Here is a 45,696-nt window from a genome sequence, read left to right as displayed (position 1 = left end):
CGCCGAGTTTTTTACCCGATGTATTGGTATTTATGAATAAATCTCCCCTATTAGTAGCCTTGGCGTTAGCGCTAAGTGGTTGTCAAACTGTGACAACTCTAGACTCAGACTCTCAAGTCGCCACGCAAGCAAACCAACAACTCGAAGGCGCAAGTCCTAACGACATTAACAATGCATTGATGGTAAACGCACAATATCAGCAAGTTGACCCTGATGAGCAAGAAGCTCCCGTGTTTGATGATGTATGGGAGCGAATTCGCTACCAACTTTCTATCGAAATACCGCAAAACCGCCCTGTTGTTACTGAACGTAATTATTACGCTCGCCACCAAGCTTATTTAGATCGTATTTCTAAACGTGCAGAACCTTACTTACACTTTATAGTTGAAGAAGTAGAAAAGCGCGAAATGCCAATCGAAATTGCACTACTGCCTATTGTAGAAAGTGCATTTGACCCGTTTGGTTATTCTAATCGCAGCGCATCGGGCATTTGGCAGTTTATGCCTGCAACCGGTGAGCGATTCGATTTAAAACAAAACTGGTGGTACGACGGTCGTCGCGACATAGTGCAGTCGACTCGCGCAGCACTTGACTACTTATCGTATTTACATAAAACACTTGAAGGCGATTGGCTAAATGCGATTGCTGCTTACAACTCGGGTGAAGGGCGCTTGATGCGCGCTATTAAAAAGAATCGTAAAAAGCATTTACCTACCGATTTTTGGTCTCTTGATTTACCTAGCGAAACAACAGCCTACGTACCAAAGTTATTAGCACTTGCCGATTTATTAAAACGCTCAGATGATTTTAACGTTACATGGCAACCAGTAATTAATGCACAAGTGGTTGAAGTGGTTGATGTTGGATCGCAAATAGATTTAGCGCTTGCTGCTGATATGGCTGATATGACGCTTACTGAGTTATACAGATTAAACCCTGGTTTTAACCGCTGGGCAACTGATCCTAATGGCCCTCATTCTTTATTATTGCCTGTTGATAAAGCAGAGGAATTTAGCCAAAAACTAGCAAACACTGATGTTAAAAACAGATTACGCTGGCAGCGTTATATTGTGGCTCGAGGCGACAGCTTATCGGTAATTGCCAAAAAGTTTACAACAAGCTCAAGTGCAATCCGATCGCTTAATAAACTCAAATCAAATACGATTAAAGTAGGCCAAGAGTTATTAGTCCCGCTTACTGATGGCGCTATAAATAGCGAGCATTTACCAAAGCAGATGCGTTTAGCTGCTAATAAAGCAACTCGCACAAAGCTTTCGCACACAGTTAAAAGTGGCGATACATTATGGGACATTAGCCGCGAATATGACGTAACTATGGATGAGCTGGCTAAATGGAATAAGCTAAAGAAAAACTCTGTACTGCGCCTAAATCAAAAACTAACTGTGTATAAGTCAGCTAATAAACCACAAGCAACGGCAAGTACCAACCGTACTATTACATACAAAGTACGCCGTGGTGACTCACTTGCACGTATTGCGTCTAAGTTTAATCTAAGCGTTAACGAAATTATTAAGTGGAATAATTTAGCCGGTCAAAAATACTTACAACCTGGCCAAAAGCTAAAACTTAAAGTAGATGTCAGAAGTAGTTAATTTATAAAACTATATTAAAAGTAAAAAAGTAAAAAGGAGCGCATGCGCTCCTTTTTTAATACTTTAACGTTAAGGATTAAGCAGGTAGTTTTTCTAGCCATACTTTTAACCAAGGCTCGGCTACCGGCCATGGTTCAAAATCTTCACATGCATCTATTTCTAGGCGGTTGCCCACAGGCTTTGCTTGTAAATCGCGAAGTAGCTCGTCAAAGCTTCGCCCTGCGCCACAAAATGTATCGCCGTAACATCTGTCACCCATTGCAATTACACCAAACGGTTTATCGGTAAGCATTGGGAAAGTGCTATTCATTGCAAAGTACAACCCTGCCAAATTACTCGGTACATCACCTTGCCCTGTTGTGGAGGTAACAATTAAAATATGCGATGCATTTTTTATATCATCAAGTGATGCTTCAGTAATTACTGTAGCAGTATGACCCGCTTGCTCAATTGTGGTTGCAACTTCATCGCTTAAACGCTCTGCACCGCCATTAACGCTGCCTACAAAAATACTAATATGTGCCATTAATAATCCTTTTCTTGCTCTGGCCAACCTAGCTGCTTACATATTTCAAGCATGTCTTCACCTAGTGGCGCTTTAATTGTTATTGATTCATTACTATAAGGGTGCACAAAACTAAGCTCTGTTGCAAATAACATTAAGCGTCTTAGCTCAAAATGATCTCTAAAAAATTGATTATGCTGATTATCACCGTGATTTACATCACCAATAATAGGCAGTGATAAGTGCTTTAAGTGTCTGCGAATTTGATGCTTGCGCCCTGTTTTTGGAAAACACTCAACTAACGAGTAACGCACTGTTGGGTACTTACCAATAGGAATTGGCAGTGCAACTTGGTGCAAGCAATTAAACTGGGTTTGCGCTTCTTGCGGTGCTTTGTCTTGATCTGCAAACTTATCGGCTATTTTATCAAGTTCTTCTTTAAGCGGTTTATCTAAAAATACTGACTCTGGCGCAAAGCCGCGCACTAAGGCTAAATAGCGTTTAGCAATAGTACCTTCAATAAATAGCTGGTTCATATCGCGAGCTGCTTCAGAGCTCAGTGCAAACAGCAATACGCCCGACGTAGGTCTATCGAGCCTATGTACTGGAAATACATGCTGCCCTAGTTGGTCGCGCAGCATTTGCATGGCAAACTGGGTTTCGTGTTTATCTAAAAACGAGCGATGCACTAATAAACCTGAAGGCTTATTTATAGCCACATAGTTTTCATCTTGATACAAAATAGTCAGCTCGCCATATTCTATAGGCGCCGGACGCTCACTCATTTGGTTCTCCTAAAAAGGTATCAAGGGCTGTTAGTAATTCAATTATTTCATCGCTCCCTGCTTTACTCACAAGTGTCATTTGCGCCATAGGAGCAATAGCAAAGTTACGAGGCAGTGGTTGTTTATGTGTTATTAATTGCTGTATTTTATTAATAAATACAAATTGTAACCACTGCTCAAACGCCATTGTATCGTGACAAAAAGGAGTATTTGAAAGTAGTGCATCAGCGTCTATTGGCTCACTTTGCCAAAGCGCGTGTTTTTGTAAAAGTGCCGTTAGCTGCACTAAATAAGTTTGGGTTTGCTGGTACATAACCACCCTCTTTTATATATGTAATGCAATTATACCCTGTTCCCTCATAGGCGGCTATGACGTATAATTAATGTAATTTTGCAGTAAAAACAGTTGAGAAAACAATGAGTGATCAAATAGCTACATTAGGTCAGCTTTTAGATGGTGCGGGTACTCAGTGGCGTGCTTTTGATATTGGCAGGCACATTACTAAGCTTGATAAAAAACAATTTTTAGCTATTGAACAAGCTCAAGTGCCTTACCCTTATCCTCTTGCTGGTCATGCTTGGCTCGCTATCCAATTTTGGGATACTAAAGCCAGTAAAGAACCGTATGTATGGTTTTTAAAGTTTCCACTTGATGAGCAAAGTATGCTTGTAAGTGCTAGCCGCGATCACTTTGCTGATATGGTTATTCAAGCGCTAGGTACTGAAATCACAGGTGAGCAAGCCGATGGAAAACTTGATAATAACCCTTATGTTTTTACACCAAACGCAAATAAATTAGCGGCATTTAACGCCCAAGTAAAAGTACTATTAAAACAGCCTGCATCTCAGTATTACGAGCATGCACAGTTATACTTTAGCGGTAAAATTGGTTTTGATAATTGGCAAGGTGTTGCACTGCAGGGTATTGCCGATTTTGCACTACGCTTAGACAGCGATACAAACTTAAGTAATTTGCAAAAAGCATGGGCGCATTTACCTATAGAAGTACTGCAACCACTCAGTGCCATGCTTGAACACGTTGAAATACCAACATCAATGAGTGAGTTACTTGTTGATTACACACAGACCGCAATTAGTAATAACGATACATTAGCTATAACCGCAGCACTAAGATCTGTTTCAAAAGGTCAAGCTCAAGGGTTATGCGCTCAATTAGTTGATACTGTACTAAGCTCGCCGGTAAGGCACGACTCTGACGTGTTACTAACAATAGCTGGGCGGTGTTTTAAGCAATTAGAGAACCCTGAACGCTTACATGTATTTATGGATAATTGCGCACATCATCAAAAAATTGAAGAATTGTTTCCAAGTATTTTTGCTGACTTAGTTGCAATACCGACTATTCGCCCGCATTTATTAGGCTTATTACGTAAAGAAAATCGTAGCGAAACCCTCGCGCGTGCAATTGGAAGGTTATTCTCTTAAATGGCAAGTTTATGGACGTTCATACTTATTGGTAGTGTAATTTACTTATTTTGGCTTAACCGAAAGGTTGCTGAAGCGGCGAACGTTCATGCTAAACGTCAAAGTGAGCAATTGCAGGTGCAGTTGATGAGTGTTGCATGCACAAAACGCCGCTTTGGTTTTTTAAAGAACGGCAAGCCAGGCATCAAAAGTGAATTTATATTTGAATTTTCAAGCGATGGTGAAAATGCTTATCAAGGTGTGTTAATTATGGAAAATGAGTTTTTGAAAAGTGTGGTTGTTCCACCGCATAAAATATAAAACTGAATATACTTTAAGAGTATTTGTCTTAAGTTGATAAACTTAATTCAACACAAAAAACTAAGGCGTAACTAAAGTTACGCCCCAATTGGACTGCATCCTGCTAGATATCCATTATCTTAAATCCGTATTATCATCCCCTGAACGAGTAAACAACCTTGTTTACCCTCACATTGCATCCTGCAATATCCATAGCCACCTTGGCAAACCCACGAAATCTATCGTTTGGCTACATACTGTAGCATCATCCCTGGTAATCCTTTTAAGTAGCTCCTGCCACTTTTTGCATCCTGCAATATCCATAGCCATCTTGGCAAACCCACGAAATCTATCGTTTAGCTACATCCCGTAGCATCATCCCTGGTAATCCTTTAAAGTAGCTCCTGCCACTTTTGCATCCTGCAATGTCCACTTGCCATCTTGGCCGTCCTACGTAAACTAACGCTCCTGCTACTTCCTGTAGCGTCATCCGTGATTATCCTAAAGTAACTCCTAGCTACTAAGTGCTTCATGCACTTCCTTATTCTTCCTTGTATCCGTTTTAGCTTGTCCTTTATGCTTCCTGCTAGCGTCCGCTATGTTGCCTATTCCGTATCCTTGGCAGTAACTCAATCATTGAGCTATGTCGTCTTGACAAAGAGAAGTTTAAAGCAATCAGGGGGGAGAAGTAGGACTTAACACTAAATAAATAAACGTCACAAAAATGAAAAATAAAAATAAACTTTAAATAACAATAACTTGAATGAAAAAAGGCTACTTATTAATAGCCTTTAACTGACAATGCTCACGATAATGTGAGATATATCTCACGGCCTTATGTCCGTTTGGGCGCATTGGCTTACATCATAATTTTAAATAGTTGGCTCAATTATTGATTTAAATAGTAACTCGCCCTCTACTTGGTTAAAAGTAAGGTGTTTAAATGCTTCAAACTTTTCGGTTTTAAAAAATTCAGTGTGTTCTCTACGCGTTACAAATACAGCCATCCCCGTTGACTCAGCGTTACATTTAACTAAATCATCAAGCCCTCGTAGTAAGTAACGACCAAACCCTTGCCCATGAAAATGTGGATCTACGGCAATAAAAGCTAAAAAGTAGTAATTGCCTTTCTCTTTAAGGGCATCTCTAATTGTTTGTTCTTTATCTATTAATTGATTTGTTTGTAAGTAGCCCGCACTCAGCATTAATTTTAAACGCCAGTGCCAATAACGCTGCGCTTGTAATTGGCTATTAGATTCAAATACACACGCTACTGCTTTTAATTTATCGTTGCGGTATAAACCAATTAATGGCTGCTTTTCTTGCCAAAAACTACTGAGCTCTTCGCGAATTAATGATCGTAATTTTTTTTCGTATACTGATTTATTTTCGTCATTGTAGCTAAGCATGTTTTGTAATACAGGATCGTCATGATAAGCCTGATAAATTAGGCTTGCTGCAGTGCTAATATCTTCTGCGGCTAAATACTGTACGCTGAACGTATCAGCTGGCGTGGTTACACTCATTGTATTTCCTTTATTATTTTAGCTGTAGACTGTTTAACTTTATACCTAACTATATACCTAAAATTATTAACCGTAAATTCAGCGAGAGTTTAACTAGCTAGGAGTAGAGTTAATCCTTAGAATAAGTTTTCATTCGTTTAAAGGAGCAATATCATGGATACGACTAAACACGACATCAATACACTATTTGCACAGCTTGGATTACCTAATTCTGATGAACAAATAGATGCATTTATTGCCTCACATGAATTAGAAGACACAACACTACTCCAAGAAGCTTCTTTTTGGGATGAGGCACAACAGCACTTTTTAGCTGAATCGCTTGCACAAGACGGTGATTGGAGTGAAGTAATTGACGAGTTAGATGTACGCATTCGTCAAAGTAAGTAATTTTATTTAATGTACCCTCCCTTATTTATTGCTAACATAGCATCTGCGCAGCATTTATATGCTGCGTATTTATTTTATTAAAGAGTTATATATCTAATGAATTCAGTTGTATTTGATGCAATTAAAGCCCTTCTTGATGAAGGCAAAACCCCTACTGTAGCACTAACTAAAAGCCGTTTGGCACAACCGGTTCCAATGCCGATGATTATTGCAGCAGTAAGCCAATATAAAAACAATCCTGATTCAATTAATAACTTCATGAGAAACCCACAGCAGTCAGATAATACTGAGCTTAAAACAAGTCAATTAGATAGAATTGAGCAAAAACTCGATAAACTTCTTGCACTGCTAGAACAAAAATAATTTGAGACTATAAATGTTCGTTGTTGATTTAACTTTTGATTGCTACCAAGACACCACCCTAGAACAAGCCGAACAAGCAATAAATCGCTTAGTAAATGCACTGCGTTTTAATGGTCAAATAATGGGCGAAGAATTTCCAACCGTTTTAAAAGATGGATTTTTTATTACCCGTGTAATGTGCCCTACTGAAGATGCAATGCACCCGCTAAATAACAGCCCGTTTGTTAAGCACAGTATCGAAAAGTTACATAGTGCTGGGCTACTTGCGCCAAAAGTAAAAGTGATCGGACAAGATATTCACTCCAACGGCGCTGATTGCTGCAAAGAACCATCAAGTTATATTTTATATACAACCTATGTGCATACGTGCAGCCCGCTTTATTGTGGTGATGACTTTTTGCCTGTGCCGCTATTTCGTATTCCGGCAATTGCTAATGGTGACTATAAAACGCTTATAAAATGGCAAGAAGATTGGCAAGCCTGCGATCAAATTCAAATTAATGGCGCAACCCGTTGTGAGTTTCCGGCACTTGAAGAAATATCGAGTATCCAAAGCGACTTATACAGACGCGGAAAAGACATAACAAAGCGAATTAGTTTTTTAACTAAAAAGCCAACCTATTATTATTTGTACCGTGTAGGCGGCGTAGATAAAGCGTCTGAACTTGAACGAAAATGCCCTAGCTGCAATGGCGATTGGAAATTACCTGAGTCGTGGTTTGGGTTATTCGACTTTAGGTGTGAGCCGTGTGGCTTAGTGTCTAATATATCGTGGGATTTTCAGTAACCACTTTAATGAGCGCTTAAAATCAGCTTAGTGATGACGCTAAGCTGATTTATTAAACACGTTTTAAACCTCTAATGCCTTTAAAAAAGCATTAATGTTAGGTGCAAGTACATGGTGTGTTTTTTTGCCTACGTGCTCTAAACATACTTCACCAGTGTGCACCAATACACTCACTAGTAAATCATCTTGATCTGTTAAACCAATAAATACCGTTTCTGGCTGCTTGAGCTTGCGTTTCATTAAAACGTGACCCGTTATATTTTGCTGTAACAAATTAAAGTCTTCTTCGTTCCATGCTTGTAGTAATTCAACCTGATGCCCATCAATACTTGCTGAAATGCTTCCACCGTACATATGCCCATATAGCTCGCTAAGCTCTTTTGGAAACTCAAGCTCAAGTGCACTGGCTAAATCATTAAGCGAACCTGCAGGTTGCTGACGCGCGCCCTGCCATTGAATGTTTCCTTGCTCGTCAACCTCGCCAACTTCACACGGGCTTGGCCATTGTTCGTCGTGCGCAATAAGTGGGTACTTTGCGGTATTTTTCAGGGTATTTTCGCTAAATGTTTGATGAAGTTGTTCTATAAGCAATGCAACAGACATACTGTGAAACTCATTTAAATTAGATATAATGTCCCTATTGTAACTATTTAAGAGCAAACATGACAGATTACAGCAATTCTCCAGACCTTAAAGGTAGCGTATTAGGCCAATCTACTGAGTATGTAGATGTGTACACGCCAAGCTTGCTTTTCCCTATTGCGCGCAAACTAAATCGTGATGCTTTAAATATTGACGAAGCAGAGCTTCCATTTAAAGGCCAAGATATTTGGACAGGTTACGAGCTTTCATGGCTAAACAATAAAGGTAAACCGCAAGTTGCCGTAGCCTTATTTACCTTTGAATGCCAAAGCAGCCATATTATTGAGTCAAAGTCGTTTAAACTTTATTTGAATAGCTTTAACCAAACCCGATTTGAAAGCATTGATGTAGTAAAACAGCACTTAATTGATGACTTATCAAACGCAGTTAACAGCCCTGTCAAAGTGACTTTATACAATCCTGATGATTACAATTGCTTACCGTGTACGGCGCTGCCAGGTGAATGTATTGATGACTTAGATATTGAAATTAATAATTACGATATTGATGCTAATTCACTTAAAGCAAAAAGTGATAACGTAGTTACAGAAACGCTCTATAGCCATTTACTTAAGTCGAACTGTTTAATTACCTCTCAGCCTGACTGGGCAAGTGTGATCATAAGATACACAGGCGAGCAAATATGTCGTGAGTCGTTATTGCGTTATTTAATTTCGTTCAGAACACATAACGAATTTCATGAGCAGTGTGTTGAGCGTATTTATAGCGATTTAACAACACAACTTAATATTAAAGAGTTAGAGGTTTACGCGCGTTATACTCGTCGCGGCGGGCTTGATATAAACCCGTATCGCTCTACGCATTATAACGACACGCCATTTGCAGTTAAAATTAATCGTCAATAGATTTTTTGCACTGGAATATAAATATTGAAAAAGGAGCCTAGGCTCCTTTTTACATTTTTTAATTAACTTCGCGCTTAGTGGGTATGGGCATACCACACACATCAACGTAGTTATGTGCTTTAACAAACCATGGTTCAACACGGTTTTTACGAGCACTAATTAAGTTTTTAAACACCGGTGAGTTTGTTTTCATCACTTTAAATATACTTTTATCGCTTTGTATATCGCCAAGAACTTGTATATTGGTAATTGGGTTAAATACTTTACCTTCAGTTGGTGTACGCGCTAAACGATTAAAATGCTCTATACCTTCGAGCACTCGACCAAACACCGTAATGTTTTTATCAAGGTAGCGTGGGCCTTGTCCTATTGTTACAAAAAACTCCGTACTCGCACTATTTATATCGTTATCGCGCGCCATTGCAAACACACCACTACAATGCACTTGCCATGTTTGCGTATGTGCTGAATTTTGAGCAACTGCAAAGCCGTTTAAAAAGCCAGTAACTGGTGCATATCCGTCGCCATTTAGCTCAGTAATTAAAAGTGGTTTGTTTGTTGTTAAATAAAACTCAGCAGGGACTGTTTTATCTGCCGTTTTAATTAACTTTTTACCCGAGCTGTCGCCACCTTGCGCTACAAAACCCTCAACAAACCGATAAACGCTAGTATTTTTATAAAACCGTTCTCGCGCTAACTTTTTAATGTTTTGAACGTGCTTTGGGGCAAGCAGTTCATTAAGCTCAATGTACGCATCGCCCGTTGGCAGCGTTATCTTTAAAATATTTTGAGCGTTCACTACTCGCCAGTCATTATCTGTTGCACTAGCAATTACTTCACTCGCGCTCAATAAAGGTAGCTCTTGATTAGCAACATCATCACCGAGTTGTTGAGCACAACCGCTCAAAAAAACACTAAGCAGAGCTGGCAATATAATTTTTTTCATCGCTTATATCCTTATAATTATTATAGTTTTGGTTATTCCCAATCAAACTTATATAGCACATCAACATTTTGGTATAGGCCGCTCGTTATTTCTATGTATAACTGTGAAAGTAACTGATAACGCACAGCCACTTCACTGAGCGAATCAAATACACCCACGCTATATTTAACTTGCAAACTGGGTGCTACGTATCCTGATATTTCTACTTTGGTACTATCACCACTACCTGATGAGCTTAAACTTACATCTGACAACCCAAAGGTTTCACCGACCTTAGAAACAACCCCTTCGCTGCGGCTAACCCCTTGAGAAAGTAATAACTGTGTAAGCATAGCATCGCTTGACGAACTTTCTCCATCACCTAAAGGTTGGCCATTAAGTAAATATGCAAGTGCTTGTGCTTGATCCATCGCAGGCTCAGAAAATATTTTGAGCGTTGGTTGTTCAACATTACCTGTGAGCGTAACCCCTGCAATCACACCATTTGCAGTCGTATCGGGGTTACGTATTGCTTTAATATTTAAAAATGGTTGTTCAATTGAACCGCTAAAACCTACTTGCCCTGTGCTGATTATTAAATCTTGCCCAAAGGCTAAGTAAGTACCTTCAATTAAGTTAAGCTCACCTGTGGCTATAATTGGCGCACCTTGACTCATTTTTATCGCTAAATCACCCGCAACTTTTGATTCCAAGCCAAACGACTCTACTTTTACATCGTTTTTAACAATCACTTTTAAATCTATGTCGTAATCAAACGGAACTGTTTCGGTGGCCTCGGTATTTTGATCAACAATAATTTCATCATCGCTAACTTGCACCGCGCCCTCAGGAAGCTCTTCAATCATTATACGACCGTAAGGCACAACTACCTCACCAGCAAGCTTGAGTGCATTATTAGCCAAGCCTATTTTTAAATCCGGCGATACTTTAAAAGTAACCCCTTGCTGCGCGCGTACATAAAACTGCTCGCCAACTACAGCCACATTTACAGCAGGTTGCGCACCTTGCCAATCAACATCACCGGTTATATTTATTTTTCCGCCCTGATTGTCGTTTAAGTTGCCTTTTATTGTGGCTGTTGCTTTATCAAACAATACATTTATATTTGATTTTTGCAGCGCTATAGGTAGTTGCTCGCCCTCTAAACTAATATCGCTAACATTAAGCTCCCCATTTAATAAAGGATCTTTTAACGTACCTGCTAACGCCACTTTACCGCTAATATCACCTTTTAACTGCTCGAGGGTTTCAAGAAAAGGTTGTAAGTCTGAAAGGAGTATTTTATCAATATTTATAGTGCCGTTAAGCGCTTGCGTATTTTGTATATCGTCGATATTAATTTGTGTATTAATTTTGCCTAATACACTTGATTCTAAATTAGCTTCAAGCTTGCCAATTTGAGAATCCGAAAACGCACTAATACTTAATGTTTCGATTGGTAATTTAAAACGATCTTCTTCCGAGGTTAGCACTGCTTCTAAGTCGCTAGAATCGATATTTGCGCGTAATGTTTTAAGCGCGCCGCTTTGCCAATTAAGTGCTATATCGCCAGCTATATTACCGCGAGTACGAATGCTATCAGGTAAAAAGTGCTTAAGCTCCTCAAGTGCTAAGTTGCTTAGTTTAGCATTTAACTGACCGAGATTTTTTGACTGCGCTAAGGTGTCTATGCATAATTTACTTTGCTCAGATGCCCAACAATGTGCACTTACATCAAAGTCGCCACTTTGTGTATTAACCATAATGGCAATATTTTTAGTATTACTAAAACTAAGCTTTTTATCGCTAAGCGTTACATTACTAAGCTCGCCATTCCAAGTGATATTATTAACTTTGCCATTAACTTCAAGCTCTACACTGCCTTGCTCAGCATCTACAAATGCCGTAAGTTGGTGATCTGTTTTGTCGCCGCTAATATCAATTTTAACGCTATTGATTTGTTGTTCGGCCACAAGCGCCGAACCAACACTTACCGAAACATCGGTTTGCCAATCGGCTGCGGTATCTAACTGCCCTTTTACTGATAATTTATTAATGTTTATTTCATCAAAAATAAAGCGATCTAGTATTAGTGCTAAATCAACAGAGGGCGTTAACCTTTCCCCTCTCACTTTTAAATTTGCGTTGCCGTCGGCAGTAAATGGAATATTAGCTTTTTCATCACTTTTTAGCGTTACTTTGCCATCAACCTGCCAAGTATCATCAACTTGCCCGCTTAGTGCTAATTTATTGGTGCCGCTACTTAAATAAAAGCTATCAATATTAGCTTTTAACGTGTTGTCGAGCTTAAAGTTTGAGGCAAATTCTAGTGGCACGTCGTTAAATAATCCGCTTAACTTTGTATTATTCATTTGTAGCTGCCACTTATCGTCAGCTGCATTAAACGAGCCTTTAAACTGTCCCGAAATATCACTGGTAGCGGCATCAGTTAAGTACTGCGCTTTTAAGTTAGCAACCGTGCCATTAAAGTTAGCCTGTATGCCTTTTTGCCAATCAACATTGGCTTTTATAGTTGCACTGCTTTCGTTTGCTTTAATGCTTAGCGCTTGTAAAGTTGCTTTGGTAAGACTGCCTTTTAATTGGGTATTTAAGTCAACAGCTGGGTACGCGCCTAGTTGGCTATTCGCCTGTAGGCTAAGTTGATAGTCGTCAGCATTACCTTGTGCATTAAGGCTTACATTTCGCACTTTAAGCTCATTACTTTGTGCATCAATAAGCCACTGTTTAATTTTGCCATTTAACTCAAACGGATAGTTTTTCTGCTTTAAATTTGCCGTTGCCGTTAAACTAAGCGGATATTGTCCCTGCGTTTCTAAATTTAAGTTTAGATTTGATAAGTCGCCATTCAACTGCAAATTGGCTTGGTGCTCGTCACTTTGTAAAACAACATCCCCTTTCACGGGCAAATTCCCTGCAAGCTCAGCATTAAGATGCGTATTAAGCTGCCACTGTTCATACTTTGCTGAGAATGACTCTAAATTAATAACCGCATCTTCCACACTTAATTGCAGCGAGATGTTTTCAATAACATGTTGGGCTTCGTTTTGCTCAATCGTAATTTTAGCTATTTCAAAGTCTTCAACAACTAAATCAAGTGGCGAAGTAAATTCTATATTAGGCAATGCGGGTAGGTGCGTTAAAGGCGCTTGAGTATTTTGCGCCGTTTGTGTTTTCGCATCTTGTTCTTGCTCTTTTAAGGCAATAAGTATGGTGGGAATATTCAGGCTTTTAACCGTCAGCTTTGAACCCTCTGCTTTTGCTGAGAGTTTAAAGTTATTAACGCTTACGTTTGCACTTGGATGCTCTAGAGTAAATTTATTGATCGCAATGTTTTTTACAGCAATATTAAAAGGTAAGCTGATTTTTTCAAGCGGCTCTGCCGCGGCTTCTTCTTGTGACTCTGCAGTTTTTGGTAATGTTAAATTTATAGATTTAGCACTTAAGTTATCTATACAAATTCCATCGCACTGCCACCAAAACAAATCAATTTTCAATTGTTGTGCATTAAAGTCCAATCCGTTGCTAGCAAAGCGTACATTAAAGGCATCATTATAAATAAAACGGCCATCTTTAATTTCAATATGTAGTCCATCTACCGCTTTGTTTGCACTATAAGCAATAAATTGATTACCGGGTGCGGTAAATAACAAACAAAATAGTGCAACAACTAACGTGACAAAAATAGCACTTACGGCGGCTGTTATCTTTTTTAATACTGACATTAAATTTCTGGCCCTATGGTAATACTTAAACGTGTGCTTTTACTTTCTTTTGTTAATCCCCAAGCGTGGTCTATACGCACAGGGCCTACAGGTGTTAAATAGCGAAAACCAAAACCAGCACCTACTTCAAAGTCATCCGAAAAATCATTAGTCGCAGTACCACCATCAACAAATAAAGCTGCTCGCCAATTTTTAGCAACCTGATAGTTGTACTCTATTGTACTGGTTAGTAAGTATTTACCACCGATGAGGTCGCCATCATCATTTTCTGGCGATATTGATTGATATGCAAAGCCACGAACGCTTTGATCACCACCAGCGTAAAAGCGCAGTGAGTAAGGTACGTTTTCAATATCATCAACAAGCATTGCCCCCACATTCGCTTTTAAAAACACCAAGTGGCGGTCAAAATAAGTGCGTAGCCATGCATGTTGCATTTGCACCCTAATCAAATTAGTACTCGAAAGCACATCATCTAAGCCAAACTCAGCAGATATAAGCCACTGCTCTCCCCAATAAGGAGTCGTGCCGCCTTTTGATTTTTTGCGCGCATAGCTAATGCCAGGCATTAACATTTCGGTACTTGCTTCGTCTTCATCACCGATGCGGTAGGTTTCTTGGTCGCGGCGTAAAAATGCAGTACGCACCCACTTATTTTCGGTTAACCATTGGCGCTGTAATTGGCCAGTTAATATTTCGCTGTAGGTATCTTCAGCGAGCTCATCTTCTAATTTATAACCGACAGAAAAGCGCCATAGATCATCGTTAGGATCATCTACAGGTACGGTATAAGCCATTGAAATATTCTGCTGTTTTTCAGAAACATTGAGATTTGTTTCTAAATAATGCCCATTTTCTGTAATCCAAGGCTTCGTCCATTTAAAGCGAACCCTAGGCTCTGTTTCAGTGAAGCCTGCTCCTATTTCAAAACTATTCGCAGGCTTGGATGATACCTCTACTTTAACAGGTACTTGGCCATTTTTACGTGCAACAATATCGGTATAAACACGCACGCTTGCAAAATAAGGAGTGCTTGATAAGTCAAGATTGTAGTCTGCTATTTTTGTTGACTTATAAGGCTGTCCTTGAGTAAAGGGGGCTAAAGAACGTATATATTTTTCAGCTGGGTTATTACTAGCAATTTGTATATCGCCAAACTGATACCTAACTCCGGTATCAATTATGAAAGTAATAACAGCACTATTTTTTTTAAGCGATACTTCTAATTTGCGCGCTGGCCACTTAGCATCAAAATAACCAAGCTCTAGTAGCATAGATTCTATTTTTTTATGAGCAGAGTCATATTTACCATGATTTAAAACATCACCTTGCTTTAAGTGATTGCTTTTAATCAATGCCTGTAATTGGGTATCGCTTTGACCATCACCGTTTAGCGTAATATTAATTGCTTCTATGCGAGTTGCAGGCCCCCGTTCAACTTTAACAATTAGTTCGCTGTCGTCTTTATCATAAATAACCTCGACGGTCGGGCTATAATAGCCAAGTGCTTTGATACTATTTAGTACTTGTTTTTGAGCATAGCGGCGAAGTGTACGGGTTGGCTTCTCGCCAATTAACTGCTTGAGGTAAAGAGCTACGTTATTTTCTAAATCGCCACTTAACCCTTCAATTTCGTAATCTTCTATGACTTTTTCTGCCGCATAGCTATTTGTCGCAATTAAAGCGCTCACAACACACATGCAACGTAAAAACTTAATAAACAAGTAAATATCCTTACTTTTAATATCTAACAAAAAACTGTTTAATTACCCGCATATTAGCATAGCCATAATGAGCAACACATTAACTTAATAACAATCTAACGCGTAAATTTAACTTTGAATAAATATCAGCATAATTAAAATTAGTACGCGTTAAGACAATATTTTAGTTACAATAGTGCCTACGAATAAAAAATTAATTTTAAATGAGTTTTTAATGCAATTCCCTGATGATGATAACGGCCAACTTTTAGCCGAAATAGCCGCTGCTGGCATTGATTTAAATAAAATGCACCAAGTCGATTTTTTTATTTTATTTGAACAAGAAGCCGATGCTGAAAAATTTGCTAAAGAAATAGTCTCTGATGCATTAGTTCAAAATGCTGAGCTTGAAAAATGTAAAGACACTGGCGTTTGGGAAGTAATCACTCAAGTACAAATGGTGCCAGAGCACACCCTTCTAGGACAAGCAGAGCAATACATTGAAAGTATTGCTAATAGCTTTAATGGATACGGTGATGGCTGGGGATTAATGGACGGTGACGAGGCTTAATCGCCTTTTAGTTCAATGTACTCTATCAGTTAAGCTTAGCGGCTTAACTGATTTGCCTTTCTAAAACCCCCTTTATAGTCAAATAGCTTATCAGCCACTTTCCAACCATACTTTTTGCTTTTTCGTGCAATAACAAAATCCGGTGGTACTAATTCAAATTGTGCGTTTACTACTTGCGCTGCAGTTTTAAAATTAATAGGTGTTTGCCCAAGTCCTACTCGTAGACCAAATTGCTTGTTAAATATAAATTGCCCGCCTTTATTTGCGAGGTTATATACCTCATCGCAACTTGCACCATCTTCATCAAAATACGTTATTTTAATAAGTTCATCTTTAATTTGAGTTACCGATAACCCACTACATCGAAGCACAAGTGCGTCTTTTAAGTTTAATGCATTACGTAACTTATCATCAGGGTCGGCCATTACCGCGCCGCAATCGTGACATTTACGTGCAGCAATATCATTTTGGGCACCGCACTGCTCACACTCTTTAAACCTAAAACGATAATCGCACTGCTCTTTATGCCCATCATCATCTTCTAACAGCCCTTTACAGCGCCTGCCAAAGTGCTCTATTACTTTTCCTGCGGAATCAGTTTTACCCCAAAATATATTCGCAAAACCACAGCCAGGACAAAGTACCTGCACAGGTTCATTATCACTATCGCCTTTTTTATCGCCTACTTCTGGGTGAAATAAATTAAAACCATTGCCGGCATAATCTATTACTAAGCAATCCGTTTTTGATTCAGATAGCCTCAAGCCTCGCCCCACAATTTGTTGATATAAACTAACTGATTCTGTAGGTCTTAAAATAGCTATAAAGTCGACATGTGGCGCATCAAAGCCGGTTGTTAGTACCGATATATTAACTAGATACTTTAATTGCTTAGCTTTAAATTGCTTAATGATTTTATCGCGCTCAGTGTTTGGCGTATCACCTGTTATAAGTGCACTTTGCTGAGCTGGCAAATAGCTTAATATTTCCTGAGCATGCATTACCGTGGCTGCAAAAACCATAACACCTTCACGCTCTTCACTGTATTGAATTACTTGCTGTAATATAGCTTTCGTTGCGCGCTCACTGTTTTTTAAAAGCGCATTCATATCATCAGTCGTATATTGCCCAAATGCATTGCTATCTAAAGACGAAAAATCATAATGGCTAATCGCTGCATCAACTTCGTTTGGCGGCGTTAAATAATTATGTTTGATCATATACCTGAGTGGTAATTCAAAAATACAACTTTTAAACGGGCTTTCATTAGTCCCTTTAACAAAGCCATGATAATGATGATGGTATATCCACCCCGTTCCTAGCCGATAAGGTGTTGCTGTTAAACCCAATACTTTTAACTGAGGGTTATATTCTTTTAAACTACTTATTACTTTTCCGTACTGGCTTTTTTTATCCCCATTTACCCTGTGGCATTCATCAATAATAAGTAACGAATAATGCTCATTTAATTTATTTAAATTACGAGAAAGTGATTGCACACTGGCAAAGGTTACTTGATGGTTTAATGACTTTTCTTTTAAACCTGCTGAAAATATACTCGCCTCTAAACCAAAACTTTTATATTTTTGCGAATTTTGCTCTACTAACTCTTTGACATGAGCAAGTACTAATATTTTTTGCTTAGCAATACGGGCAAGTTCAGCAATAACAAGGCTTTTACCTGCACCGGTCGGTAGCACAATAACGGCAGGATCATTACTCTTTCTAAAGTGTAAAACGGTGCGTTCTACGGCTTCTTGCTGGTAAGGTCTTAGTTTATAGCTCATGGGAAAACAAATAGGTTTGAGTGAAGAGATTTTAGCAAATAATAGCTGGGAGTTTTAAACTTTAATTATATTTTATTGAGGGGGAAACAAAAAAGAGAAGCCGAAGCTTCTCTTATATTTAGCTTTAGGCTAAAAATTTCTCAAGCTCAACACCTTCAAACGCTTTAGGACGACGGCCACGGCCTGTCCATTCAATAGTCTCACCATTAAGTTCCATACGGTACTTAGGCTTAACTTTAGTACGTTTGTCAGATGCTCCATCTTGTAAATCTTCTAGCGTAAGTCCTTTTTCTTTTAAAAGATCCAAAACTTCCTGTTTCGCTTTTTGCTGCTGGGTATATTTTGAAATTGCATCATTGATAAGCTGTTGGGCTTTTTCAAGATCCGTTAATGATGCTGTTTTAATAAAAGATCGGACTTCTTTCATTTATATCTCGCTAAATAAGTAAATCAAGTTTGATAGTATTGTAATTTAATACGTTAGAACAAACCAAGTAATACTTTAAATTACTATGTTATATTGAATTTAAGTCAAATACTACAAATCAACTGGCCTCATAGCCTGTGTTAATGTTGGATCAGAAAACTGCCACTGCATATCTCTAATAAATCTTTCAATTTCAGTTGGATCGACAATAAATCCGCAATTGGAATCTTGATTTCGGCAACCCATTCCAACTACATTTGAACCCGTAGGTTTGCCTGGAGCAGGTATATATCTCAGTGCAGCTAGCAATTCATCGAACATGTCGTTTAACGATTCTGATTTAACTTCAATCCTCTCAATTGATAAGTTAGGATCTGTTTGTGGCAGTTTTATACCTAGAGAGATCAAGCGAAGATTAGACTCTTCTACAAAATATGCTGACTTTTTATAATACTCAACAGCTTTTTCTTGGTTATTTTCCTCTAATTCATAATACTTTGCTAAAACAAACTGAGCTTTATGATAGTCCTCATTGGATGCAGCCTCTAAATAAGTCTTACCTTTTTTATAATCTTTATCAATTAGTTTACCATCAATATAAAATAGACCTAAAAAGTAATTTGCTGCAGTAACGTCATTTTTAGCAGCCCACTCTAACCAATTAATTCCTTTTTTAACTTCAACATTTCCACCTTCACCATTTAAATACATTAACCCTAGTTTAAATTGGGCTGTGGGACTTCCATATTTCGCACTATTCAAAAAATAACGTCGTGCCTTACTATGATTTTTTTCTATACCGTACCCTTTGTAATAAAATGTCCCTAATACTTCCGTCGCCTGTGGGATATCTTTGCGCGCATATTTTTTAAAATCTTTAAAACGTTGCTTACATACTTTTGTATCGCACTCAGTAATTTCTTCTGAACGGCCATTCTGACTAAACAGTAATACACTTAAAATGAGCAGTAACTTTACTATCGCTTTCATATTTCCCTCTTTATAAGAATTATATCCATTAATCAATCTTAAACTCTATAACGTACTAAGTTTAAATTATATACAACATTTAATATAATCAATAATTAAGGTATTTCCAACTTTAATTAAAAATAAAAAGTTAAATACACTTTAATACAAAAAAATTGAGAAGCTTTGAGAGCTCTTGAATAACTCCTTGGCTATGTGAGAGGCGAATTACTTTGAGAAATTCAGATTTTTTAGTGCAAACTTCTAGCCCACTCAAAATTATTAATAACATCAAACCTATTAAGTAGAAAAACTCGTAGACTTGCTTCCTTTATCGCTCACCTAAGAAACTTATAAAATGACCAGGGTTGTTACTTTAAGGTAAAGAAGGCTGACATTAGAATCAATAGTTTGATTTTTGGTCTGCATAGTAATTGATAATGACAAACAGCTGAGAATAAATCTCATTTTGAAATTCCACTTAAAGAATATTCTATATAAAGTTATTAACGCATTAGGATACAGTGATAAATCAATTCAACTTACATTGAGCCAATTGGCCAACGCTTCCTTATATACTTATTGCTAGGTTAGTTACTCGAAAAGAAAATCATAAGTATACTGACCTTGATGACAGAGCCAATGAGTTACCTATCAGCCGAATATTAGTAATTTATATAATCATTGGTCATCAAGAAAAAGCATTATATGCTTGGTAATCAATTAATATTAAGAAGTTTTTTACGTACAGATAATGGGGTGCACAACACACTTAAGAGAGGTTTTTTACCGTACCAACTGAGTTTTATTAGTCGTTTATTTAAAATAATAAGGTTAGTGTATTCCTTAGTAGCGGCAATAATACCTAGTTATTTTATACGACCACAGAAAGCTTACTTCTACGGCTTCTAGGAGAGGAAGTTTCGTCAGAATCAGCCAAGCCCTGAAAGCAATGGTATGCCAGAAACAAAAATGCCGCTCACCTTAAGTGAACGGCATTACTAAATAAATTCTGCATTTGGTTACTGCTATCAGAATTTTATAGTATAGCTAACTCTATAATCACGACCGTAGTTGTTGTATAACTCAGGGTTAGTATATTCACCTTTAGAATTTAGAACTGGATCTTCATCTGTTAAGTTATTAACAGCAAGACTGATCGAGCCTAAATCACCTGCATCATAAGTATAGTTAAGGTTATGAACCAACCAGCTATCTAAGCGACCAGTCTGAATTAATACACCATCTTCATTTGGAATTTCATTTTCAGATGTTGATGCTGTGTAAGACATATTCCATGCAACACTGTGCTCATCTAATGACCAACTTATCGTTGTATTCGATTTATAATCCGGCTGGCCACTCCAATCCGCTGTATTATAGACCCTACCTCCAACTTCTTCCTCATAAGAAAAGGTAAAGCTGTTGACAGAGTTAAAGCGGAACATACCTACATTAGTATCAACATTACCATACAGAGTTAAATCTAGACCTTCAATTTCGAAACCATTACCATTGAAATATCCCGTACCAGCTTCTAGTAAGCGACCATTTTCAGCACGGATTAGATAAAAGGTCTCATTGGATGTATCTGACCCAGGTAAGAACGAAGAAATTAAACCTGCCGACTCATCTGATAATAAACTTTGAACGGTTTTAGTTTGTATTACGTCATCGATTGATAAATTAAAGTAATCTACTTTAACGCCAAAGTTTTCAACAATATCCCAAGCAACTCCAAAGTTTAAATATTCTGAAGTTTCTGCGCCTAAATCAGGATTAGATTTATAATATGTATCAACTTGCTGATCTGATGTACTTCCTTGAGCAAAATCGGTTGCGTCCTCAGCACTAAATGTTGTTGCAGCATTTAATTCATCTAAACCTGGAGCACGGAATGCCTCAGAATATGAAGCGCGAACAACAACAGTATCCGTTGCCTGCCAGCGAATTGAAGCTTTTGGTGCTAAATTATCGCCAAAATCTGAATAGTCATCATATCTAACAGCTAAATTCACTTCAACTGTATCTGAAACCGGTAGAGCCGCTTCGTAGAAAAAGGCTGTTATATCACGCTCTCCTCTAGCACTATTACCGGCTGAACCACCGATTAGTCCTGCCTCAGATTGACCATCATAAATATCGGCATAAGTTTGCTCTAAATACTCAGCTCCAAAATAATGTGCTACATCGCCACCTGGTAATTCAAATAAATCAAAGCCAAAACCTGCGTTAATTTGATTAAATGTTGATGATGAGTTTTGTAAAGTGGTAGCTTTCATATTAGCTACACCAACGTCTGATGTAAGAGGAATACCATTCGCTTCGTTATGTGCAAGCCCACCATAACTCAGGTAATAGGTGCCAACCGATTTGTTATCAGCTTTATTTGTATGAAAATAAATATCCCAAGTAGCATTGTTCCAATCTAAATCTCCGCGTAAACCAGTTAAATAATCTTGGCTATAATCATCTACATTACCATCACGCGTACCTAAATCAGCCCAGCGCCATAAACCTAATGCTCCATCTTCGCCATAAGGATTTACTGGGTTATCAGCACTCAATGATGCCCATTGTGCAGCAGCCGGCGCGTAACGGCCGAATGAACTATTTTGTACAAACATTGCACGTCCGTACCACTCAACTGAATCACTTAATTCATAATTTGAGTCTATGTAAACTGTATTACGATCAATAGAAGCTTTATTATAAGATACATTAGCGTGCGCATACATGCAGTAATTAGAGCCTGGTGCATAATCAGTATCTGCTGCTATTTCTTTAAACGCATCATCACCATATTTTGCAGCTTGATCTGCACAAATTGGAGATGCTTGTGCCTCAGAATAATCAGGTGATAAAACTGTTGCGCCATACCAAGACCAGCCTACAGTTTCATCATATGCTTGAATAGTACCATCACCATCACGGTCGATTAGTTGTGGTGCTGTATAAGATCTGTCGCGATCAGCAATCCCCTCTCTTTTTTGATGATCGAATGCAATTGTTACATTACCTTTATCGGTAGAGTACCCTGCCGTTACAGAAAAGCCTGTATTGGTAGTACCTTGATCTTGCTCGCGATGACCGGCTTCAGCTTGAAATTGTAAACCCTCATAATTCTTTTTCATTATGATGTTTACTACACCAGCCATTGCATCTGAACCATAAGTAGATGATGCACCATCGGTTAATATTTCAATACGCTCAACAGCTGCCATTGGAATAGAATTCAAATTTGCAGATTGACCACCTAATGTAGGTGAACCAGGCATGCGTTTGCCGTCTAGCAGAACAAGAGTTCGGCTCGAGCCAGCTCCACGTAAATTGATAGTAGCTTGAGATTGAGCTGAACTACCCGAGCGCTCAGAGAATGAGCCAAAAGAGTTAAAACTACTTCCTCGTAATGCATCAGCAACAGTAAAATTACCCTCAACCTTCATATCCGCTGAAGTAATTATATTTACAGGTGATGCACCTTCAAGATCAGTTCGCTTAATACGAGAGCCTGTTACTTCAATACGCTCTACTTTGTCCACTCCCGTCTCCGCAGCAAATGAACTTGCAGAAAAAGCTGCTGTTGAAGCAGCACCAAAAGCGATCGCCAAGCGAACAGCATTTGAAACTTTATTATTTAACATTTAATTTTCCCTAGAATACTATTTTAATTGTTTTATTTTCAAAACGGTCTGTAATTAATCACAATACCTATTTCGATTTGAATAGTAGTCCCAACTTATGCAAAAGGTCAACACTTAGCTAACCAAATAAACCCTTTTATTTACAACGATCTAACGCAACAAAAAACAAACATGATGTTATTTTTGCATTATTGCAAAACATTAACTTTTGTTTTTTTTGCAAAATTAAATCTTAATAATCATCTTAAGTAAGTTACTAATTTTCTTTTAGGGATGAGAAATATAGATATAAAAGTAGCAAAAAATGGTGAGATAGAAGCGAACCGGAAAGCACGCACAGATATCCCGCTAAAAAATGCTTAGGCACAGTTTTAGGTAACAGTAGTATAAATATGCAACATACATTGTCCCTTATTCAAAGCAACAGAGGAGATATGCTATCGTTATGACTGGAGCAATATGACGCAACTAATGACTTTTATAACTCAACGATATTAAAACACTGCCCTAATTCGTCGGACTATAGAGTAAATTTGAAGCTGGCTTTCAACAACACAATTTAATAAAGCTTTGTTTAAAGAATACGAAGACGGCTGCGACTCTATCAGTTGAAGTGACAGCCTCATTAGGTATGCCCCAAGAGACATAATTATAGATGGAGAGATTTTATTGCTTTTTAACAGGTAGGGATATTAATATTAGAATAGGCTAATAAAACTTAATTTTAACGTTTATAGCCCCTGTAAAGCGTGCCTATATACTCTTTATTTGAATCAACAAGAACTTCTTTATATACATCCCCTCTTGAAGCTAACAGTTGTTTAAGTTGCTGGGCATTCAAAGCGGCTTGCTTTAAATCAGTTAACCTATAAATCAGCCCTTCTAACTCTTGAGAAAATAGGTAATAAGCTTTCTCGAGATCTATCTTTCTATTCTTTAAAATAAAATGATAAAAATCAGTGTACCTGGTACCTTTTATTGCAAGTGGGTGTATCTTTTTTTCTAGCTCCACATATTCATTAATAATAGAAATATTGCTATTAATCAGATCTTTATTCTCTTTTTTTAGTGCGCTTATTAGTTGTTTTAAAGGAACTAATAATTCACTCTGCACCCGAATTGCAGACTCTAATATTAGTACATTTGGCTTCACTATGTCCGAATCCATTTCGTGACACACAATTTGATATAGGCCTCCTTTCTTTAATACTCTAAAAAGCTCTGGGATACTTCTCGCTAACTCGCTATATTCGATAGCAAACTGTGTTACTATCGCATCAAATTCTGCTGTTTCAAAAGGCAAGACTTCAGCGCTTACATTAGATAAAATATTTGATGACTCTATACCGGCTACTTTTTCGTTAACAATAGCTTTATCTACACCTATGACATTAAATTGAACGCTACTATTCTCTTGAATTAATCGAATAAGAGCACCATTCCCAGTACCAATATCAAGTACTTTGTCATTACAATTTAACTTTTCAGCAAACTCCAACCAACAAGACTTTAATTTACCCGTGTAATTACTCTTTATATCTTGTCCAAATGAGGTTAGATAGCCTTGAGCCCAATAATCACTCCAATAGTTTTTCATCATTATTTTGTCCTGTTCTGAGATAAGTTGAAGATTTTAATAGAGAGCCAGTGGCTCAAGTACCGAGCTTTTTATGCACTTAATTTGATATTTTATTTCTAATAATTAAGTACAGTCTCATTTTATTGTATATAAATATTGGCTGCTAAACGAGTATTATTATACTTTTTAATGAGTTACATTTATTCAATAAAATTTTAGCTTAAACCTCCTAACCATTCTCTATGCTATGCCAATACAACTGATATAAATTGTAACTAATGAGTAGCAAAGCAAACAGATTCTGAGTTGTTATTTCCAGAGTCGTGCATTACTAGGGAAATCTGTTGCATATTTCTCCTTATATTTGCACCACACTCTTTATCAATTACAGAAAGCATTTTATTGAGCATGAGATTTTTCATTCACTTTTCGAGTTGGCGTTAGAGGTGTAAAATCTTCGTGCGAGGATTTGGACATATTAGCTTCAAGCAACCCAATCTATTTCAGATAAAAAATACAGTATTAATCATGGGCACTCTTATACTTAGGGCTTGTTATAGTAACGATGCCTTCACTTTATCTACTTCTGCTAATTTAAAGTTCTGGATATAGTCTTATTTTAGGTATGTAGTACGCGAAGTTTTTAGGTTTTTCATTTAAAAATCCTGATGCATAAACTGACATTAATACGAAGCATTTTTATAAAAAAAGGGCTGAATAAATTCAGCCCTTTTTTATTAACAAATTAACAAGTTAAAAGTTAATTGTATAGTTGATACGGTAATCACGACCATAGTTGTTATATAAATCAGCGTTATCGTAAGCGCCTGTAGATGTAAGTACAGGATCTTCGTCTGTTAAGTTGCTTACTGATAAGCGAACTGTACCATAAACACCTGCGTTATAGCTGTACGTAAGGTTATGAATCAACCAATCTTCAAGTTCACCATCTTGCTCTAAAATACCATCTTCATTTGGTGCTTCATTCTCAGAAGTAGATGACGTGTAGTTCATGTTCCAAGCTACACTATGGTCGTCAAGCGCCCAAGTTAATGTAGTATTAGATTTGAAGTCAGGTTGACCACTCCAACCAGCAGTATTATAAACTCTACCGCCACGCTCTTCATCGTAAGATAATACAAAACTATTTACAGTGTTCATGCGGAACTCACCAACACTAGTATCGATATGACCGTAAAGAGTTAAATCTAAACCTTCAATCTCAAAACCATTGCCGTTGAAGTAACCAGTACCAGCTTCTAATAAACGACCAGTTTCTGAACGTATTAAGTAAAAAGTTTCATTACTTACATCAGAACCAGGTGCGAAAGCAGTTATTCTGCCAGCCGCTTCATCCGATAGAAGACCTTGAACAGTTTTAGTTTGAATAACGTCATCAATTGATAAATTGAAGTAATCAGCTTTAACACCGAAGTTCTCAATCACATCCCAAGCTATACCTAAGTTAGTGTATTCTGATGTTTCAGGACCTAACTCTGTATTTGATTTGTAGTATGTATCAATTTGCTTAGACGATGTATCACCTTGAGAGTAATCAATCGCTGATTCAGCACTAAAAGTAGTAGCGGCATTTAATTGGTCAAGACCTGGTGCACGGAAAGCTTCAGAGTAAGAAGCACGTACTACAACAGTATCTGTTGCCTGCCAACGAGCAGATATCTTAGGAGCAACATTATCACCAAAGTCAGAGTAGTCATCGTAACGTACGGCAATGTTAACTTCTAGTGAATCTACTACTGGCATTGCAACTTCATAAAAGAAAGCCGTAATGTCACGATCACCAAGCGCAGAGTTACCTGCAGAGCCGCCTATTAAACCAGCTTCTGACTGACCATCGTAAATATCAGCATACGTTTGCTCTAAAAATTCAGCACCGAAATAATGCGCTACCGTACCGCCTGGTAATTCAAACAAATCGAATCCGATGCCGGCATTGTATTGATTGAAAGTAGAAGATGAGCTTTGTAGGGTTGTTGCTTTCATATTTGCAACACCTTCATCAGAACCTAAATCAATCCCATTTGCTTGGTTGTAAGCTAAGCCACCGTAGCTAAGGTAATAAGTACCTACAGATTTATTATCAGCTTTATTAGTATGATAATAAACATCCCAAGATGCATTATTCCACTCTAAATCACCGCGTAAACCCATTAGGTAGTCTTGGCTGTAATCATCAACGTTACCATCGCGATTACCAATACCTGCCCAACGCCAGTAACCTGTTGTTTCTTCATCATAAGGGTTTGCTTCATTGTCTGCAGCTAAATTATTCCATGCTGCGGCAGGTGGAGCATAACGACCAAATGAGCTATTTTGAACAAACATAGCACGGCCATACCATTCGATATCATCATTCAATTCATAATTTGCATCTAAATAAACAGTATTACGGTCGATAGAAGCTTTATTATAAGATACATTTGCGAAAGCAAACATACAGTAAGTAGAGCCTTCACTACCCCAGTCATTGTCAGCTGCAAACTTACGGAATGTATCCTCACCGTACTCTGCTGTTAAGTCGTCACATATTGGTGATGCTTGAGCCTCTGAAAAATCAGGTGAAGCTACAGTCGCACCGTAGATAGACCAACCTTTAGTCTCTTCGTATGCCTGAATTACGCCATCACCATCAAGATCTGTTGCTGAAGCTTTAGTATAATCACGATCACCATCAGATATACCTTCGCGTCTCTGGTGGTCAAAAGCAAATGTTACATTACCTTTATCTGTAGAGTAACCAGCGGTTACCGAGAAACTAGCTGAAGTTGTACCTTCATCTTGATCACGGTGTCCTGCTTCGCCTTGGAACTGAAGACCTTCATAGTTTTTCTTCATGATGATGTTAACAACACCAGCCATTGCGTCAGAACCATAAGTTGAAGATGCACCATCAGTTAAAATTTCGATACGTTCAACTGCAGCCATTGGGATTGAGTTTAAATTTGCTGATTGGCCACCAAGAGTTGGTGAACCAGGCATGCGCTTACCATCTAATAAAACTAACGTTCTGCTAGAACCAGCACCACGTAAGTTAATAGTAGCTTGAGATTGTGCAGAGCTACCTGAACGCTCTGAAAATGAACCGAATGAGTTAAAACTGCTGCCTCGAAGTGCATCAGCCACAGTGAAGTTACCTTCAATCTGCATATCTTCTGCTGTAATAATGTTTACTGGCGAAGCACCTTCTAAATCTGTACGTTTAATACGTGAACCAGTAACTTCAATTCGTTCTACTTTTTCTACGCTATCTTCTTCTGCAGCAAACGAACTTGCCGAAAATGCAGCAGTAGATACTGCACCAAATGCAATCGCTAAGCGAACTGCCTTTGAAACTTGATTATTTAACATTTGATTCTCCCTGGTGTTACAACTTTATAGAAGCAACTATTATTTAATTATTTTTTATTATCACATGCTATTAACAGTGACTGAAACAAATAGTAAACAAAAAAAACTAAAAAGCCAACCTCTGTTAACTAAATATTAATCATAAAGAGGTTTTTTAATGATATTTTTCGTAAAACCGGGGTTATCGTACGATTTAGAAGCAGGAAAGTGGATTATTTAATCAAAAACATCCAATTGAGATACTAAATTAGAATAATAAAAACTGATTCTTCTCCGAATCATTTACATTTTGATTGATTAGCGGCTCTACCATATCTAAAAGCGGTACAATCTGTTTTTCTACATAAATTGCATAGTCATAGCTATGTAGGCCTTGATACAGCTCAACTCCAGCGGTTGTGTAAACGAATGTAACAAATTCACCTCTATTAACCGTAAATTCGCTATTTTTTTTCTGGTGTTTTTTAACTGCTTGAACATGAGGGGGAATATTTTTCTTATAATCGATTAAGTTTTGACCTAATCTCTTTTTAAAAATGAGTAAATGATCAAAATCACCTTGGTATAACTTTGTTGTATAGTCTTTAACAAGGTCATTTATATTTAAATTTCCATCAAAAAGACTAGTAAATAGGTCGAACTGGAATTGTTGAGCAAGTTTAGTCCAATCACTTCTTACTGTTTCTAATCCTTTAAATACTAGTTTTGATTCGTTTGGTTTAATTAATTTACCGACATAGCGCTTTTTAGAGCCAACTAGCTTTCCCCTTATGGTTGGCAAAAAGAAAGGGCTATAAAGAGATTCAAATTCTATTTCTAAATGACTTGTTAAGTTGTGCGTTTGTTTAATCTCGCTAATCCAATCTGTAGTTATCTTTTTAGCTAAAAACACGCCAATTTCATTACACTCGTCGTGGGTTAAATTATCATCCAACTTAATAAATGTAGAATCGGTATCGCCATAAATAACGCTATAACCAAGCTCTTCTATCCATTTTTTAGTTTGTAGCATTATTTCGTGTCCTCTTAACGTAATAGAGCTAGATAACCTGGGATCGTAAAACCTGCACCCTTTTGAGCCTAAAACACCATATAAGCTATTCATTATTATTTTAATTGCTTGAGAAAGCATTTGATCTTGATTGTCTTTGGCGAGCTGCCTTTGGGACGCTAAGCTTTTAACAAGTAAAGGTAAGTGATGCTTGTCTCGCGAGAATAGGGCTTCATTAAAACCCTGCACACTTTGGTTTGGATTTTTTAAACCTTCTATCAGTCCGAGTGGATCAATGTAGAAAGTTTGCATAATACTGGGGTACAAGCTTTTAAAATCTAAAACAATGACATTTTTATAAAGCCCAGGAATAGACTCCATTACATAACCGCCTGGGCTTTCAAATGTAAGTCCATGATCGCCCATATTAGGGGCAACATAACCGCTGCGATGCAGTAGTGGTAAATACATATTAATAAAAGCAGCGACAGAGCCGCCCTTTTTTTCAAGCTCTAATCCTGTAAGCTTTGTTCTTATAATAGAAAAATCGAGTAGCTTTAATTTATCAAAAATTTTATTTACCAAAATACAATCTTGTCGATTATATTTTGCTAAAGAAAGCTTATCTTCATTAAATTGCCTAATAATTTCCTGCAGACTATTAGCCGTGTCGATTAATTTGGACTCACCCAACACTTGATTTGAAACATTAGCTAAAGAAAAACTCTCAAAGCTATATGTACCATTTTTTAAAGTGTCTATTCCATCAACCACACATCGCCCAGGGATCGATACTCGAGTAAAGTGTCCTTTGCGAACATATAAAGGTTGATCTCCCCTACCCAGTAATAACTTAATTCCTAGTGCTTCAGCTCTTTCATGAATAACCGAAAAATCGAACTCAATTACATTCCAACCAATTATGACATCAGGATCGCTAAGCTTAATAAAATGCTCCAATCCCTTTAAGAGCTCAGCCTCATCTACACACCAAATAGTATCAAACTCTAGGTTTTCAGCTTCTCTATCTGGCTCGCCAATCATTAAAACACAGTCTAAATTACAGCCCACAAGTCCAACAGAAAACAAAACGCCACTTTCGTTACATTCAATGTCTAACGACAGCTTATTAAGAGTTGGGGAGTACTCATCATTTGCTTTTAATTTTGCCTCTGTTACTAATGTATAACCATTTTGATAAAAAACATTACCCGTTATCCAAGCACCTCCTTTTATAAAGCGCTCCATTAGGTAGCGCTCTATTGGTCGAATATCTTCTTCAAATAATACAACTCCACGTTGCTTTAAAGCTTTAGCAGCAGAATAAAAATGCTTTAGTGATTTGAAGTAACAGGCCGACATATCTTCTTGCTGAAAGTTTTTTAACTCAAGACTTTTAATATTAAAGATAAGTGACTCAGCTGCTAATATTTCATGCACTATTTCAGCATCTTTACTTTTGATAAAAAACAGCGCATTTTCGTTAACTGATATAGTTTTTATAGGCCCTTTATCACTGCAAAACCACGCTTCGTAGCAGATGCCGCTAGCAGTATCATAAGCATGTGAAGAAACAATAAAACCGGCTGTTAAGTACATTATTACTAAACCTTATTCATATATATGTAAGTTTTTACTTAATTCAAAATGCTTTAAAGCCATACATTCAACCTAAATAAACACTCAGATACTTTATTTGCTAAATTAATCTCATCACTTCTTGTAGTTACCCTCTTATAACTCTAAAATCCATAGCACTGTAATTATATACATACTTTAGGTAAATCATCCCATGCTTTCTGACTCACTAAAAAAAACAATTAGGCAAGTACACCAGCATGTGGCTAGCAACCTAAACGATTATCGCCCTCGTAGCAGTCAAAACTACCTTGTAGCCGAAATAGCAAAAACGCTTGCTGGCGAATACCATAAAAAGCAGCGCATTTGCGTAATTGAAGCAGGCACCGGTACCGGTAAGTCCCTTGCTTATTGTTTAGGCGCATTGCCTCTTGCCTTAGCACAAAAAAAGAAGCTAGTTATTTCTACCGCAACCGTTGCACTTCAAGAGCAATTAATAGCAAAAGAACTGCCATTTTTTAAAAAGCATTCAGGCCTCGACTTTAAATTTGATTTGGTAAAAGGTCGCCATCGTTATATTTGTGCCCACAAATTACATAATGCTGTAAACGGCGATAGCCAAACACAAATGGACTTTATGCCAACGCTTACTTCACCATTGAGCGCAATGGAAACCAAATGTTTAAATGAGTTATATAACGCTTACGTAAATAAAAAATGGCAAGGCGATAGAGACAGCTGGGCCGATACCGTACCCGATAGAGTGTGGAACTTAATAGCGTGCGACAAACATTCGTGCCAGCGCCAAATGAAGGCCCATCAAACGTGTCCGTTTCAGCTTGCTCGTAATCAATTAATGCAAATGGATGTGCTGGTAATTAACCACTCTTTATTACTTGCCGATTTAGACCTAGGCGGTGGTAAAATTTTACCAGAGCCCGACAACACCATTTATGTAATTGATGAAGCGCACCATTTAGCACATATAACACGCGATTTTTCATCAGCTGCTGCCACAATTAAAGGCACGATAGAATGGCTTGATAAGCTCACCAAGTTTAGCGGGAAAATGGCGAAGGTTTTAGTGGGGCAAAGAGCTATTGGGCAAAACTTTAAACTTTGCGACAGCATTAATGACGCGAATAAAGATTTAAAAGTAGTTCGCGATATTCTTGATAATGCCGACTTTGAATACTCAAAAGACGATACTTATCGCTTTGAACACGGTGAAATTCCACAATCGCTGCACAGTAAAGCAAAAGATATAAGCGAAGCCACGCAAGATGCGCTGCGCTGTTTAAACAAAATGCACGACACCCTTACCCAAGATGTAAGTGATGGCGACATAAAACCTTACGTTGCCGACCCAATACTAGGCGAAAGCGGTCAATACATAAACCGGTTAGAGCAACTAAACAAACTATGGTTTAGTTACGCAAAAAAAGGCGAAGGTGCTCCTCATGCACGGTGGATAAAACGCCTTGAATACAAAAGCCATCACGACCACTTATTAAGCGACTGCCCTATCGAGGTCGGTTATTACTTAAAAGATAAATTGTGGCGAGAATGCGCGGGCGCTGTTTTGTGCTCTGCTACATTAAGTGCACTGGGCTCGTTCGATCACTTTGCTTACGAAACAGGACTTGCTAAAGAAGAAGGCGTTAAATTTATTAAAGTACCTTCTCCTTTTGATTACCCCAAACAAGCCACTTTACGTATTCCGGTATCTAAAGTAGAACCTACCGATAAAGACTTTAGTGATCACCTAGCTAAAACTTTACCAGAGTACCTAAATGATAAAAAAGCGAACCTTGTACTATTCGCTTCTTACTGGCAAATGGACCACGTAACAAAGTTTCTTAGAACAAAAGGTTTTAACTTATTAGTACAAGGTGAAATGTCGCGAGAAGCATTGCTTAAATTACACACCAAAAATGTAGATGAAGGCAAAGGCAGTATTTTATTTGGAACACAAAGTCTTTCAGAAGGCCTTGATTTACCTGGAAAATATTTAGAGAACTTAATAATCACTAAAATTCCGTTTGCTGTACCTACTTCGCCGATAGAAGAAGCGCAAGCAGAATTTGTACAAAGCAAAGGTGGTAACCCGTTTTTAACGATTACCGTGCCAGACGCCGCAAAGAAATTGGTACAAAGCTGTGGTAGACTGCTGCGAAAAGAGAGTGATGAAGGCTGTATTACTATTCTCGATAGGCGCTTAGTTACTAAGCGATACGGTAAAGCCATGCTCGACACCCTACCACCTTTTAAAAGACAAATAGATTATTAATGTTTGAACTCGCACTCGATCCAACAACTTGGGCTGTTTTATGTGCTGTTGCACTTGCCGCAGGTTTTATAGACGCTATCGCCGGTGGCGGTGGTATGTTAACTGTGCCCGCTTTATTAACTGCAGGCTTACCTCCACATTTAACATTAGGCACCAATAAACTAGCAGCAAGTTTTGGCTCCTTAACAGCAAGCTATACTTATTATAAAAAGAACTTATTTAGTCCAAAGTTTTGGGCTGCCTCTATTATTGCTACCGCAATAGGTGCATTGATAGGTACTGTTATTGTTGATCATTTAAGTATCGATTTTTTAAACAAACTACTACCCATTATTATTATTTTAGTTGCCGCTTATAGCTTATTTGGTAATTTAAGTACCACAGAAGGCGATGAGCTCCCTAAACTAAACAAAGCGATGAAAATAAAACAATGGCTACAGGGTTTAGCATTAGGCTTTTTTGATGGTTTAGCAGGCCCAGGTACGGGGACATTTTGGACCGCTTCTAATGGCATGCTTTATAAAATGAACTTGCTACTCAATTGTGGTTTAGCGCGTTCAATGAACTTTGTTTCTAATTTTATATCGCTCATCACCTTTGTAGCACTCGGCCATGTAAACTTTTTACTTGGCATAACAATGGGCTTTTTTATTATGCTAGGCGCATGGTTTGGAGCACATTCGGCAATACGTTTTGGTAGCAAATTTATTCGCCCAGTATTTAATACTATGGTTATACTTTTAGCTTTAAAACTAATTTACGAGGCTTACTTTTAATATGCATTCAATGGCTTTAGATAAACTACGTCAACAAGTTGCAACGCTAAAACAACAAGCTGAGCAATTTGATAAAGCTAAACTTTTTTCTAAAAATCGTTACATGCAAGCGCAACCTAGCTTGTTTGACCGCGCAGTTTTTAGTACAAAAAGCATGAACCTCGTCGATTACGTAATAGAAATAGAAGATGAAGTGTCAAGATTACCGCCAAGTGAGCATCGCCATGCTTATACTTACGCGCTTGAACGTATAGGAGCTCAGGTACAAGCTGTATTCAACGTTATTAAATCAACGCCTATTTGGGTTAAAGAAAACAAAAGCCATTATAAACCACGCCCTAAGCAAACCGTTTATAAGCAAGCGGTACAAAAAATAATGCAATCATCGCACGAGCTTTACGACGAATTAAAACAAAACCATGAGTTTGAACGCCGTTTAGTGCTCATGATTGAAGAGCGTAAAATGCAAATGGATAAAGCCTCGCCAGCTAAAGCACAAAAGCTTAACCTTGAAATATTAAGCACACACGCTCGATTAGGCCGCTGCAGAAAAGCAATTTCTGCCACTGAGGATAAAATACAACAAGTAGAAAAACAGCAGCTGCGTTAAGCCGCACTTTACTATGCAGCTTTATTATCATCCATTGTATTCAGACCTTATCCTTGCAGAACGTCATCGATTCCCTATTCAAAAGTATAAGTTACTTACAACCGAAATAGAAAATCTAGGTGTTTCGGCTATTCACTTTCAAGAGCCTAAAAAAGTAACCGTATCTCAACTTGCGCTATGTCATAGCCAACGTTATATAGATGACTTTTTAAATGGAACGCTAAGTGATAAAGCAATTAAAAAGATAGGATTTCCCTATTCGCAACAACTTGTAGAGCGTACTCTTTTATCAATTGGCGGGAGTATTCAAGCTGCTGAAGCGGCTTTTAGTCACGATCTAACCTTCAATTTAAGCGGTGGTTATCATCATTCTCATAGTGATTTTGGCAGTGGCTTTTGTATTTTTAATGATTTAGCTATTGCAGCAGCACATTTAATAAATACAGAGCAAGCCGACACTGTTTTAATTTTTGATTGCGACGTACACCAAGGCGATGGCACAGCACAAATCACTCAAAACCATAACCAAATTATTACCTGCTCAATTCATTGTGAGCAAAATTTTCCTCGTAATAAGCAAGAGTCCACTTACGATTTTGCATTGCCCGCTAAAACAGCCGACGATGAGTACCTTGCTACATTAAAGCAAGCACTCGATTTTTGCGTGCGCATACATAACCCTGATATTATTTTGTATAATGCAGGCGCTGATATTTACACTAAAGACGAGTTAGGCTTGTTTAATATATCGCTCAATGGCGTATATGAGCGCGACTTGTTTGTTCTCAACTTCTGTAAGCAACATCAAATCCCACTAATGTGCGCTTTAGGTGGCGGTTATCAGCGTAATTTGAGTTCACTAATTAATGTTCATAAACAACTATTTAAAGCCGCTATCGATTTATAGTAAGCCTTAGTATAGACTCAGTTAAACGGATTATTTTTTAAAGCGGTGGGAATATGCGATTACACGAAGACATACACAACTATTACGAAAAGATTGTAGTTGAAGAAATCATCAAACTTAAACTTGATGAAAAATATGATGAAGATGTAATGGCTGACTTTTGTTGTACGGTACTAAATCAGCTCCCGCCACGATATATTCGCTACGATGTAGATATGGCGTTTTATTTACCGCAATCAGAACGTATACATATGGAACAACGTGTGCAAACAGCAATAAATGTCGCCATTAGTCAAATATCAAAAAAGAAAGAGTTAAATGACAAGCCCACTTGATCAAGCCCCTACACATATTAAACTTGCAGTAGATTTAATTATGATACTAGAGCAACACGATGTTGCTCCAGAAGAGGTCTTAAAAGCACTCGATATTGTTAAAAGCGACTTTGAAAAAAAGCTAGAAAAGCCATAACTCTATTCTATTATTTGTATGTCGTACTCGGTAACGCTACCTTCGTGCTTAGTGCAATCAATTTTAACTTCACCAAATGTACGCCTAGGCGAAGTTGAACGACGACAGGTCATATTTTGTGCTTTAACGCCAAATTGCGTTATATACAACGCAACTGTTTCATCTATTAGTTGTTTTTGCTGTGTACTCGCTGCACTATAAAATGCATCGTATTGCGCAGTCCAATTTTCAACCCCCGCTTCTTTTGCAACGCCTAGCCAGCCCATCCCTAGTTTAGTAGATTGCTCCAAGTATTGGCCTTTCAAAAACATAAACGCCAACGTGTATTGTGCGCTTTTATAGCCTAGCCCAGCAGGCTCTTTTAAATAATTGAAAGCAGCCTCAAACTGTCCTTTTCGATACGCTTTAATACCATTGTATTCATTCTTTTTCATGGTGGTATCACTGTAAAGGTTGATTGGGCTTGAATTACATCCCCCCAACAAAGTAATAAATACCATAGAAGCTACTGAGAACTTTTTCATTCTTATCCTTAATTTATTATTTTTATATGCCAGTTCCGAATATGGCTTACACTTTTTATAAACCCTGTTATTCTAAAAACCAATCAGCATAATTAAAATACTATCATGACCTTAGCAAGCTTACTGCTATTATTTTTTCTGGCCGCTATATGGGGCGCTTCTTTTTTATTTATGCGAATGGCAGCTAACAGCTTGGGGCCTGCGGTATTAATTGAGTTTAGAGTAGGCTTTGCTGCAGTTACTTTATTTATTGTTGCTTTGTATTTAAAACGCCGCTTAGCGTTTGTCCAACATAAAAAACACTTTTTTATTATAGGCGCGTTTAATTCTGCCCTTCCGTTTTTATTTTTTGCTTACGCAGCCCAAACTATTAGCGCATCCACACTCTCAATTTTAAATTCTACAACACCAATATGGGGTGTTGTTGTTGGAATTTTATGGACAAAAACAAAGCCCAATAAAAGTATGGTGATTGGTTTACTGCTGGGTTTAATTGGCGTAGTTATTTTGGTTGGGCAAAATCACTTTGTTGTAAATAGCCAATCAATCATAGCTATAGTAGCGGCATTGAGCGCTTCGCTTTGCTATGCCATTGCATCGCATTACACAAAAAATGCGCCAAAGCTTGCACCATTCGATAACGCCCATGGCTCAATGTGGGCTTCAAGCTTTATGGTATTACCGCTTATCTTATTTATGCCAATACGAGAAATACCAAGCACCAACATTATGCTAGGTGTATTAGTACTGGGCGTAGTATGTACCGCCCTTGCTTATATTTTATTTTTTAAATTAATCGACGATATTGGCCCAACCTCAGCACTCACGGTTACATTTTTAATTCCATTATTTGGCATATTTTGGGGGCATTTATTTTTAGATGAGCAAATAGGGCCAAATACATTACTAGGCGCACTATTTGTAATTGTAGGCACTATGCTGGTTACTGGTTTCTTACCACGAAAGAAGCACTTAGCTAAAACAAGCTAAGTGCTTATATCAAGCGCTTTTACCAAACGCTTACTTTTGCGCCTTTTTGCTTAAGTTTTCAATTAAATCTTGGGCGCTAAAACTGTTGTCGCTTGGTTTAATGCCTTTGCCCATTTTAATATCAATCAGGGTGTGCACTTCTTTGCGTTTATCATTGTTGCTTAACTGTACGCCTACGCTGCTTGTTGGGCGTGCGCGTGTTTCGCAGGTTAATAAACCACAGTTTCGCTCATATTGCTGGCTGTGTGACGCACTAATAGATGACGCGGGAGCTTGCGATTTAGACTCAACAAAGGTTTCTTTATTAGTTACAACAAACCAGTCGTAGCCTTGTGCTTGTGTAAGCTCAGCCGCGCGTAATAATGCATAGTCACCGGCATCGGCTACGTTGTTTGACACACTTTTAAACTCTACTCGGTATTGATCGTCGCTAATTTTTTGCTCGCTATAACCTTGCGATCCATTATTCGCGGCGCGGTAATCCGGTTTAGATGCACAGCCCGCCATAAGTAAAATACTGATAATTAAAATAGATGTTTTCATAGTTCACCTCGTTTTATACACATTATTATTTGTTTAACTGCCACTTTGCGCTAATTGCTTGCTGCTCTTGCGCTCTATCTAGTGGTGCGCCGCTGATCATGCTATCTATAACAGCATCTAACTCACTATTATTAGACGCCGTTTGATATTGCGCGCCATTATCACTTTGCTGCGCGGCTGTTTGCGCTTTAATTTGCCAACCGCTTTGCGTTTTACAAGCAATGCTTGTTTGCGTTGTATTGTTTGAGCTTAGTGCATACTGCCTACAAAGCTCACCTTGCTGATTTTTAAAACTAAGCTGCGCGCTAAATACTGAGCCATCACTTTGCTCAAACACACCACTACTTAGCTGCGTATTAAGGGCGGAGGCTGTATTACTGGCTACTAAGTTTTGCGCCTCACTGGGTTGTAAATAGCTCGTCATTGCAATACCAAATACCACAGCAACGCTTGCTGCTATTGCTAAACTTTTATTAGCCGATTGCTTAACCTTTTGCCAAGGCGTTAACGTTACTACATTACTGTTTAACGTGTTTTTTTTCGTTGCTATATCAAGCTTTGCAACCGTTTTAGCTAATGAGTCACTAAGGGGTGCGTCGTCAATACTTGTTGCGTGCTCTTTTACTAACATGTCTACTTCGCTAAATTCTGCAAGTCGCATTACTAGCGCATCATCGGTTTCAAGGGCTTTACGCACTTGCTCCATTTCGTGCTCACTTAGCTCTGAGTCTAAAAAGGCGCTAAGTGTTTCGTCGTTAATGTTCATACTTGCTCCTTTTTAAAGTCGGGTTTTATTAAGTTATAAAGCGTGCTGCGTGCGCGCGATAATTTACTCATTACACTGCCTATAGGTATATCTAGCGTATGTGCTACTTCTTTATAGGCCATGCCCTGCACTGCCACCAGCGATACTATGGCGCGTTGCTCTTCGGGTAATTGCCCAAGAGCTGTATTTACATTTTTAAGCATTTGTTTGTTTTCGAGTGTGTGATGCTCATTACTTGTAATTGGCTCTGGTAAAATATCGGCCTGAGCCTTATTTTGCCTTACCTTGCGTGAGCGGTATTCGTCTATCCACACATTACGGCAAATTTTAAACGCCCATTTAGCAGGCTCAACGTCATCTGGAATGCCTTTTACTAATAGTTTTTCAATTGTTATTTGCACTACATCGTCTGCATCTGCTTTACTACCCGTTAGCGAATAGGCAAAACGCCTAAGCATGGGCAATAAGGTTTTTAGAGTTTCGTTCATTGATTTTTACCCCTTTTATAAAGAAGACGATTCAAAAAAACATTTATTCCCAAATAATCAAAATAATTTAAATAATGAAATATTTCTATGTGTTAAACGTTAACTAACCAGCATGATAAATTTAATAGAAGTAACCCACTATGAATATTAAAAACACACGCGTTAAACACATAATAGCCGCCTCGCTTTGCATATTTAGCGCAACGAGTTCTGCCAATATAGTAAGAGTCGATCAGGTGCTTGGGCAGCTAAACCCAATAGAGCAGCGTATTGAGCAAACTATAGAGCGAGCGCAGCGCCTGCCGCTTCCGGTGCCTGTACCACAAGTTTCGATTGATGAACTAAAAGCGCAAATTAGTGAGCCAATTAGCAGCTTACCTAATGTGCTTAACATTAATATAAATAGCCAAAACACCGCATTTGTAGAAGTAGAGCTTGAAAACGGCTTTAGAGCTATAGAGCGCCAATGGTTATTAATGGCAAATAGCCAACAACTTAATACCCTAAAGCAGCAAAATGTAACTATTGTATCGGTAAAAAATTACAACGCACTTAACATGAGCTTAGTGCGCTTTAACGTACCCCAAGGTGTTAATTCTAAAAGTGAGTTATTAAAAGCGCTTAACTTAGATGAGTCTGCAATACTTGACCGAAACCACATTTACCAAGCGCAAACAGGCGAACCTACCGCAAAAGTAACACCAAATAAGTCTATTGCCCCCTACTGCACACAAAGTGTAAAAATTGGCATGATCGACAGCGCCATTAATACCAAACACAGTGCTTTTAAAGGCGCAAATATCACCACGCAAAGCTTTTTACCTAAAGGGTTAAGCTCGCCAAATTTACACGGCACCGCCATAGCGGGGTTAATTACAGGTAAAGGAGCATCGCTCAGCCCGCTTTTAAGCAGTGCCAAGCTTTACAGTGCCGAGGTGTTTTATAGGCAATCTGAATATGCACAAGGGGCTACTTTATTTGCCATAGTAGAAGCACTTGACTGGTTAGTTAGTAATAATATACCCGTAATAAATATGAGTCTAACAGGGCCAAATAACGCAATTTTAGAAGCAAGTATTACTGCAGCAATAAAACAAAACGTATTCATTGTAGCTGCTGCGGGTAATCAAGGTCCGGCGTCGCTGCCGTTATACCCAGGCGCGTATAAAAGCGTGATAGCGGTAAGTGCTATTGATGCAACAAACCACATTTATAGATGGTCAAATAAAGGCGATTACATAGACTTTACAGCCCTTGGTGTAAATGTTGTTACAAGCCAAGGCAATGGAAAATTTGGGAGGGAGTCGGGTACGTCAATGGCGGCGCCGCATGTAAGCGTGGCATTAAGTTGTTTATTGTTAAAACATGGTAATAATAAAACCAAAGCACTTAACGAGCTTACATCGCTGGCCGTCGATTTAGGCGAGCAAGGCAAAGACACCACCTTTGGTTATGGCGCCATTTACCCACCTAAAAGTGCACTTTAACTGACGCCGATAAAACCGATTGCGTATAGGTATTACTACTAAGCTTTGATTGATAATCGCCATATTCAGCCTCGGCTATTAGTTTTACGTGCTCAAACACAGCTAGGTTATAAAACGCATTAACTACATTTCGGTGCTCATCTCGCGACGGTATTTGCTCAAAAAAATCATCCGTTGTTTGCTCATCGTAATCTTTATTTTGATAACGCCAGCCAGCCCCCACTTTGTTAGCCACATTAAAGGCCGTAAATTTGTGCGTAACTTTAGTAGTAAAGCCGTAACCGTTAAAGCCGTATTGGTTGTCGTCGGCGTTTTCTTTATCAGCACTTAGCGCTGCCATTAGCATGGTTTGGCCATTATTTATAAAATGATAAAGCGCTACATCGGCACCTACGCCATCAGCATTACGTGCTTTTGCAGTAGCAAAACGTTTAGCTTTTGTTTTTATGCTCATACGTAAATACGTATGCGGGTTTAAAAAGTGGCCATAGTAGGCACTAGCTTGATTAAAATGTAAAAATGGTTCGCCATCTACATTTGCTTTTGCACCATCGTAACGAACTCCTACCTCATGGCTATTAAAGCTGTAGCTGCCATCTAAACTATATTGATGAAGGTCTAAATCGTATTGATCAAATTCATCGTAGTCTTGTTGTTCAAACCGATAGCTTGATGTTAATTTAGCGCCTTTGGTTACTTGCCATTTTGCATTAACACCTGCTGCGGTTTTTATGCCGCTGTCGCTTTGCGACGAAATATCGTCAAGTTCCTGAACAGACAGCGCCGAGTTACTTAATACCCCAACTTCTGCATCTGCATTTAGCTCAAAGCTACTTTTAAAGGTTTTATTTTGCTCAGCTGTTTTAACGTGGTTAGTTTGTGCAAGCACCGCTTGGGCACTAAAAACACACAGTGTTGCGGTTATAACTGCTTTCATATTTATTCTCCAACAGGCCGAATAGGTTTCCCTATTCGGCATTTGTGCAAACACGCGCGTATTAAAGGCCTAGGTCTAAATCGTTAGTAATGTTGGTTACTACTTCACTTGCAGTGCTAAGTGCTACATCGTTACTAATTTGATCAGTGACCGCTGCACTCACCTGCCCGCTAACACTTTGCTGTACCGTGCTTTGTAAACTGCTAACCGTACTATCTTGCACGCTGGCAATTAAAGATTGCTGAACACTGCTTACAACTTCATTACTGGTATTAATTGCATCACCCACTTGCAGTGCAGAGCTCACTGAGTTTGCAGCCGTATTAGTAATTGCTAATTGGTTTGTAAGCTCACCCGCATTAAGCGCATTTGTTGCATCAGCTTGTGTTACTGAATCGGTAGCGCTGCCCACATTTGAAAGTAAAGAGGCATCTGTTGGTGTATCGGTAGTATCAGGCTGAGCGGCTTGATCAGAGGTAAGAGAAAGTAATGACGACTGACTCACAGCAGTCGTTAAATTACCCGCCGAAGAGGTTAACTGCGCTGTTGCATCTAGTGCTGTATTGACTGTGGTATTGCCTGTGGCATTTAAAGACGATGCAGATGCATTTAATGCATTATTTAAAGATGAGCTACCAGATGCAACTAATGAATTTTGCAGGTTCTGCGGCCTCGCTGCTTTCTTGCGCTGGAGTTTGCGTGTTATTAGCCGTTGAATCTGTAGCTTGCGGCTCATCAGCCGTTACTTGTGTATTGCTAGATACGTTTGACTCGTTGCTACCACTGGCTGTTAAACCGTTTTGTGAAAGCGCAATAGATGTAGATGTTTGTTGCTGCGCCGACGTTGACTGAGATATTTCAATATCAACGGCGTGCACTGCACCTGTAAAAGTACACACACCGCTTAACATCATTACGCTTACAATTTTATTTAATTTAGTCATTGTTTTGTCCTCTAGTTTGTCGGATTGACATAAAGAAGACGATTTACAAAAACACTTTATTCCAAAATAAATTAAAAATTTATAATAAAACTACTTATTATTTAAATTTCATACACTTGAAAACAAGATAATACGCTACTGCGTTAGCGTTTCACTATTTTGTATCAGCAATAACAGCTCTGCAGTGGCGGTTGCATCGGCAAGTGCCCGGTGATGGCTGGTTAAATTTAAATTAAAATGCACACTAAGGTTACCAAGTGAATACGACTTTAAGCCTTTAAACGCTTTGCGCGATTCAACCACGGTGCACATTTTTGGCATTTTAAAAAAGTGCCCTGCCATCTCGCATTCTTTTTTAATAAAGCCGTAGTCAAAGTTAACGTTATGGGCTACAAAAATACTGCCTGCGAGTTTATCTAGCAATGGCTTGGCTATATCAGCAAATACAGGTGCGTTGTAAACCATACTGTCGCTAATACCAGTTAGTGACGTTATAAATCCAGGTATATGGCGCTCGGGGTTAACTAAGCTTGTCCAAGTATCAATTACTTTACCGTGCTGTACTTTAACTACGCCAATTTCGGTAATACGGTTACCGCCTTTTAAGCCGCCTGTGGTTTCTATATCGACCACACTGTAAATACGGTTAGGATCTACAAACCATTTAACCGCAGCAATGTGTACTGTAAAGCCTACGTTTTTTAAGTTATCAATAGTGGTTAATTGGTTGCGCCTAAGCTTATCGCCTGGGGCTTTTACTTCTTCAAAATGTACTTGGCCATTATTGATAACCATTAAGTCGGGGTAGCCATCTTTTAGCTGTAAATAATGTTTACTCATGGCTGTTAAGTGCTTAATTAACGCCTTAAGAGGGCTGTTTAAAATAAGCGCTTCTAGTGGCTCTAATAAATTGCTACGCCATCTAAACAAGCCGTTAGGTTGCTCAAAGTATTGCGCTGCATTTTTGCATACCAAATTAAGTAATGCTTGCGACGTTTGGCACTGAGCTAAGCGCTCATTTATTTGTGTTTGCTGCGCTTCATAAAAATTACCAAGCCTTAATACTTGCGGATAAATATCAAACTCATTGCATGGCGGATAAGGCGACTCCACAAATAACTCATGCCAAAATACTAAACCAAACAAACTTTGCCAAAGCGTGTTTTCGGTATTAAATACAGCCATACCTTGGCGAGTATAATAATCGTTTACGCCCTGCTCTACTTCACCTCGGTACAGTTCATCTATTTCTAGCACGCACTGAGTATCGGCAAGCATGGCACTTAAACGCGAACGTGTTTTTTTATTAAACTTACGCATTAAAAAATCGTCAGCAAAATACAGTAAATCATCAGTAAGTGGGTTTTCGATAATGGCTTCTAATCGAGCTTTTACCCACTCTTTATTGCCAAGCCTGTATTGCTCTCTTATTTGAATTTCTTGTGCTTCGCTATCATCCACGCACCCTTCAAGTAAACTAAAAGCAAGTTCGCTATCAACTGTTTTTAGCTGCCTATAAAGCCTAACTAATAGTTTGTTTTTTAATACAACGGCAATTGCACCATGTGCAGTTTGCACTAAAACTTGCGACGCTAAAGCGACGTAATCGCTCTCATCTGTAATATTTTTAAATGCTAACCGGTAACGGTTTAATAAATAGTTTGATTGCGCTTCGTCAAGTGTTTCAAAACGCGACAAGCTCTCGCTGTGTCCTTCGCGCGTAGCGGTTAAGCCTAAGTCACGCATTACAAAACGGTTTTGATGATTCACATCACCACTGCTTAGTTTACCTGCAAATAAAAACTCAAAATACTCGTAGTAATCACTGCGGTTATTAATTACATACTGGCTATAAAGTGGCGCAAGATCTTGCGGGCATGCTTTAAAAAACTCCCGCGCAATATCAACCAGCACGCCTTTAGCGGCGCTCTTTTTAAAGCTTATTTGCTCACTGTAATTACTTAGCAACTCAACCAAAGAAGGCTTAGTTAAGTGCGCTAAAAGCTGCGAATAATGCTGCTCGTTTGGCTCAAATAAAATACCGGCTTTTTTTAGCGTATAAATAGCCTGATGCGGCGATGTTATTTCTTCATAATTAAGCGATTGCGCCTGCACCAAATAAGGCTTGCGCGAGTACACACGCGCCAACATGCACTGGCTTTGCTCATCTAGCTGGTTAATTTTACTAATAAATTCACTATGTTTAGGCTCAAGTAAATGCATACATTTACTTGTTACAAACTCAATAAGCTCTCTAAAATGCGCTAAATAGTATTTTGCTGGTAATTCTTTTTTCATAATATCGCCATAACTGTATATAAAAACAGTATCTAGCATTTGTGCTTATTATTCAATCTTAAACTTGTAACTAAAACACGCTATAGTGAGCTTATTAAAGCAAATTCATTAAAAATAAAGGACTTACCATGAGCGCGCATCCGTACGATGTTTTATCACTCAATAACGGCGCAAATATTATTTTTACGCCCTGCCCTGGTACAAAAACGCAAAACCTAGCGGATTCAATCAATACATTAAAAGCAGCTGGCGCTAACGTGCTGCTGTCGCTTATGCCGCAAAAAGAGCTTGAAAAAAACAACGTAGAAACAATTAATAGTGAGTGCAATAAGCACGATATAACGTGGTTTCATTTACCAATAAATGACGACGAAGCACCCAAACAGCCTTTTACATCAAGCTGGAACACCCATAAAATCGACATATTACAGGCCATACAACACAAACAAACCATTGCCATACATTGCAAAGGCGGCACTGGCCGCACAGGTTTGGTCGCTGCGCTTATTTTAAATTCGGCAGGTTACACAAAAGAAGAAGTATACAGCCTAGTACAAGGCATTCGCCCTAAAGCACTCACTATAGAATTGCAAAAAGAGTACTTTGAGAACTTTGAGGTGTAAGTCAGAGACTGGGGGAGGATTTAGCACTATAAATAGTGCTCAAAATACTTTTCATACTAGTTATGGATTAGCGTTGATAAGCGAACAACTTGTTAGGTTTTATTTTCAAAATAATTTCGAGGTTTTTCATCTGCAACTATAGCAGCGAGTTTTTCATGAAAGCCAACAATATGCCTGGATTTAAACTTTTGGGGGCTAAAAGAAATTATCTTTGCCATTTCAATTATCTCGTCAATTCCTCGGGTTAGATAACACTCAGTTTCATCAACGCTTAAAATGATATCTCGACTATATAACCCGACAGAACCACACATCACAGACAAGAAATACTCATCATCATGCTCATATAGAGTCCAACTCCAAGGTTTTTCATCAATTATTCTCACGTAGGGCCACCTAAACATAACGAGGCTGCAGAATAACTCCAACAGCCAAATTCAATTAAATAATGAGTTCCTGCAATTAACTCTAAACGTTTTCAAAGTGTTAGATAATGCATTACTTGGAGCCCATACAACAGACTGTTTTTCTTAAAAAAGAGTAATTCTACAGCT

General features: G+C 38.3%; 41 protein-coding genes. 17 read left to right on the top strand and 24 right to left on the bottom strand.

Annotation, left to right across the window (positions count from 1 at the left end):
• Window positions 1–32 precede the first annotated feature (32 nt).
• A complete protein-coding gene (locus tag CXF89_RS05855; protein ID WP_007586008.1) occupies window positions 33–1,613 on the top strand; it encodes a LysM peptidoglycan-binding domain-containing protein in 1,581 nt (526 codons plus the stop codon).
• 76 nt (window positions 1,614–1,689) lie between these two features.
• On the opposite strand, the gene CXF89_RS05850 is transcribed toward CXF89_RS05855, so the two are convergent.
• Genes CXF89_RS05850 through CXF89_RS05840 form a run of 3 tightly spaced genes read right to left on the bottom strand, consistent with a single transcriptional unit; the run spans window position 1,690 to window position 3,216 of the window.
• Entirely contained in the window at window positions 1,690–2,139 is a 450-nt protein-coding gene (locus CXF89_RS05850) for a flavodoxin (protein ID WP_121954066.1), read from the bottom strand.
• Window positions 2,139–2,903, bottom strand: a complete 765-nt coding sequence (truC, locus tag CXF89_RS05845; protein ID WP_121954065.1) for a tRNA pseudouridine(65) synthase TruC — start codon at window positions 2,901–2,903, stop codon at window positions 2,139–2,141. Before truC ends, CXF89_RS05850 begins: the two co-directional genes overlap by 1 nt.
• Window positions 2,896–3,216: a YqcC family protein gene (locus tag CXF89_RS05840; RefSeq protein ID WP_010553682.1), complete on the bottom strand. Its 321-nt coding sequence runs from the start codon at window positions 3,214–3,216 to the stop codon at window positions 2,896–2,898. The genes truC and CXF89_RS05840 overlap by 8 nt, the downstream gene beginning before the upstream one ends.
• A gap of 104 nt (window positions 3,217–3,320) precedes the next feature.
• Here CXF89_RS05840 and CXF89_RS05835 point away from each other — a divergent pair, with 104 nt between their 5' ends.
• A complete protein-coding gene (locus CXF89_RS05835; protein WP_024593673.1) occupies window positions 3,321–4,349 on the top strand; it encodes a DUF3549 family protein in 1,029 nt (342 codons plus the stop codon).
• Window positions 4,350–4,649: a DUF3301 domain-containing protein gene (locus CXF89_RS05830; RefSeq protein WP_002963032.1), complete on the top strand. Its 300-nt coding sequence runs from the start codon at window positions 4,350–4,352 to the stop codon at window positions 4,647–4,649. It begins immediately after the preceding gene.
• 851 nt (window positions 4,650–5,500) lie between these two features.
• Here the strand turns inward: CXF89_RS05830 and CXF89_RS05825 are convergent.
• Window positions 5,501–6,154 carry a GNAT family N-acetyltransferase gene (locus CXF89_RS05825; RefSeq protein WP_121954064.1) on the bottom strand — a complete coding sequence of 218 codons (654 nt, stop codon included), beginning with the start codon at window positions 6,152–6,154 and terminating at the stop codon, window positions 5,501–5,503.
• Window positions 6,155–6,307: 153 nt separating this feature from the next.
• Between CXF89_RS05825 and CXF89_RS05820 the strand changes: the two genes are divergently transcribed.
• From CXF89_RS05820 to CXF89_RS05810, 3 genes are all read left to right on the top strand, one after another.
• Window positions 6,308–6,544, top strand: a complete 237-nt coding sequence (locus CXF89_RS05820; protein ID WP_002958240.1) for a DUF2789 domain-containing protein — start codon at window positions 6,308–6,310, stop codon at window positions 6,542–6,544.
• 96 nt (window positions 6,545–6,640) lie between these two features.
• Complete coding sequence (locus CXF89_RS05815; protein WP_007378199.1) at window positions 6,641–6,907, top strand: hypothetical protein; 267 nt, start codon at window positions 6,641–6,643, stop codon at window positions 6,905–6,907.
• Window positions 6,908–6,920: 13 nt separating this feature from the next.
• Window positions 6,921–7,694, top strand: coding sequence for a Zn-ribbon-containing protein (locus CXF89_RS05810; protein ID WP_002958242.1), 774 nt, complete (start codon window positions 6,921–6,923; stop codon window positions 7,692–7,694).
• 63 nt (window positions 7,695–7,757) lie between these two features.
• Here CXF89_RS05810 and syd read toward each other — a convergent pair whose 3' ends face one another.
• Window positions 7,758–8,297, bottom strand: a complete 540-nt coding sequence (syd, locus tag CXF89_RS05805) for a SecY-interacting protein (protein ID WP_121954063.1) — start codon at window positions 8,295–8,297, stop codon at window positions 7,758–7,760.
• A gap of 59 nt (window positions 8,298–8,356) precedes the next feature.
• On the opposite strand from syd, the gene queF reads away from it, so the two are divergent.
• Complete coding sequence (gene queF, locus CXF89_RS05800; RefSeq protein ID WP_024590784.1) at window positions 8,357–9,202, top strand: NADPH-dependent 7-cyano-7-deazaguanine reductase QueF; 846 nt, start codon at window positions 8,357–8,359, stop codon at window positions 9,200–9,202.
• A gap of 58 nt (window positions 9,203–9,260) precedes the next feature.
• On the opposite strand, the gene CXF89_RS05795 is transcribed toward queF, so the two are convergent.
• From CXF89_RS05795 to CXF89_RS05785, 3 genes are read right to left on the bottom strand one after another with little or no spacing between them, the layout of a single operon-like run.
• Window positions 9,261–10,148, bottom strand: coding sequence for a peptidylprolyl isomerase (locus tag CXF89_RS05795; RefSeq protein ID WP_121954062.1), 888 nt, complete (start codon window positions 10,146–10,148; stop codon window positions 9,261–9,263).
• Between the two features lie 32 nt (window positions 10,149–10,180).
• Window positions 10,181–13,870 carry an autotransporter assembly complex protein TamB gene (locus CXF89_RS05790; RefSeq protein ID WP_121954061.1) on the bottom strand — a complete coding sequence of 1,230 codons (3,690 nt, stop codon included), beginning with the start codon at window positions 13,868–13,870 and terminating at the stop codon, window positions 10,181–10,183.
• The gene (locus CXF89_RS05785) at window positions 13,870–15,594 is read right to left on the bottom strand and encodes an autotransporter assembly complex protein TamA (RefSeq protein ID WP_121954060.1); all 1,725 of its coding nucleotides are present in this window, start codon (window positions 15,592–15,594) and stop codon (window positions 13,870–13,872) included. The genes CXF89_RS05790 and CXF89_RS05785 overlap by 1 nt, the downstream gene beginning before the upstream one ends.
• Before the next feature lie 214 nt (window positions 15,595–15,808).
• On the opposite strand from CXF89_RS05785, the gene CXF89_RS05780 reads away from it, so the two are divergent.
• The gene (locus CXF89_RS05780; RefSeq protein WP_007378192.1) at window positions 15,809–16,144 is read left to right on the top strand and encodes a ribonuclease E inhibitor RraB; all 336 of its coding nucleotides are present in this window, start codon (window positions 15,809–15,811) and stop codon (window positions 16,142–16,144) included.
• 35 nt (window positions 16,145–16,179) lie between these two features.
• Here CXF89_RS05780 and CXF89_RS05775 read toward each other — a convergent pair whose 3' ends face one another.
• The 7 genes from CXF89_RS05775 to CXF89_RS05745 form a co-directional block, all read right to left on the bottom strand.
• Entirely contained in the window at window positions 16,180–17,931 is a 1,752-nt protein-coding gene (locus CXF89_RS05775) for a DNA repair helicase RadD (protein WP_121954059.1), read from the bottom strand.
• A 124-nt stretch (window positions 17,932–18,055) separates the two neighbouring features.
• Window positions 18,056–18,358, bottom strand: coding sequence for an H-NS histone family protein (locus tag CXF89_RS05770; RefSeq protein WP_007586043.1), 303 nt, complete (start codon window positions 18,356–18,358; stop codon window positions 18,056–18,058).
• A 111-nt stretch (window positions 18,359–18,469) separates the two neighbouring features.
• On the bottom strand, window positions 18,470–19,348 hold the full coding sequence (locus CXF89_RS05765; RefSeq protein WP_121954058.1) for a tetratricopeptide repeat protein: 879 nt from the start codon (window positions 19,346–19,348) through the stop codon (window positions 18,470–18,472).
• A 1,010-nt stretch (window positions 19,349–20,358) separates the two neighbouring features.
• A complete protein-coding gene (locus CXF89_RS05760) occupies window positions 20,359–22,971 on the bottom strand; it encodes a TonB-dependent receptor (RefSeq protein ID WP_121954057.1) in 2,613 nt (870 codons plus the stop codon).
• A gap of 724 nt (window positions 22,972–23,695) precedes the next feature.
• Window positions 23,696–24,571 (bottom strand): class I SAM-dependent methyltransferase, encoded by an 876-nt coding sequence (locus CXF89_RS05755; RefSeq protein ID WP_121954056.1) that lies wholly within the window; start codon window positions 24,569–24,571, stop codon window positions 23,696–23,698.
• A gap of 732 nt (window positions 24,572–25,303) precedes the next feature.
• Entirely contained in the window at window positions 25,304–27,919 is a 2,616-nt protein-coding gene (locus tag CXF89_RS05750; protein ID WP_121954055.1) for a TonB-dependent receptor domain-containing protein, read from the bottom strand.
• 247 nt (window positions 27,920–28,166) lie between these two features.
• Window positions 28,167–30,509 carry a DNA polymerase II gene (locus CXF89_RS05745; protein WP_121954054.1) on the bottom strand — a complete coding sequence of 781 codons (2,343 nt, stop codon included), beginning with the start codon at window positions 30,507–30,509 and terminating at the stop codon, window positions 28,167–28,169.
• A gap of 193 nt (window positions 30,510–30,702) precedes the next feature.
• On the opposite strand from CXF89_RS05745, the gene dinG reads away from it, so the two are divergent.
• Genes dinG through CXF89_RS05715 form a run of 6 tightly spaced genes read left to right on the top strand, consistent with a single transcriptional unit; the run spans window position 30,703 to window position 35,542 of the window.
• Window positions 30,703–32,778 (top strand): ATP-dependent DNA helicase DinG, encoded by a 2,076-nt coding sequence (dinG, locus tag CXF89_RS05740; protein ID WP_007584036.1) that lies wholly within the window; start codon window positions 30,703–30,705, stop codon window positions 32,776–32,778.
• Entirely contained in the window at window positions 32,778–33,554 is a 777-nt protein-coding gene (locus tag CXF89_RS05735; RefSeq protein ID WP_024593658.1) for a sulfite exporter TauE/SafE family protein, read from the top strand. Before dinG ends, CXF89_RS05735 begins: the two co-directional genes overlap by 1 nt.
• A 1-nt stretch (window position 33,555) precedes the next feature.
• Window positions 33,556–34,164: a primosomal replication protein gene (locus CXF89_RS05730; RefSeq protein WP_007584039.1), complete on the top strand. Its 609-nt coding sequence runs from the start codon at window positions 33,556–33,558 to the stop codon at window positions 34,162–34,164.
• A gap of 13 nt (window positions 34,165–34,177) precedes the next feature.
• On the top strand, window positions 34,178–35,071 hold the full coding sequence (locus CXF89_RS05725; RefSeq protein ID WP_121954053.1) for a histone deacetylase family protein: 894 nt from the start codon (window positions 34,178–34,180) through the stop codon (window positions 35,069–35,071).
• 53 nt (window positions 35,072–35,124) lie between these two features.
• Window positions 35,125–35,406: a late competence development ComFB family protein gene (locus CXF89_RS05720; RefSeq protein WP_024590772.1), complete on the top strand. Its 282-nt coding sequence runs from the start codon at window positions 35,125–35,127 to the stop codon at window positions 35,404–35,406.
• On the top strand, window positions 35,390–35,542 hold the full coding sequence (locus CXF89_RS05715; protein ID WP_007584045.1) for a DUF2496 domain-containing protein: 153 nt from the start codon (window positions 35,390–35,392) through the stop codon (window positions 35,540–35,542). The genes CXF89_RS05720 and CXF89_RS05715 overlap by 17 nt, the downstream gene beginning before the upstream one ends.
• Before the next feature lie 2 nt (window positions 35,543–35,544).
• Here CXF89_RS05715 and CXF89_RS05710 read toward each other — a convergent pair whose 3' ends face one another.
• Window positions 35,545–36,066, bottom strand: coding sequence for an SEL1-like repeat protein (locus tag CXF89_RS05710; protein WP_121954052.1), 522 nt, complete (start codon window positions 36,064–36,066; stop codon window positions 35,545–35,547).
• 105 nt (window positions 36,067–36,171) lie between these two features.
• Here CXF89_RS05710 and CXF89_RS05705 point away from each other — a divergent pair, with 105 nt between their 5' ends.
• Window positions 36,172–37,056 (top strand): DMT family transporter, encoded by an 885-nt coding sequence (locus CXF89_RS05705; protein ID WP_121954051.1) that lies wholly within the window; start codon window positions 36,172–36,174, stop codon window positions 37,054–37,056.
• 30 nt (window positions 37,057–37,086) lie between these two features.
• On the opposite strand, the gene CXF89_RS05700 is transcribed toward CXF89_RS05705, so the two are convergent.
• The 3 genes from CXF89_RS05700 to CXF89_RS05690 are packed head-to-tail and all read right to left on the bottom strand — an operon-like array spanning window position 37,087 to window position 38,853.
• Window positions 37,087–37,599 (bottom strand): CC0125/CC1285 family lipoprotein, encoded by a 513-nt coding sequence (locus tag CXF89_RS05700; protein WP_121954050.1) that lies wholly within the window; start codon window positions 37,597–37,599, stop codon window positions 37,087–37,089.
• A gap of 25 nt (window positions 37,600–37,624) precedes the next feature.
• Window positions 37,625–38,365: an anti-sigma factor family protein gene (locus tag CXF89_RS05695; RefSeq protein ID WP_121954049.1), complete on the bottom strand. Its 741-nt coding sequence runs from the start codon at window positions 38,363–38,365 to the stop codon at window positions 37,625–37,627.
• Window positions 38,362–38,853 carry an RNA polymerase sigma factor gene (locus CXF89_RS05690; protein ID WP_121954048.1) on the bottom strand — a complete coding sequence of 164 codons (492 nt, stop codon included), beginning with the start codon at window positions 38,851–38,853 and terminating at the stop codon, window positions 38,362–38,364. Before CXF89_RS05690 ends, CXF89_RS05695 begins: the two co-directional genes overlap by 4 nt.
• Window positions 38,854–38,993: 140 nt before the next feature.
• Here CXF89_RS05690 and CXF89_RS05685 point away from each other — a divergent pair, with 140 nt between their 5' ends.
• Window positions 38,994–40,340 (top strand): S8 family serine peptidase, encoded by a 1,347-nt coding sequence (locus CXF89_RS05685; RefSeq protein WP_121954047.1) that lies wholly within the window; start codon window positions 38,994–38,996, stop codon window positions 40,338–40,340.
• Here the strand turns inward: CXF89_RS05685 and CXF89_RS05680 are convergent.
• The 4 genes from CXF89_RS05680 to CXF89_RS05670 all read right to left on the bottom strand — a co-directional run bounded on the left by CXF89_RS05680 (window position 40,324) and on the right by CXF89_RS05670 (window position 44,558).
• Window positions 40,324–41,277, bottom strand: coding sequence for a surface lipoprotein assembly modifier (locus CXF89_RS05680; RefSeq protein ID WP_121954046.1), 954 nt, complete (start codon window positions 41,275–41,277; stop codon window positions 40,324–40,326). The two genes, CXF89_RS05685 and CXF89_RS05680, sit on opposite strands and share 17 nt — an antisense overlap.
• A gap of 61 nt (window positions 41,278–41,338) precedes the next feature.
• Window positions 41,339–42,013 (bottom strand): hypothetical protein, encoded by a 675-nt coding sequence (locus CXF89_RS05675; RefSeq protein ID WP_257983182.1) that lies wholly within the window; start codon window positions 42,011–42,013, stop codon window positions 41,339–41,341.
• Window positions 41,910–42,221, bottom strand: a complete 312-nt coding sequence (locus CXF89_RS21355) for a hypothetical protein (protein ID WP_257983181.1) — start codon at window positions 42,219–42,221, stop codon at window positions 41,910–41,912. The genes CXF89_RS05675 and CXF89_RS21355 overlap by 104 nt, the downstream gene beginning before the upstream one ends.
• Window positions 42,222–42,356: 135 nt before the next feature.
• Complete coding sequence (locus CXF89_RS05670; RefSeq protein ID WP_121954045.1) at window positions 42,357–44,558, bottom strand: exonuclease domain-containing protein; 2,202 nt, start codon at window positions 44,556–44,558, stop codon at window positions 42,357–42,359.
• Window positions 44,559–44,647: 89 nt separating this feature from the next.
• Here CXF89_RS05670 and CXF89_RS05665 point away from each other — a divergent pair, with 89 nt between their 5' ends.
• Window positions 44,648–45,142: a phosphatase domain-containing putative toxin gene (locus CXF89_RS05665; RefSeq protein WP_121954044.1), complete on the top strand. Its 495-nt coding sequence runs from the start codon at window positions 44,648–44,650 to the stop codon at window positions 45,140–45,142.
• A gap of 92 nt (window positions 45,143–45,234) precedes the next feature.
• On the opposite strand, the gene CXF89_RS05660 is transcribed toward CXF89_RS05665, so the two are convergent.
• Window positions 45,235–45,528 (bottom strand): hypothetical protein, encoded by a 294-nt coding sequence (locus CXF89_RS05660; protein WP_145990801.1) that lies wholly within the window; start codon window positions 45,526–45,528, stop codon window positions 45,235–45,237.
• Window positions 45,529–45,696: the final 168 nt, after the last annotated feature.

It is taken from the genome of Pseudoalteromonas sp. MelDa3, from assembly GCF_002863625.1.
Lineage (GTDB): Bacteria > Pseudomonadota > Gammaproteobacteria > Enterobacterales > Alteromonadaceae > Pseudoalteromonas > Pseudoalteromonas arctica.
The sequence above is the reverse complement of the archived record's forward strand: the minus strand, read 5'-3'. Positions and strand labels throughout refer to the sequence as shown.

Bases quoted from the DNA above. Each gene is read 5' to 3' on its own strand.
- CXF89_RS05855 (WP_007586008.1), top strand. From the start codon at position 33: ATGAATAAATCTCCCCTATTAGTAGCCTTGGCGTTAGCGCTAAGTGGT.
- CXF89_RS05850 (WP_121954066.1), bottom strand. From the start codon at position 2,139: ATGGCACATATTAGTATTTTTGTAGGCAGCGTTAATGGCGGTGCAGAG.
- truC (WP_121954065.1), bottom strand. From the start codon at position 2,903: ATGAGTGAGCGTCCGGCGCCTATAGAATATGGCGAGCTGACTATTTTG.
- CXF89_RS05840 (WP_010553682.1), bottom strand. From the start codon at position 3,216: ATGTACCAGCAAACCCAAACTTATTTAGTGCAGCTAACGGCACTTTTA.
- CXF89_RS05835 (WP_024593673.1), top strand. From the start codon at position 3,321: ATGAGTGATCAAATAGCTACATTAGGTCAGCTTTTAGATGGTGCGGGT.
- CXF89_RS05830 (WP_002963032.1), top strand. From the start codon at position 4,350: ATGGCAAGTTTATGGACGTTCATACTTATTGGTAGTGTAATTTACTTA.
- CXF89_RS05825 (WP_121954064.1), bottom strand. From the start codon at position 6,154: ATGAGTGTAACCACGCCAGCTGATACGTTCAGCGTACAGTATTTAGCC.
- CXF89_RS05820 (WP_002958240.1), top strand. From the start codon at position 6,308: ATGGATACGACTAAACACGACATCAATACACTATTTGCACAGCTTGGA.
- CXF89_RS05815 (WP_007378199.1), top strand. From the start codon at position 6,641: ATGAATTCAGTTGTATTTGATGCAATTAAAGCCCTTCTTGATGAAGGC.
- CXF89_RS05810 (WP_002958242.1), top strand. From the start codon at position 6,921: ATGTTCGTTGTTGATTTAACTTTTGATTGCTACCAAGACACCACCCTA.
- syd (WP_121954063.1), bottom strand. From the start codon at position 8,297: ATGTCTGTTGCATTGCTTATAGAACAACTTCATCAAACATTTAGCGAA.
- queF (WP_024590784.1), top strand. From the start codon at position 8,357: ATGACAGATTACAGCAATTCTCCAGACCTTAAAGGTAGCGTATTAGGC.
- CXF89_RS05795 (WP_121954062.1), bottom strand. From the start codon at position 10,148: ATGAAAAAAATTATATTGCCAGCTCTGCTTAGTGTTTTTTTGAGCGGT.
- CXF89_RS05790 (WP_121954061.1), bottom strand. From the start codon at position 13,870: ATGTCAGTATTAAAAAAGATAACAGCCGCCGTAAGTGCTATTTTTGTC.
- CXF89_RS05780 (WP_007378192.1), top strand. From the start codon at position 15,809: ATGCAATTCCCTGATGATGATAACGGCCAACTTTTAGCCGAAATAGCC.
- CXF89_RS05775 (WP_121954059.1), bottom strand. From the start codon at position 17,931: ATGAGCTATAAACTAAGACCTTACCAGCAAGAAGCCGTAGAACGCACC.
- CXF89_RS05770 (WP_007586043.1), bottom strand. From the start codon at position 18,358: ATGAAAGAAGTCCGATCTTTTATTAAAACAGCATCATTAACGGATCTT.
- CXF89_RS05765 (WP_121954058.1), bottom strand. From the start codon at position 19,348: ATGAAAGCGATAGTAAAGTTACTGCTCATTTTAAGTGTATTACTGTTT.
- CXF89_RS05760 (WP_121954057.1), bottom strand. From the start codon at position 22,971: ATGTTAAATAATAAAGTTTCAAATGCTGTTCGCTTGGCGATCGCTTTT.
- CXF89_RS05755 (WP_121954056.1), bottom strand. From the start codon at position 24,571: ATGATGAAAAACTATTGGAGTGATTATTGGGCTCAAGGCTATCTAACC.
- CXF89_RS05750 (WP_121954055.1), bottom strand. From the start codon at position 27,919: ATGTTAAATAATCAAGTTTCAAAGGCAGTTCGCTTAGCGATTGCATTT.
- CXF89_RS05745 (WP_121954054.1), bottom strand. From the start codon at position 30,509: ATGTACTTAACAGCCGGTTTTATTGTTTCTTCACATGCTTATGATACT.
- dinG (WP_007584036.1), top strand. From the start codon at position 30,703: ATGCTTTCTGACTCACTAAAAAAAACAATTAGGCAAGTACACCAGCAT.
- CXF89_RS05735 (WP_024593658.1), top strand. From the start codon at position 32,778: ATGTTTGAACTCGCACTCGATCCAACAACTTGGGCTGTTTTATGTGCT.
- CXF89_RS05730 (WP_007584039.1), top strand. From the start codon at position 33,556: ATGCATTCAATGGCTTTAGATAAACTACGTCAACAAGTTGCAACGCTA.
- CXF89_RS05725 (WP_121954053.1), top strand. From the start codon at position 34,178: ATGCAGCTTTATTATCATCCATTGTATTCAGACCTTATCCTTGCAGAA.
- CXF89_RS05720 (WP_024590772.1), top strand. From the start codon at position 35,125: ATGCGATTACACGAAGACATACACAACTATTACGAAAAGATTGTAGTT.
- CXF89_RS05715 (WP_007584045.1), top strand. From the start codon at position 35,390: ATGACAAGCCCACTTGATCAAGCCCCTACACATATTAAACTTGCAGTA.
- CXF89_RS05710 (WP_121954052.1), bottom strand. From the start codon at position 36,066: ATGAAAAAGTTCTCAGTAGCTTCTATGGTATTTATTACTTTGTTGGGG.
- CXF89_RS05705 (WP_121954051.1), top strand. From the start codon at position 36,172: ATGACCTTAGCAAGCTTACTGCTATTATTTTTTCTGGCCGCTATATGG.
- CXF89_RS05700 (WP_121954050.1), bottom strand. From the start codon at position 37,599: ATGAAAACATCTATTTTAATTATCAGTATTTTACTTATGGCGGGCTGT.
- CXF89_RS05695 (WP_121954049.1), bottom strand. From the start codon at position 38,365: ATGAACATTAACGACGAAACACTTAGCGCCTTTTTAGACTCAGAGCTA.
- CXF89_RS05690 (WP_121954048.1), bottom strand. From the start codon at position 38,853: ATGAACGAAACTCTAAAAACCTTATTGCCCATGCTTAGGCGTTTTGCC.
- CXF89_RS05685 (WP_121954047.1), top strand. From the start codon at position 38,994: ATGAATATTAAAAACACACGCGTTAAACACATAATAGCCGCCTCGCTT.
- CXF89_RS05680 (WP_121954046.1), bottom strand. From the start codon at position 41,277: ATGAAAGCAGTTATAACCGCAACACTGTGTGTTTTTAGTGCCCAAGCG.
- CXF89_RS05675 (WP_257983182.1), bottom strand. From the start codon at position 42,013: ATGAGCCGCAAGCTACAGATTCAACGGCTAATAACACGCAAACTCCAG.
- CXF89_RS21355 (WP_257983181.1), bottom strand. From the start codon at position 42,221: ATGACTAAATTAAATAAAATTGTAAGCGTAATGATGTTAAGCGGTGTG.
- CXF89_RS05670 (WP_121954045.1), bottom strand. From the start codon at position 44,558: ATGCTAGATACTGTTTTTATATACAGTTATGGCGATATTATGAAAAAA.
- CXF89_RS05665 (WP_121954044.1), top strand. From the start codon at position 44,648: ATGAGCGCGCATCCGTACGATGTTTTATCACTCAATAACGGCGCAAAT.